The 55,166-nt window shown below is 63.4% G+C and carries 60 protein-coding genes and 1 tRNA gene (2 of these 61 cut by a window edge); 34 read left to right on the forward strand and 27 right to left on the reverse strand.

Annotated features, from left to right (window positions below; translation table 11 throughout):
- The 4 genes from LB565_RS05650 to LB565_RS05665 all read left to right on the forward strand — a co-directional run.
- Positions 1-103, forward strand: the 3' portion of a protein-coding gene (locus LB565_RS05650; protein WP_224582172.1) for an ABC transporter permease. It extends 1,061 nt beyond the left edge of the window; 103 of the gene's 1,164 nt are visible here — the last part of the coding sequence; its start codon lies beyond the left edge, outside the window; its stop codon occupies positions 101-103.
- Entirely contained in the window at positions 100-1,038 is a 939-nt protein-coding gene (locus LB565_RS05655; RefSeq protein WP_224582173.1) for an ABC transporter ATP-binding protein, read from the forward strand. The genes LB565_RS05650 and LB565_RS05655 overlap by 4 nt, the downstream gene beginning before the upstream one ends.
- Entirely contained in the window at positions 1,035-1,784 is a 750-nt protein-coding gene (locus LB565_RS05660; RefSeq protein ID WP_224582174.1) for an ABC transporter permease, read from the forward strand. The genes LB565_RS05655 and LB565_RS05660 overlap by 4 nt, the downstream gene beginning before the upstream one ends.
- A 254-nt stretch (positions 1,785-2,038) precedes the next feature.
- Complete coding sequence (locus tag LB565_RS05665; protein ID WP_224582175.1) at positions 2,039-4,180, forward strand: sodium-translocating pyrophosphatase; 2,142 nt, start codon at positions 2,039-2,041, stop codon at positions 4,178-4,180.
- 91 nt (positions 4,181-4,271) lie between these two features.
- Here the strand turns inward: LB565_RS05665 and LB565_RS05670 are convergent, their stop codons facing one another.
- From LB565_RS05670 to LB565_RS05680, 3 genes are all read right to left on the reverse strand, one after another.
- A complete protein-coding gene (locus tag LB565_RS05670) occupies positions 4,272-5,258 on the reverse strand; it encodes a glycosyltransferase family 2 protein (protein ID WP_224582176.1) in 987 nt (328 codons plus the stop codon).
- Between the two features lies 1 nt (position 5,259).
- Positions 5,260-5,805 (reverse strand): dTDP-4-dehydrorhamnose 3,5-epimerase family protein, encoded by a 546-nt coding sequence (locus LB565_RS05675; protein ID WP_224582177.1) that lies wholly within the window; start codon positions 5,803-5,805, stop codon positions 5,260-5,262.
- Positions 5,806-5,942: 137 nt separating this feature from the next.
- Entirely contained in the window at positions 5,943-6,467 is a 525-nt protein-coding gene (locus LB565_RS05680; protein ID WP_224582178.1) for an outer membrane protein assembly factor BamE, read from the reverse strand.
- Between the two features lie 117 nt (positions 6,468-6,584).
- On the opposite strand from LB565_RS05680, the gene LB565_RS05685 reads away from it, so the two are divergent.
- The 7 genes from LB565_RS05685 to LB565_RS05715 all read left to right on the forward strand — a co-directional run bounded on the left by LB565_RS05685 (position 6,585) and on the right by LB565_RS05715 (position 11,363).
- Positions 6,585-7,127, forward strand: a complete 543-nt coding sequence (locus LB565_RS05685; protein ID WP_224582179.1) for a ubiquinol-cytochrome C chaperone family protein — start codon at positions 6,585-6,587, stop codon at positions 7,125-7,127.
- An 11-nt stretch (positions 7,128-7,138) separates the two neighbouring features.
- The gene (locus LB565_RS05690; RefSeq protein WP_224582180.1) at positions 7,139-7,693 is read left to right on the forward strand and encodes a YceD family protein; all 555 of its coding nucleotides are present in this window, start codon (positions 7,139-7,141) and stop codon (positions 7,691-7,693) included.
- Positions 7,694-7,817: 124 nt separating this feature from the next.
- Positions 7,818-8,888, forward strand: coding sequence for a phosphate acyltransferase PlsX (gene plsX, locus LB565_RS05695; protein WP_224582181.1), 1,071 nt, complete (start codon positions 7,818-7,820; stop codon positions 8,886-8,888).
- A gap of 9 nt (positions 8,889-8,897) precedes the next feature.
- Complete coding sequence (locus tag LB565_RS05700) at positions 8,898-9,869, forward strand: beta-ketoacyl-ACP synthase III (RefSeq protein ID WP_224509218.1); 972 nt, start codon at positions 8,898-8,900, stop codon at positions 9,867-9,869.
- Between the two features lie 103 nt (positions 9,870-9,972).
- Positions 9,973-10,296 carry an integration host factor subunit alpha gene (locus LB565_RS05705; protein WP_040983242.1) on the forward strand — a complete coding sequence of 108 codons (324 nt, stop codon included), beginning with the start codon at positions 9,973-9,975 and terminating at the stop codon, positions 10,294-10,296.
- A 130-nt stretch (positions 10,297-10,426) separates the two neighbouring features.
- Positions 10,427-10,966, forward strand: a complete 540-nt coding sequence (locus LB565_RS05710; RefSeq protein ID WP_224582182.1) for a MerR family transcriptional regulator — start codon at positions 10,427-10,429, stop codon at positions 10,964-10,966.
- 94 nt (positions 10,967-11,060) lie between these two features.
- The gene (locus tag LB565_RS05715; RefSeq protein WP_224582183.1) at positions 11,061-11,363 is read left to right on the forward strand and encodes a hypothetical protein; all 303 of its coding nucleotides are present in this window, start codon (positions 11,061-11,063) and stop codon (positions 11,361-11,363) included.
- Positions 11,364-11,824: 461 nt separating this feature from the next.
- Here LB565_RS05715 and LB565_RS05720 read toward each other — a convergent pair whose 3' ends face one another.
- Together LB565_RS05720 and LB565_RS05725 are read right to left on the reverse strand one after the other, a co-directional pair.
- Complete coding sequence (locus tag LB565_RS05720; RefSeq protein WP_224582184.1) at positions 11,825-12,010, reverse strand: hypothetical protein; 186 nt, start codon at positions 12,008-12,010, stop codon at positions 11,825-11,827.
- A gap of 216 nt (positions 12,011-12,226) precedes the next feature.
- Positions 12,227-12,835 carry a hypothetical protein gene (locus tag LB565_RS05725; protein ID WP_224582185.1) on the reverse strand — a complete coding sequence of 203 codons (609 nt, stop codon included), beginning with the start codon at positions 12,833-12,835 and terminating at the stop codon, positions 12,227-12,229.
- Positions 12,836-13,131: 296 nt separating this feature from the next.
- Between LB565_RS05725 and LB565_RS05730 the strand changes: the two genes are divergently transcribed.
- From LB565_RS05730 to LB565_RS05760, 7 genes are all read left to right on the forward strand, one after another.
- On the forward strand, positions 13,132-13,398 hold the full coding sequence (locus tag LB565_RS05730) for a helix-turn-helix domain-containing protein (RefSeq protein ID WP_041006389.1): 267 nt from the start codon (positions 13,132-13,134) through the stop codon (positions 13,396-13,398).
- 240 nt (positions 13,399-13,638) lie between these two features.
- Complete coding sequence (locus LB565_RS05735) at positions 13,639-14,097, forward strand: YbaK/EbsC family protein (RefSeq protein WP_224582186.1); 459 nt, start codon at positions 13,639-13,641, stop codon at positions 14,095-14,097.
- 257 nt (positions 14,098-14,354) lie between these two features.
- Positions 14,355-15,683, forward strand: coding sequence for an NAD(P)H-dependent oxidoreductase (locus LB565_RS05740; protein WP_224582187.1), 1,329 nt, complete (start codon positions 14,355-14,357; stop codon positions 15,681-15,683).
- Positions 15,684-15,685: 2 nt separating this feature from the next.
- Positions 15,686-16,717, forward strand: coding sequence for a thiamine pyrophosphate-dependent dehydrogenase E1 component subunit alpha (locus tag LB565_RS05745; RefSeq protein ID WP_224582188.1), 1,032 nt, complete (start codon positions 15,686-15,688; stop codon positions 16,715-16,717).
- Positions 16,717-17,715 carry an alpha-ketoacid dehydrogenase subunit beta gene (locus LB565_RS05750; protein WP_224582189.1) on the forward strand — a complete coding sequence of 333 codons (999 nt, stop codon included), beginning with the start codon at positions 16,717-16,719 and terminating at the stop codon, positions 17,713-17,715. The genes LB565_RS05745 and LB565_RS05750 overlap by 1 nt, the downstream gene beginning before the upstream one ends.
- A 3-nt stretch (positions 17,716-17,718) precedes the next feature.
- Complete coding sequence (locus LB565_RS05755) at positions 17,719-19,116, forward strand: pyruvate dehydrogenase complex dihydrolipoamide acetyltransferase (protein ID WP_224582190.1); 1,398 nt, start codon at positions 17,719-17,721, stop codon at positions 19,114-19,116.
- A gap of 128 nt (positions 19,117-19,244) precedes the next feature.
- Positions 19,245-20,411 carry a DUF930 domain-containing protein gene (locus tag LB565_RS05760; protein ID WP_224582191.1) on the forward strand — a complete coding sequence of 389 codons (1,167 nt, stop codon included), beginning with the start codon at positions 19,245-19,247 and terminating at the stop codon, positions 20,409-20,411.
- 79 nt (positions 20,412-20,490) lie between these two features.
- On the opposite strand, the gene LB565_RS05765 is transcribed toward LB565_RS05760, so the two are convergent.
- Positions 20,491-21,165 carry an HAD family hydrolase gene (locus LB565_RS05765; RefSeq protein ID WP_224582192.1) on the reverse strand — a complete coding sequence of 225 codons (675 nt, stop codon included), beginning with the start codon at positions 21,163-21,165 and terminating at the stop codon, positions 20,491-20,493.
- Positions 21,166-21,256: 91 nt separating this feature from the next.
- The gene (locus tag LB565_RS05770) at positions 21,257-21,898 is read right to left on the reverse strand and encodes a hypothetical protein (protein ID WP_224582193.1); all 642 of its coding nucleotides are present in this window, start codon (positions 21,896-21,898) and stop codon (positions 21,257-21,259) included.
- 189 nt (positions 21,899-22,087) lie between these two features.
- On the opposite strand from LB565_RS05770, the gene LB565_RS05775 reads away from it, so the two are divergent.
- The 5 genes from LB565_RS05775 to ptsP are packed head-to-tail and all read left to right on the forward strand — an operon-like array spanning position 22,088 to position 26,806.
- Complete coding sequence (locus LB565_RS05775) at positions 22,088-22,525, forward strand: transcriptional regulator GutM (RefSeq protein ID WP_224509260.1); 438 nt, start codon at positions 22,088-22,090, stop codon at positions 22,523-22,525.
- Positions 22,526-22,578: 53 nt separating this feature from the next.
- A complete protein-coding gene (locus LB565_RS05780; RefSeq protein ID WP_224582194.1) occupies positions 22,579-23,346 on the forward strand; it encodes a PTS glucitol/sorbitol transporter subunit IIC in 768 nt (255 codons plus the stop codon).
- A gap of 15 nt (positions 23,347-23,361) precedes the next feature.
- Positions 23,362-24,366, forward strand: a complete 1,005-nt coding sequence (locus LB565_RS05785; protein ID WP_224582195.1) for a PTS glucitol/sorbitol transporter subunit IIB — start codon at positions 23,362-23,364, stop codon at positions 24,364-24,366.
- Between the two features lie 26 nt (positions 24,367-24,392).
- Positions 24,393-24,773 (forward strand): PTS glucitol/sorbitol transporter subunit IIA, encoded by a 381-nt coding sequence (locus LB565_RS05790; protein ID WP_224582196.1) that lies wholly within the window; start codon positions 24,393-24,395, stop codon positions 24,771-24,773.
- A 47-nt stretch (positions 24,774-24,820) separates the two neighbouring features.
- On the forward strand, positions 24,821-26,806 hold the full coding sequence (ptsP, locus tag LB565_RS05795; RefSeq protein ID WP_224582197.1) for a phosphoenolpyruvate--protein phosphotransferase: 1,986 nt from the start codon (positions 24,821-24,823) through the stop codon (positions 26,804-26,806).
- A gap of 17 nt (positions 26,807-26,823) precedes the next feature.
- Here the strand turns inward: ptsP and LB565_RS05800 are convergent, their stop codons facing one another.
- Positions 26,824-27,609: a hypothetical protein gene (locus LB565_RS05800; protein WP_224582198.1), complete on the reverse strand. Its 786-nt coding sequence runs from the start codon at positions 27,607-27,609 to the stop codon at positions 26,824-26,826.
- A gap of 152 nt (positions 27,610-27,761) precedes the next feature.
- Here LB565_RS05800 and LB565_RS05805 point away from each other — a divergent pair, with 152 nt between their 5' ends.
- Entirely contained in the window at positions 27,762-28,775 is a 1,014-nt protein-coding gene (locus LB565_RS05805; RefSeq protein WP_224582199.1) for a sugar-binding transcriptional regulator, read from the forward strand.
- 78 nt (positions 28,776-28,853) lie between these two features.
- Here LB565_RS05805 and LB565_RS05810 read toward each other — a convergent pair whose 3' ends face one another.
- The 10 genes from LB565_RS05810 to LB565_RS05855 form a co-directional block, all read right to left on the reverse strand.
- A complete protein-coding gene (locus LB565_RS05810) occupies positions 28,854-29,516 on the reverse strand; it encodes a 2-hydroxychromene-2-carboxylate isomerase (RefSeq protein WP_224582200.1) in 663 nt (220 codons plus the stop codon).
- A 62-nt stretch (positions 29,517-29,578) separates the two neighbouring features.
- A complete protein-coding gene (locus LB565_RS05815) occupies positions 29,579-29,725 on the reverse strand; it encodes a hypothetical protein (protein WP_224582201.1) in 147 nt (48 codons plus the stop codon).
- 10 nt (positions 29,726-29,735) lie between these two features.
- On the reverse strand, positions 29,736-29,954 hold the full coding sequence (locus LB565_RS05820) for a hypothetical protein (RefSeq protein WP_224582202.1): 219 nt from the start codon (positions 29,952-29,954) through the stop codon (positions 29,736-29,738).
- A gap of 44 nt (positions 29,955-29,998) precedes the next feature.
- The gene (locus LB565_RS05825) at positions 29,999-30,451 is read right to left on the reverse strand and encodes a YybH family protein (RefSeq protein WP_224582203.1); all 453 of its coding nucleotides are present in this window, start codon (positions 30,449-30,451) and stop codon (positions 29,999-30,001) included.
- A 73-nt stretch (positions 30,452-30,524) separates the two neighbouring features.
- Entirely contained in the window at positions 30,525-31,739 is a 1,215-nt protein-coding gene (locus LB565_RS05830; RefSeq protein WP_224582204.1) for a CynX/NimT family MFS transporter, read from the reverse strand.
- A gap of 450 nt (positions 31,740-32,189) precedes the next feature.
- Positions 32,190-32,266 (reverse strand) — tRNA-Pro (locus tag LB565_RS05835).
- 54 nt (positions 32,267-32,320) lie between these two features.
- The gene (locus LB565_RS05840; protein ID WP_263488393.1) at positions 32,321-33,568 is read right to left on the reverse strand and encodes an O-antigen ligase family protein; all 1,248 of its coding nucleotides are present in this window, start codon (positions 33,566-33,568) and stop codon (positions 32,321-32,323) included.
- Positions 33,569-33,681: 113 nt separating this feature from the next.
- Positions 33,682-35,217 carry an undecaprenyl-phosphate glucose phosphotransferase gene (locus LB565_RS05845; protein WP_224582205.1) on the reverse strand — a complete coding sequence of 512 codons (1,536 nt, stop codon included), beginning with the start codon at positions 35,215-35,217 and terminating at the stop codon, positions 33,682-33,684.
- A 99-nt stretch (positions 35,218-35,316) separates the two neighbouring features.
- A complete protein-coding gene (locus tag LB565_RS05850) occupies positions 35,317-36,447 on the reverse strand; it encodes a glycosyltransferase (RefSeq protein ID WP_224582206.1) in 1,131 nt (376 codons plus the stop codon).
- Between the two features lie 10 nt (positions 36,448-36,457).
- Positions 36,458-37,021, reverse strand: a complete 564-nt coding sequence (locus tag LB565_RS05855) for a polysaccharide biosynthesis/export family protein (RefSeq protein ID WP_040983193.1) — start codon at positions 37,019-37,021, stop codon at positions 36,458-36,460.
- Between the two features lie 262 nt (positions 37,022-37,283).
- Between LB565_RS05855 and LB565_RS05860 the strand changes: the two genes are divergently transcribed.
- Entirely contained in the window at positions 37,284-39,524 is a 2,241-nt protein-coding gene (locus LB565_RS05860) for a GumC family protein (RefSeq protein WP_224582207.1), read from the forward strand.
- Positions 39,525-39,576: 52 nt separating this feature from the next.
- Here the strand turns inward: LB565_RS05860 and LB565_RS05865 are convergent, their stop codons facing one another.
- The gene (locus tag LB565_RS05865; protein WP_224582208.1) at positions 39,577-40,806 is read right to left on the reverse strand and encodes a GNAT family N-acetyltransferase; all 1,230 of its coding nucleotides are present in this window, start codon (positions 40,804-40,806) and stop codon (positions 39,577-39,579) included.
- 90 nt (positions 40,807-40,896) lie between these two features.
- Here LB565_RS05865 and LB565_RS05870 point away from each other — a divergent pair, with 90 nt between their 5' ends.
- A complete protein-coding gene (locus tag LB565_RS05870; RefSeq protein ID WP_224582209.1) occupies positions 40,897-41,955 on the forward strand; it encodes a polysaccharide deacetylase family protein in 1,059 nt (352 codons plus the stop codon).
- Positions 41,956-41,989: 34 nt separating this feature from the next.
- On the opposite strand, the gene LB565_RS05875 is transcribed toward LB565_RS05870, so the two are convergent.
- Complete coding sequence (locus LB565_RS05875; protein WP_224582210.1) at positions 41,990-42,205, reverse strand: DUF2842 domain-containing protein; 216 nt, start codon at positions 42,203-42,205, stop codon at positions 41,990-41,992.
- Positions 42,206-42,356: 151 nt separating this feature from the next.
- Between LB565_RS05875 and LB565_RS05880 the strand changes: the two genes are divergently transcribed.
- Positions 42,357-43,448: a COX15/CtaA family protein gene (locus LB565_RS05880; RefSeq protein ID WP_224582211.1), complete on the forward strand. Its 1,092-nt coding sequence runs from the start codon at positions 42,357-42,359 to the stop codon at positions 43,446-43,448.
- Positions 43,449-43,637: 189 nt separating this feature from the next.
- Here the strand turns inward: LB565_RS05880 and argC are convergent, their stop codons facing one another.
- On the reverse strand, positions 43,638-44,570 hold the full coding sequence (gene argC / locus LB565_RS05890) for an N-acetyl-gamma-glutamyl-phosphate reductase (protein ID WP_224582212.1): 933 nt from the start codon (positions 44,568-44,570) through the stop codon (positions 43,638-43,640).
- Between the two features lie 29 nt (positions 44,571-44,599).
- Positions 44,600-45,601 carry an agmatinase gene (gene speB / locus LB565_RS05895; RefSeq protein WP_224582213.1) on the reverse strand — a complete coding sequence of 334 codons (1,002 nt, stop codon included), beginning with the start codon at positions 45,599-45,601 and terminating at the stop codon, positions 44,600-44,602.
- Between the two features lie 124 nt (positions 45,602-45,725).
- Between speB and LB565_RS05900 the strand changes: the two genes are divergently transcribed.
- Together LB565_RS05900 and LB565_RS05905 are read left to right on the forward strand one after the other, a co-directional pair.
- Positions 45,726-46,940, forward strand: coding sequence for an acyltransferase family protein (locus tag LB565_RS05900; RefSeq protein ID WP_224582214.1), 1,215 nt, complete (start codon positions 45,726-45,728; stop codon positions 46,938-46,940).
- Positions 46,941-47,023: 83 nt separating this feature from the next.
- On the forward strand, positions 47,024-48,082 hold the full coding sequence (locus LB565_RS05905; protein WP_224582215.1) for a glycerophosphodiester phosphodiesterase family protein: 1,059 nt from the start codon (positions 47,024-47,026) through the stop codon (positions 48,080-48,082).
- A 202-nt stretch (positions 48,083-48,284) separates the two neighbouring features.
- Here the strand turns inward: LB565_RS05905 and LB565_RS05910 are convergent, their stop codons facing one another.
- Positions 48,285-49,157, reverse strand: a complete 873-nt coding sequence (locus LB565_RS05910; RefSeq protein ID WP_224582216.1) for an aldo/keto reductase family oxidoreductase — start codon at positions 49,155-49,157, stop codon at positions 48,285-48,287.
- A gap of 95 nt (positions 49,158-49,252) precedes the next feature.
- On the opposite strand from LB565_RS05910, the gene LB565_RS05915 reads away from it, so the two are divergent.
- Entirely contained in the window at positions 49,253-50,161 is a 909-nt protein-coding gene (locus tag LB565_RS05915; protein ID WP_224582217.1) for a LysR family transcriptional regulator, read from the forward strand.
- Positions 50,162-50,246: 85 nt separating this feature from the next.
- Here the strand turns inward: LB565_RS05915 and rpsI are convergent, their stop codons facing one another.
- The 4 genes from rpsI to LB565_RS05935 form a co-directional block, all read right to left on the reverse strand.
- Positions 50,247-50,717, reverse strand: coding sequence for a 30S ribosomal protein S9 (gene rpsI / locus LB565_RS05920; protein WP_224582218.1), 471 nt, complete (start codon positions 50,715-50,717; stop codon positions 50,247-50,249).
- Entirely contained in the window at positions 50,717-51,181 is a 465-nt protein-coding gene (gene rplM / locus LB565_RS05925; protein WP_040983169.1) for a 50S ribosomal protein L13, read from the reverse strand. The genes rpsI and rplM overlap by 1 nt, the downstream gene beginning before the upstream one ends.
- A gap of 271 nt (positions 51,182-51,452) precedes the next feature.
- Positions 51,453-52,103 (reverse strand): LysE family translocator, encoded by a 651-nt coding sequence (locus tag LB565_RS05930; protein ID WP_224582219.1) that lies wholly within the window; start codon positions 52,101-52,103, stop codon positions 51,453-51,455.
- A 42-nt stretch (positions 52,104-52,145) separates the two neighbouring features.
- A complete protein-coding gene (locus LB565_RS05935) occupies positions 52,146-52,610 on the reverse strand; it encodes a PaaI family thioesterase (RefSeq protein WP_224582220.1) in 465 nt (154 codons plus the stop codon).
- 150 nt (positions 52,611-52,760) lie between these two features.
- On the opposite strand from LB565_RS05935, the gene LB565_RS05940 reads away from it, so the two are divergent.
- The 4 genes from LB565_RS05940 to LB565_RS05955 all read left to right on the forward strand — a co-directional run.
- Positions 52,761-53,582: an enoyl-CoA hydratase gene (locus LB565_RS05940; RefSeq protein WP_224582221.1), complete on the forward strand. Its 822-nt coding sequence runs from the start codon at positions 52,761-52,763 to the stop codon at positions 53,580-53,582.
- A 44-nt stretch (positions 53,583-53,626) separates the two neighbouring features.
- Positions 53,627-54,403: an AAA family ATPase gene (locus LB565_RS05945; protein ID WP_224582222.1), complete on the forward strand. Its 777-nt coding sequence runs from the start codon at positions 53,627-53,629 to the stop codon at positions 54,401-54,403.
- Positions 54,400-54,921: a CoA-binding protein gene (locus LB565_RS05950; protein ID WP_224582223.1), complete on the forward strand. Its 522-nt coding sequence runs from the start codon at positions 54,400-54,402 to the stop codon at positions 54,919-54,921. The genes LB565_RS05945 and LB565_RS05950 overlap by 4 nt, the downstream gene beginning before the upstream one ends.
- Before the next feature lie 160 nt (positions 54,922-55,081).
- Positions 55,082-55,166, forward strand: partial view of an O-acetylhomoserine aminocarboxypropyltransferase gene (locus LB565_RS05955; RefSeq protein ID WP_224582224.1) — the start only. Its footprint extends 1,196 nt past the window's final position; 85 of the gene's 1,281 nt are visible here — the first part of the coding sequence; it begins with the start codon at positions 55,082-55,084; its stop codon lies off the right edge, out of view.

The following is a 55,166-nucleotide window of genomic DNA, read 5'->3' on the forward strand; positions in this document are numbered from 1 at the left end:
GCTCGGCGCGCTGCCCACCGTGGCGCTGGCCTTCGCTGCGGCGATCATCCTCGACGCGATCATCGAGATGACAGCCACCAAGCGCAGGGTCGAAACGGCATGATCGAGATCGAAGGCATCACCAAGCGCTATGACAGCACGACGGTGGTCGATGATGTTTCGATGGTCATCGAGCCCCGAACCATCGCGACCATCGTCGGCACGTCGGGATCCGGCAAGACGACGCTGCTCAGGATGGTCAACCGGCTGGTCGAGCCGAGCTCCGGCGTCGTCAAGCTCGACGGCGCCGACAACCGCTCGGTGCCCGGCTATCAGCTGCGCCGCAGCATCGGCTACGCCATCCAGGGGCATGGCCTGTTTCCACACCGCACGGTAGCGCAGAACATCGCCACTGTGCCGTTGCTGCTCGGTTGGGACCGAGACCGCATCAAGGCGCGCGTCGACGAGTTGATGACGCTCTACCAGCTCGACCCGCAGGCTTACGGACCGCGCTACCCGCATGAGCTTTCCGGCGGGCAGCAGCAGCGCGTCGGCGTTGCCCGCGCTTTGGCCGCCGAGCCGAATGTGCTTTTGATGGATGAGCCCTTTGGCGCGCTTGACCCGATCATCCGCACCAAGGCGCAGGAGGATCTGCTGGCGATCCAGAAGCGCTTCGGCACCACCATCATCCTCGTCACCCACGATATGGAAGAAGCGGTGCATCTGGGCGACAAAATAGCCGTCATGGATGCGGGCAAGCTGGTGCAATACGCAAAGCCGGCGGAGATTCTGGCGAGGCCTGCGAACGGCTTCGTCGAGACGTTGGTGGGCGCCAGCGAAAGGCCGTTCCGGCTGCTGTCGCTGGGGCCTGTGCGCGATGCCGTGGAGTCGGGCGGCGCCGAAGGCGAGGCGATCCCCGGTGGCGCCACGCAGCGCGACGCGCTGGCCGAGCTCTTGTGGTCGGGTCGCCCCGCGCTGCCGGTGAAGGACGGCGACGGCAAGCTCATCGGCCGCGTCACCGTCGAAGGCCTGGTGAAACGCGCGGCGAGGCCGCAATGAAAGCCTGGCTGCCCGCGCTGGTGAGGCTGGCCGTGCTGGTGCTGCTGGTGGTCTTCATCACCAGCCCGAACTGGTTCGAGCCGCTGCTGAAACCGCTGACCGAGAATGGCGCGCCGGCAATCTACAACCAGGGCAGCCTGCTGACGCTGACCCTGCAGCATCTGCAGATCGTGCTGATGGCCACGGTCGCGGCGACCATCGTCGCGGTGGCTTTGGCCATCCTGGTCACCAGGCCGGCCGGCGCCGAGTTCCTGCCCTTGTCGCGCAGCCTGGTCAATATCGGCCAGACCTTCCCGCCTGTTGCCGTGCTGGCGCTTGCCGTGCCGGCTGTGGGTTTCGGCGAGAAGCCGACGCTGATCGCGCTCTTCCTCTATGGGCTGCTGCCGATCTTTGAGAACGCGCTGACGGCGCTCACCACATTGCCCGGCAACATCATGGAAGCGGCGCGGGGTGCAGGCATGACCGGCTGGCAACGATTGATGAAGGTCGAACTGCCGCTGAGCGCCCCGGTGATCCTCGGCGGCATCCGGCTCTCGGTGGTCATAAGCCTCGCCACGGCAACCATCGGCTCGACGGTAGCCGCCAAGACGCTGGGCGAGGTGATCATCGCCGGCCTGATCTCGAACAACCTTGCATTCGTGCTGCAGGGCGGCCTGATCGTCGCCGCGCTCGCGGTGCTGATCTATGACGGTCTGTCGGCCATCGAACGCTACGCCGCGCGGCGCATGGGGCAGGGCGCGGAATAACGCGACGTCTGCGGATTGGGCGAGGTGCCCCAACGTCATTTCAATCGATCTAATTCCGGGGTTGCGCTGGCACAACGTTTACTGCCCTCTTCTTTTGGGCGAAAGCCGGGCAAAAACCGAACAATATCTTGACGTTCCGAGCCCTGTTTCGCATACACCCCAGCCAAGGGGTGGAATCCGTGCGCGGCATTCATCTCCGTTCCAACGGCCCAGGGAGGGGTTCTTTTGGGCCAACAATCGAGGAAAATCCGGCAATGACCATCATTACCGCCGTCATCGCCTGCGGCTTGCTGTCAGTTCTGTACGCCATCTGGGCGACACGTTCGGTCCTTGCGTCCGATCAGGGCAATCAGCGTATGCAGGAAATCTCCGCGGCCATCCGCGAAGGCGCGCAGGCCTATCTGGCGCGCCAGTACACCACCATCGCCGTCGTCGGCATCGTCGTGCTTCTGCTTGCCTGGTGGCTGCTCTCGATCACCTCCGCGATCGGCTTCCTGATCGGCGCCGTGCTTTCGGGCGCCGCCGGCTTCATCGGCATGCATGTCTCGGTGCGCGCCAATGTGCGGACCGCGCAGGCCGCGTCCAACAGTCTCGCCGCCGGCCTCGACATCGCCTTCAAATCCGGCGCCATCACCGGCCTTCTGGTCGCGGGCCTGGCGCTGCTCGGCGTCTCGATCTACTACGCCATCCTGACCGGCCCGATGGGCCTGCAGCCGAGCGACCGGGTCGTCATTGACTCGCTGGTCTCGCTCGGCTTCGGCGCATCGCTGATCTCGATCTTCGCCCGTCTTGGCGGCGGCATCTTCACCAAGGGTGCGGATGTCGGCGGCGACCTCGTCGGCAAGGTCGAGGCGGGCATCCCCGAAGATGACCCACGCAACCCCGCCACCATCGCTGACAATGTCGGCGATAATGTCGGCGACTGCGCCGGCATGGCTGCGGACCTTTTCGAAACCTATGCGGTGACCGTCGTCGCCACCATGGTTCTGGCCGCCATTTTCTTCGGTGGCACAGCCGCGCTGGGTGCAGCTATGCTCTATCCGCTCGCCATCTGCGGCGCCTGCATCCTGACCTCGATCGTCGGCACCTTCTTCGTCAAGCTTGGTTCCAACGGCTCGATCATGGGAGCGCTCTACAAGGGCCTGATCGTCACCGGTCTGCTGTCGATCATCGGTCTCGCCGCCGCCACCTCCGCCACGGTCGGCTGGGGCGAGATCGGCACCGTCGGGGGCATCGCCGTGATCGGCAAGAACCTGTTCATCTGCGGCCTGATCGGCCTGCTGGTGACCGGTTTGATCGTGGTGATCACCGAATACTATACCGGCACCAACAAGCGCCCGGTGAACTCCATCGCCCAGGCGTCGGTGACCGGCCACGGCACCAATGTCATCCAGGGCCTCGCCGTCTCGCTGGAATCGACGGCGCTGCCCGCAATCGTCATCGTCGGCGGCATCATCGCCACCTACCAGCTCGGCGGTCTCTTCGGCACAGCGATCGCCGTCACCACCATGCTCGGCCTTGCCGGCATGATCGTGGCGCTCGACGCCTTCGGCCCGGTCACCGACAATGCCGGCGGCATCGCCGAAATGGCCGGCCTGCCCAAGGAAGTGCGCCATTCGACCGATGCGCTCGACGCTGTCGGCAACACCACCAAGGCCGTCACCAAGGGCTATGCCATCGGCTCGGCCGGCCTCGGCGCGCTGGTGCTGTTCGCGGCTTACTCGAACGATCTCCGGTTCTTTGCCGCCAATGGCGACAAATATCCCTACTTCCAGGGCATGGGCGAGATCTCCTTCGACCTCTCCAACCCCTATGTCGTCGCCGGCCTGATCTTCGGCGGCCTGATCCCCTATCTGTTCGGCGGCATCGCCATGACCGCCGTCGGCCGCGCCGCCGGCTCCATTGTCGAGGAAGTGCGCAAGCAGTTCCGTGAGGACAAGGGCATCATGGCCGGCACCTCCAAGCCGAACTACGCGCGCGCCGTCGACATCCTGACCAGGGCGGCGATCCGGGAAATGATCATCCCGTCGCTGCTGCCGGTGCTCGCGCCGCTGGTCGTCTATTTCGGCGTGCTCCTGATCTCGGGCTCGAAGGCCTCGGCCTTCGCGGCGCTCGGCGCCTCGCTGCTCGGCGTCATCGTCAACGGTCTTTTCGTCGCCATCTCGATGACCTCCGGCGGCGGCGCCTGGGACAACGCCAAGAAGTCGTTCGAGGACGGTTTCACCGACAAGGACGGTGTCAAGCACCTGAAAGGCTCCGAGGCTCACAAGGCCTCGGTCACCGGCGACACCGTCGGCGACCCCTACAAGGACACCGCCGGTCCGGCCGTCAACCCGGCGATCAAGATCACCAACATCGTCGCGCTGCTTCTGCTCGCCGTGCTCGCGCACGGCTGATTGCGGCTATTCCGGCACAAAGCCCGCGGGAGCGATCCCGCGGGCTTTGTTTTTCGGCGTGACATCATGCATTCCGCGCCCAGTGGGGCACTCAGCTGGCTTCGGGCCTTTCGCTGCCACGATATCGGGCCAGCAACGCGTCGACGTCTGGTTCTCGCTCGGGCATTGGCGGTAAGCCGCGTGTCTGGCGCAGCGCGGCAATGAACGCGCCGCGGCGATACCGGCGGCGGAAGGAACGCGCCCGCGGATGTATGCCAAACATGGCCAGAAGCCTGCGTTTGAGGTAGCGGGAACGCTTGAGGGGAGCAGGTTCCTCGGCGTTGCCGAGTATCCTGACGCGCAATGCGTCTGGCGCATTCATCGCGTCCATCAGTTCTTCCTGCTCCCGCGCCGTACCTCGCGCATAGCTGCCTTCGCGCTTGCCCGAATGCAGCATGAGCACGGTCAGATGGGGCATTGTCGCAATCACCGCACCTTTGCGCCAGGCACGGAACAGCCAGTCCTGGGAACTCTCGCAAACGCACTGGCTGGCCGGGCGCCATGGCCCAAGCCTTGGCAGCGACGTCCGCCGGATCATTTGCGCGGAGCCGAATCCGACTGTGGTGACCGGGTCATAGAAGCCGTCCCGCCCCATCCCGAGGATCATATGCCTGGAGCCTTTGCTCGCTGACGACTCGATGACTGCACCTCGGGCGATCACCACATCGGCACAGTTGGCGTCGATCCAGCCGCACATGGACGTCAGATGGTCGGGAAACCAGAGGTCGTCATGGTTCAATATGGCGACGAAACGGCCGCGTGCTCTGGCAAAGCCGATATTGTTCGGCCCCGACTGCTCGCCGAAGTTCACGGGAAGATCGATATAGGAGATGCGGGCGTCGCCGAAAGCGGCGACCGTGGTCGCGGTGTCCGGCCGGCACGCGTCGCCAATGACGATGGCTTCCCAGTCCTGCAGAGTCTGGCCAATGAGGCTCTTCAGGGCTTGATGCAGCACTGCCGGACGATTGTGCGTCGCTATCACGACCGAAACCAGCGGCTCGAGCCGTCCGGTTGGCGTGAGGAGGCCGGCCGGTTCCACGCTACACCAGCTTGTAGGGGATCTGCTCCGTGTCCGGCGGCAGGCGCCAATGGTCGGGCGCGTCATAGGCATAAGCCCTGTCGACGAGGTTGAGCAGCAACGCCGTCTCCGGTCCGAGCGCGACCACACCGTGCCAGACGCCAGGCGGAACGGTGACGATTGCCGGTCGCAAGGCGCCGACGATCTTGTGCCAGACCGTACCAAAACTGGGCGAGGCCTTGCGTCCGTCGAAAAGCGATATTCGCACGCTGCCGGCGCAGCAGAACAGGCGGTCGAGGGTCGCTGCATGTGCGTGCCAGCCCGTCACCGCGCCCGGATACATCGTGCGTTGGAACACTTGCCCGACCGGCGACTGATCGAGAGCCCATTCCGCGCGAAAGATCTCGGTCAGGTAGCCGTTGGAAGTCGCGACGGGTCTGATTTCCTTGAATGTGACGCCTTCGATCGGTGGCGCATCGACGGCGAGCCAGTCCGGCGTCACCGTCTGTTGGTCAGCCGTGCCGGTCGCCATCCAGCCCTGCGGTACGGTACGATCGTCGTTGCTCATATCCAGCCCCCGGAAATCGCCAAAGCGTCATACGTGGCTATGCGGGCATAGGCAAGCGCAGTCGGCCGGTCGCCGGCAGGCGACGAAAGACCGTCGATCGAGGTCTTTCGTTCAGTCAGGTTGCCGGGCGAGCGAACTCAGGGCGTGCCGCCGCCACCGCCGCCGGGGACGCCGGGCGCCAGCTTGCTGGCGCCGTTGATGATCTGGCTGAGGAAGTTCTGGTCCTTGCCGCCGGTCGGCGTGGTCCTCGAGATGAAGTCGAAGACCTTGCCGTCCTTGAGACCGTAATTGGCGATCTGGGTGACACGGCCGTCGGCGCCGAAATACACCGCCAGCACATGCTGGTCGACGATCCGGGGATTGTCGAAGGCGACGTAGCGCTTGCGCGTTTGCGAGATGTAGTAGAAGGCCTCGTTGTCGAAGGTCGCCGTCGTCGACGGCGTGCCCAACGCCAAAAGCACCTGCTCGCGGCTCGACCCGACCGGTACCGAATCGATCGCCTGCTGGTCGATGACGTAGCCCTTCGTCAGCGTCTCGCTTGGATGGAGATCGCCGAACATCTTGGACGAATTGCAGGCGGAAAGCGCTGATACCACAACCAGCAGCGAGGCCACGCCCACCGGGGCGGGCGCAAAGAATGACTTGAATTTCAGCGCACCCAACAACAATTCTCCATCACATCCCCGCAACTTGCGCTGGGCCGCAAAACCGGTAAACCAGCTTCGATGCCGATGCAACAAGGCCAAATTAAACAACAGGTCCCCGGGAGACCGCCCTCAATGTTCCAGCGCCTTTTTGGCCGCGAACGCAATGCCAATCGCGCTATCACCGACGCGCTCTACGCACAAATCGTGGCGGCGGCGCGGCAAACTGTTCTTTATTCCGACTGGAATGTGCCGGATACGCCGCTCGGCCGCTTCGAGATGCTGTCGCTGCATATGTATCTCATCCAGCATCGGCTGCATGGCGAGCAAGGTGTGGCCGCCGAGGTCGCGCAAGTGCTGATCGACGAATTCTTCCTCGATGTCGACCATTCGCTGCGCGAGCTAGGCATTAGCGATGTGGGCGTGCCCAAACGCATGAAGAAGCTCGCAAAGATGTTTTACGGCCGCACGGCCGCTTATGACGACGCGCTCAGGCAGGACGATCGGGTGGCCCTTGCGGCGGCGCTCGCTCGCAACGTCAGGCCGGACGCCGGTTCCTGGCCGCAGGCGCCGCTGCTGGCGGACTATGTGTGCGAGGCCTCGCAGAAGCTTGCCGCGCAGCCGACCGAATCGATCGTCGCCGGCACCGCCGCCTTCCCGGCCGCCGGCATCGCGTGAAGGAGACCGTGATGAAAGACGCCGAATTGCGCAGCCCGGTATCCTTTGTCGCCAATGTCGCGCGGCTGCCGCAAAAGGGTCTGCCTGTCCTGGTCGAGGCCGATGAGCGCCAGCGTGAAGCGCTTGCCGCCGAATACGAACTGCTTTCGGTTGAAAGCTATCGTGCCGAACTGCTTGTGGTCTCCTGGAAGCGCAATGGCGTCAAGGTCACCGGTCGCGTCGGGGCCGACATCACGCAAGCCTGCATCGTCACCCTGGATCCGGTGACCGCGCATATCGACGAGCCCGTCGAGGCGCTGTTTCTGCCGGAGCAGTCGAAGCTTGGGCGCGAGGGTTTCGAGGGCGGAGGCGAGATCATCCTCGACGCCGACGGACCGGACAGTCCGGAGACATTTTCCGGCGACACCATCGATGTCGGCGCGCTGGCCGAACAGTTTTTCGGCCTGGCGATCGACCCTTATCCGCGCAAGCCCGGAGCCTCGCTGGACGTCGCCGGCGACGACCAGGCTGAGGAAAGCGAATTCCAGAAAAAGCTGCGTTCGCTGCTTGGAAAATCCTCAGAGTGACCCGGCTTTTGGAAAAGTTGGTTGTGCGCAGGCGCAAAACCGCTATTTTCGCCGAACCTTCGCGAGCCCCCTTACCTTGGCAGGCGTCCGATGCAAGCCAGGCAAACCGTGAGAAAAATACTACGTGATCAGGATCTCCATCGATGCCATGGGCGGCGATCACGGACCGAGCGTGATCATCCCGGCGCTGATGACCGTCGCCATCCGCCGTCCTGACATCCGCTTCGTCATCTACGGCCGCGAGGACGTGGTGCGTCCCGAGCTCGCCAAGTTCCCGAAACTGGGCGAGGTGAGCGAGTTCGTCCATTGCGAGGTCGCCGTGCGCATGGACGACAAGCCAAGCCAGGCCCTGCGCCACGGCCGCTGGAAGTCGTCGATGTGGAAGGCCGTCGAAGCGGTCAAGAACGGCGGCGCGCAGGCCTGCATCTCGGCCGGCAACACCGGCGCGCTGATGGCGATGTCGAAATTCTGCCTGCGCACCATGGCCACTATCGACCGCCCGGCGATCGCGGCGCTCTGGCCCACGACGCGCGGTGAAAGCGTCGTGCTCGATGTCGGCGCCACGATCGGCGCCGATGCGCATCAGCTTATCGACTTCGCCATTCTGGGCACCGGCATGGCGCGCTCGGTATTCGGCATCGAACGCCCGAGCGTCGGCCTGCTCAATGTCGGCGTCGAGGAGATCAAGGGCCAGGAAGAGGTCAAGGAAGCCGGCCGCATGCTGCGCGAGGCCAACATGGCCTCGATGAATTATCGCGGCTTCGTCGAGGGCGACGATATCGGCAAGGGCACGGTCGACGTGGTGGTCACCGAGGGTTTTGCCGGCAATATCGCGCTCAAGACGGCCGAAGGTACCGCAAGGCAGATCGCCGGCTATCTGCGCGCCGCCATGAGCCGCACGCTCATGGCCAAGATCGGCTATGTCTTCGCCAAAGGCGCCTTCGACAGGCTGCGCGAGAAGATGGATGTCGGTCGCTCCAATGGTGGCGTCTTCCTCGGATTGAACGGTATCGTGGTGAAGAGCCATGGCGGCGCCGATTCGGACGGCTTCGCGGCCGCCATCGAGCTCGGCTACGACATGGTGCGCAACAATCTGCTTGACCGGATCGAGGCCGACCTCGATCTGTTCCATGCGCGCAACCCGACTGCGCAGGCAAACAGGAAATCCGGCGTCGCCGCCGACGCCGAGGAATAGGAAAGAACCTTGATCAGATCAGTCGTGCGCGGCAACGGTGCCGCGCTGCCCCGCCGCATCATGAAGAATGCCGACTTCGAAGGCATGGTCGAGACCTCCGACGAGTGGATCGTCCAGCGCACCGGCATTCGCCAGCGCCACGTCGCGGCCGACGACGAGACGACAGCCTCGCTGGGTGAGGCGGCGGCGCGCGCCGCGCTCGACAGCGCCGGCATGACGCCCGCCGATATCGACCTCATCATCCTGGCGACCTCGACGCCCAACAACACGTTTCCCGCGACGGCCGTCGAAATCCAGAACCGGCTCGGCATGCATCACGGCTTTGCCTTCGACATGCAGGCCGTGTGCTCGGGTTTCGTCTATGCCGTTGCCACCGCCGATCTTTATATCCGTGGCGGCTTGGCCAAACGCGTCCTGGTGATCGGTTCGGAAACATTCTCGCGCATCCTCGACTGGAGCGATCGCTCGACCTGCGTGCTGTTCGGCGACGGCGCCGGCGCGCTGGTTCTCGAAGCGGAAGACGGCGCCGGCGCGATCACCGATCGCGGCGTTTTGGCGGCAAGCCTGCGCTCGGACGGCGTGCACAAGGACAAGCTCTTCGTCGACGGCGGCCCTTCGACCACGGGAACCGTCGGTCATCTCAGGATGGAAGGCCGTGAAGTGTTCAAGCATGCCGTCGGCATGATCACCGATGTCATCGAGGCGACCTTCGGCGAGGCCGGCATAACAGCCGAGGACCTCGACTGGTTCGTGCCGCATCAGGCCAATAAACGGATTATTGACGCTTCCGCCAAGAAGCTCGGGATTGCCGAAGAGAAAGTGGTGGTCACCGTCGATCTACACGGTAACACCTCGGCTGCCTCGGTGCCGCTCGCGCTGTCGGTGGCCGTCGCCGACGGCCGCATCAAGAAGGGCGACCTCGTGCTTCTCGAGGCGATGGGTGGAGGTTTCACCTGGGGCGCGGTGTTGCTCCGCTGGTAAGTGCCGAACTCGCCGGTTCGGTTCTTGACCTTGCCGGATCAATTACTTAGGCTCTGCCTTTGCCTGTATCGATTTACGTTTTGCGAGCAGATGGGACGGTCGCATGGGGGGAAAGACACTTACGCGTGCCGACCTAGCTGAGGCCGTTTACCGGAAGGTCGGCTTGTCGCGGACTGAATCGGCGGAGCTCGTCGAGGCCGTCCTGGATGAGATCTGCGAAGCCATCGTTCGCGGCGAGACGGTGAAGCTATCTTCCTTCGCCACCTTCCACGTCCGTTCCAAGAACGAGCGCATCGGCCGCAACCCCAAGACCGGCGAGGAAGTGCCGATCCTGCCGCGCCGGGTGATGACGTTCAAATCGTCGAATGTGCTCAAGAACCGGATCCTGCGTTCGCACCAGAATAGCAAGGGCAAGGGCGGCAAATAATTTGCTGGCGAATACGGTTGAAAACTGCCGGCGGTTTGAAGCCGGGCTTGAATATCGTTCCATAAATCGCTGAAATAAGGCGCGATTCGGCATCATGCTCGGATCGTGGTCCAGTGTGGAGGATTGGCCCATGGACAAGAGCCCCGATGCTTTCCGCACCATCAGCGAAGTCGCGGAAGACCTTGATCTGCCGCAGCACGTGCTGCGTTTCTGGGAGACGCGCTTCACCCAGATCAAGCCGATGAAGCGCGGCGGCGGCCGGCGCTACTACCGGCCTCAGGACGTCGAGCTGATCAAGGGCATTAGGCATATGCTCTACGATCAGGGCTATACGATCAAAGGCGTGCAGAAGCTGTTGCGCGAGAACGGCAACCATTTCCTGGTCGCGATCGGCAGTGGCGACATGGCCGCCGTGGAGGCGATCGCCCAGCGCCGCCAGGCCGAGCAGGTGCCGCTGACTGCGGCCGCGCAGCCGCGCGGCGACGAGGACGCGCTGGTCGGCCAGCCGAAGGTGAAGCCTAGCCGCCGTTTCTTCGGCCTCGGCAAGAGCGACGACGAAGGGCCGGTTCAACCCGACTCTTCGAAATTGTCGCGTGACAATCGCGCGTTGCTGCAGGAGGCGCTGTTCGATCTGCTGGAATGCAAGCGCCTGCTCGACCAGGTTCGTTGAACGGGTCCTCATCGACTTGACGCCGCGCGGTCAGCCCGCAGGAACTGGCTCGCGGTCCGTGCGTTAGGCCTTCTCGAAGAGAAGGACAACAGGCATGGCATCGTTCTCGGACCTCTCCGACCTTGATATCGACAAGCAGGTCGCGGCGCTTTCGCGGCAATTGCACGATCTCAAGAAAGTTTTGGCCAGGCGCGGTGACGCCTATTATGAGGATAGCCGCGAGGCGGCGTCCGACTATTATTCGCAACTTGCCGAACGCCTCCACGAGGCATTGCCGGCAATAAGGCGCAGGGGCAGGGCGATCGAGCGTACGGCGCGCGATCATCCGGCGACGGCGGCCGCCGTCGGCCTCGTCGTGGTCGGATTGCTTGTCGGCCTTTTGATCGGCCGGCGCTGATCGATCAGTGGATTCGAAACAGAAATGGCGGCCGTCTCGACAGCCGCCATTCTTATGCCGCTTGGCAGTTCGCGAGCTTGAGCCGGCTCTTCGCGTCGATCTTCAGCGCCTCGGCATAGAAACGGCTCACTCGGCCGCCAGCTTGTCGGTCAGCGTCACGAACCGCGGATTGCAGTCGACGATCTTCCGCCACAACATCAACTCGTTTTAGCGCGTCGGGACGGCGGGATTTGGCAGATAGCGGGCTTCAGGGCGAAGCGGGTAACGAGAGCCGGATGGCGAAGCGTCAGGACGACACGAGCCACCGCCGGCACCAGGCGGTCTCTGGCCGGCAGATCAGCGCGGGCGTCATTACGCGGATTCCGGAGCGCGGTTCGACATCACCGATGCTAAGCAGAGATCCGATGGGAAGGCCGGTCCGCTCTGGCGGCGAAGGCCTGCCTTCCCATCGGCGAAGGGGATCAGTACTTCTTCGGAGCCATCTTCGTGTGATGATGATGGTAATGGCGGTGATGATGCCTGTGGTGATGACGATAATGATGGTGCTTCTTCATCGGAGCCGCGTCGGCGCTGGTGGCGCCGAGGATCGGCATGGTGAACGCCAGAGCCAGAGCCAGCCCGAGCGCGGAGAGGAGGGACTTCTTCATGACTTCGTTTCCTTTTTACGCGGGGCGTTCCGAGATCCACCTGAGCAAATCGGTGACCCATGCCTCGCGATAAGGACTATCCTCCTGGTTTTTTTCGATAATTTTTCCCAGATGTAGATTTTTGTTTCTGGATTGCTTCTGACAGGCTCTCTTGCGCCGCGCCCGCCCCTGACGGGTGAAGATTGCGCGATCTTTCGAAATCCGAGGGTGCGGCCCTCACATAGGCGGCGCGACACCGTGATTTCCGACCACGACGCGATTGGCGACGAGCTTGCCGTCGCCACCGCGCTCGGCGTTGACGAACACTGCGACGCCCGGCGTGAGATCCGCCGGCGTGGCGCTGGCGAATGTCACGATCGGTGTGGTCTGCGGGATCGCGATCTGTTTCTTCTGGCCGTAGTCATAGGTGAGCGTGACCGTGCGGCCCTCGATCTCGGTGACGTCGGCGACCGTGCCGTTGGTCATGCGGCTGTTGGGCTGCAAATCCCAGTCGCGGTCGCCTTCACCCGTACCCTGCAGAGCGGCGGGAAAGATCACGACTTCCAGCGCGCCGCTGCCGCCATCGGCCTTGGATATCGAGGCGATGCCGAGAAAATCACCCCGCTTGATATCGGCTGCCGATGCCTTGGCGACACCCGAAATCCTCCAGCCGTCGGCAAGCGCGATCGCATCGGTCTTGCCGTTGCCGTCCTTCACCGTCAGCGTCGATCCGATAAGGCTGACGACAGTGCCTCGAATACGTGCGGCACCCGCCGCCCATGCTTGCGTCGCGCCGATGACGCTTGAGATTGTGCCAAGCACAATTACGAATGATTTCAAATTCATGGGATCCGGTCCTTCCGAGAAACTTCCGGCGCCGTCTGTCGGCTGCCGGTGACGGAAAAGCGAACGAATCGGGACGTCGACAAATGCCGGCGAATCCGGTCTCGGACCCTCAAAAGAACTTGATTGAGCGCCGCGCGACCTTACATGTGTAAAGCCTGAGGCACGGTCTAAACGCCGCTTCACGATGGCGTGACGCCGCATCGGTGCTCTTGGCAAATCATTTGTTAACGAGCATTCTCCCGCCCGTCTCAGGCAACACCATTTCATCAGACCCTGTTTCATCCCAAGGAGTTGCCATGCCCAACACCGCACGAAACGCTGTTTCGAACAACATCATTGCCGCGTCCGGCCTCAACCCGTTGAAAGCCGCTCGTGAAACGAGGGGATATACGATCGAGGAACTCTCTTTGACCTGCGGCCTGGCCGTCGGCGAGATCATCGATATCGAGGACGGCAAGGACGCCGACCCCGCCAAGCTCCGGCGCATCGCTTCGGCGCTGCAGATGCCGGAAGAGGAATTGATCAGTGTGCCGGCCGAAGAGAATCGGCCCACCCAGCAATAGAGACGCGAAAAGCGCCCATCGAAGAGCCCGCCGGGATTTCGCCCGGTGGGCTTTTTAGTGCCTGCACAGCGCAGACGCTGGCTCTTGCCAAGATCGGCGGCATCATGCGATTCGCCACCGCTGCTGATCGAGCAATTCCAGGAAAAGTGTGAGCGGTTAAGTTCGGCGCCTTCGCCGTACCTTCCGTCCGGAATTGCGTAAAAACAAAGAGACACCAGACAGGCCTGACGAGGAATTCACATGAGCTTGGAATCGGTTCGCGCCTTCTTTGCCGAGCACGCGCCGGACGTGGAGGTCATCGTCACCGAGGCAAGCTCGGCCACTGTCGCGCTGGCGGCGGAGGCGCATGGCGTGACGCCGGCGCAGATCGCCAAGACGATCTGCCTGCGCATCGGCGAGGAGACCATTCTGGTCGTGACCAGCGGCGTCGCCCGGCTCGATAATCGCAAATTCAAGGACAGGATGGGCGGCAAGCCGCGCATGCTCGGCGGCGAGGAGGTGCTGGCCGTCACCAGCCATCCGCCGGGCGGCGTCTGCCCGTTCGGCCTGCCGGCGCCGCTGCCGATCTATTGCGACCTGTCGCTCAAGCCTTTCGACGAAGTCGTTCCCGCCGCCGGCGCCACCAATGCCGCGGTGCGCATCACGCCGCGGCGCATGGCCGATCTGGTCGGCGCCGTATGGGTCGACGTTTGCCAGTAACATTTCCCGTCTAGATATCTTTTTAGCGGTCCGCAAAAGGACTGTCCCGCGGCTTTGACCGGAACCCGGTCGCGAACGCTCGTTTCCCTTTGGCTCGGCGCAGGCGCTCGCTGTCAAAGCATTTCGCCGTTGCGTCCCGATTAATTCGAAAAGCGTCGACCAACGGCCAAATTCTGGACATTAGTCTTGACAGAAATACATATGTTCAATATCCGTCAAGCAACCGAACAGCGTGCGATATGGGAGGAATACACGGTATGGCGTCCAATGTTTCGCTGACGGGCCTTGCCCGCGATCTCGAGGAACGAGCCAAGTCCGGCAAGCCCATCCGCATCGGCCTGATCGGCTCCGGCGAAATGGGCACCGACATCGTCACCCGCGTCGCCCATATGTCCGGCATTGAGATCGGCGCCATCTCCGAATTGAACCTTCCCGCCGCCAGCAAGGCCGTCGATATCGCTTTCCAGGAAACCGGACACGCGCGGGAAGTGTCGACCGCCTCGGCGATGACGTCGGCCATGGAGGCGGGCAAGATCGCCGTCACCAACGATTCCAGCCTGATCATCGGCAACGACCTCATCGACGTCGTCATCGACGCGACCGGCGTTCCGGCCGTCGGCGCCGAGATCGGCCTCCACGCCATGGAGCACGGCAAGCACCTGGTGATGATGAATGTCGAGGCCGACGTCACCATCGGCGCCTATCTCAAGAGCGAAGCCGACCGCCTCGGCGTGACCTATTCGCTGGGCGCCGGCGACGAGCCGTCTTCCTGCATGGAACTGATCGAGTTCGTCTCCGCCATGGGCCATCCGATCGTTGCCGCCGGCAAGGGCAAGAACAACCCGCTCAACATCGATGCCACGCCTCCGGACTATGAGGAGGAGGCGAAGCGCCGGCATATGAACGTGCGCATGCTGGTCGAATTCGTCGACGGTTCGAAAACTATGGTCGAGATGGCGGCGATTGCCAACGCGACCGGGCTGGTCCCTGACAAGCCCGGCATGCACGGCCCGTCCGCGACGCTCGGCGAATTGTCGAAGGTGCTGGTGCCCGAGAAGGATGGCGGCGTGCTGTCGAAGGTTGGCGTCGTCGACTATTCGATCGGCAAGGGCGTTGCGCCCGGTGTCTTCGTCGTGGCCGACATGTCGCATCCCCGCATCTCGGAGCGCATGGAAGACCTGAAGATGGGCAAGGGCCCGTATTTCACCTTCCATCGCCCCTATCATCTGACCTCGCTCGAAGTGCCGCTGACCTGCGCCCGCGTCGTGCTTTACGGCAAAGCCGACATGGTGCCGCTGGCCAAGCCCGTGGCCGAGGTCTGCGCGGTCGCCAAGAAGGATCTGAAGCCCGGCGACAAGCTCGATGCCATCGGCGAGTATTGCTACCGCGCCTGGATCATGACGGCGCCGGAAGCCCATGCGGCACGCGCCATTCCCTGCGGCCTGCTGCAGGGCGGCTCCGTTACCCAGCCCATCAAGAAGGGCGAGCTCATCACCTATGCCAATGCGGCGCCCGCGCCGGGCTCGAAGATCGCCGAGCTGCGTGCCCGCCAGGACAAGCTCGTTTACGGCGCCGTGGAGGCGTGATCATGGCCGGAGCCAGCAAAGCCGCCGTCGTGGATAGCCGGGCCAACCTGCCTTTCGTCTATCGCCAGTACAGTCCGGAGCAGCTCAGGGAGGTGCTTCACAAGATGTACCTGATCCGCCGCTTCGAAGAGGGCGCGGAAGAGTGCTACACGCGAGGTCTCATCCACGGCACCATGCACCTGTCCATCGGCCAGGAGGCCAGCGCCATGGGCATCTGCATGCCGCTCGCTGCGGATGATCAGATCACCTCGACGCATCGCGGCCATGGCCATTGTATCGCCAAGGGCGCCGAGGTCAGCCGGATGTTCGCGGAGTTTTTCGGCAAGACCACGGGCTATTGCAAGGGCCGCGGCGGCTCCATGCATATCGCCGATGTCGCCAAGGGCAATCTCGGCGCCAACGGCATCGTTGCCGGCGGCATTCCGATCGCAGTGGGTGCCGCGCTCTCGTCCAAGATGATGAAGACCGGCAAGGTCGTGGTCTCCTTCTTCGGCGACGGCGCCAACAATGAAGGCGCCTTCCACGAGGCGTTGAACATGGCGGCGATCTGGAAGCTGCCGGTGATCTTCGTGTGCGAGAACAACGGCTACGGCATGTCGACCTCGACGGCGCGCTCGACCGCGGTAAAGAACATTGCCGAGCGGGCGGCCGCCTATTCGATGCCGGGCGTCATCGTCAACGGCAACATCTTCTCCGAGGTCGCCGAGGCGTCCTTCAAGGCGGTCGAGCGGGCACGCGCGGGCGAGGGGCCGACGCTGATCGAATCCAAGACCTACCGTCATCGTGGCCATTCCAAGAGCGACCGCAACCGTTACCGCACCAAGGAAGAGATCGAGGATTGGATGGCGAACCGCGATCCGATCACGCTCTTCGAGACGGAACTCCGCGATTTCGGCTTCATCGACGACCAGGGCATCCAGGCGATCCGCGACGCGGTCGCCAAGGAGATCGCCGACGGCATCGAATTCGCCAAGGCGAGCCCGGCGCCGGAGATCGCCACCCTGCAGAACTATGTTTACACGGAGCAAGCGTGATGGACGCTGCGCTGCGTGAACTGAGCTACGCCCAGGCGATCCAGGAAGCCATGGCGATCGCCATGGATATGGACGAGCGCGTCTTCCTGATGGGCGAGGACATCGGCGTCTATGGCGGCGCCTTCCAGGTGACCGGCGATCTGGTCGAGCGCTACGGCACCGATCGGGTGATCGACACGCCGATTTCGGAATTGGGCGGCGCTGGCGTCGCGGTGGGCGCGGCCGTCACCGGCATGCGGCCGATCTTCGAATTCCAGTTCTCGGATTTCGCCACGCTCGGCATGGAGCAGATCGTCAACCAGGCGGCCAAGATGCGCTTCATGCTCGGCGGCGAGGTTTCGGTGCCGGTGGTGATGCGTTTCCCGGCCGGCTCCGGCACCGGTGCCGCCGCGCAGCACAGCCAGAGCTTAGAGGCCTGGCTCGGCCACGTGCCTGGCCTCAAGGTCATCCAGCCGGCGACACCGCACGATGCCAAGGGTATGCTGTTGGCCGCGATCGCCGATCCGGACCCGGTCATGATCTTCGAGCACAAGCTGCTCTACAAGATGAAGGGCCATGTGCCCGAAGGCCACTACACCGTGCCGATCGGCAAGGCCGAGATCCGCCGCGAAGGCCGCGACCTCACCATTGTCGCCACATCGATCATGGTGCAGAAGGCGCTCGACGCCGCTGCGGCGCTGGAAGGCGAGGGCATCGACATCGAGGTGGTCGACCTGCGCACGATCCGCCCGATCGACGGGCAGACCGTCATCGACAGCGTGAAGAAGACATCGCGGTTGCTCTGCGTCTACGAAGCGGTGAAGACGCTGGGCATCGGCGCGGAAGTCAGCGCCATGGTCGCCGAAAGCGAGGCGTTCGACTATCTCGATGCGCCCATCGTGCGCCTTGGCGGCGCCGAGACGCCGATCCCCTACAATCCGGACCTGGAAAAGGCGACGGTGCCGCAGGTTCCCGACATCATCGCCGCCGCGCGCGACCTCGTGAAAGGGGTTCGCTGAGCGATGCCGACCGAAGTCATTCTCCCCAAGGTCGACATGGATATGGCGACCGGCCAGATCTCGCGCTGGTTCGCCGAGGAGGGCGCCCGCGTCAAGAAGGGCGACGTGCTTTTCGAGATCGAGACCGATAAGGCGGCGATGGAGATCGACGCGCCGGCAAGCGGCACGCTGCGCAACGTCACCGGCAAGGAGCGCGTCGACATTCCGGTCGGCGAGCCGGTCGCCTGGATTTATGCCGATGACGAAGTGTATTCGGCTGAGACGACGCAGAACAAGGCTTCAATCTCCCCCCTCGCGGTGGAGATGTCGGCGAAGCCGACAGAGGGGGGCGCTGTCCCGCTGACGTCTCGTTCTGTCGCGCCCCCCTCTGGCCTGCCGGGAAGTGGCCAATCGCAGGGGGCTGTGCGCGCTACGCCCCTGGCTCGTCGCTTGGCTCGTGAGGCTGGTCTGAACCTTTCTGCCTTGTCAGGTTCCGGGCCGTATGGCCGTATAACGAAGGCCGACGTTGAGGCAGCGATTTCCTCCCTCCTTGAGGGGGAGGTGTCCGCGAAGCGGACGGAGGGGGTCGTCTCAAAAGGCACCGTCTATTTGGCGCCGAGCCCAGCCGAAGCGACCCCGCCCGACCTACCTGCGGCAGGACACCCTCCTCTCAAGGGGGAGGGGGACGTTCTGAAGCTGTTCGCCGAGGGCTCCTATGAACTCGTGCCGCATGACAACATGCGCAAGACCATCGCGCGCCGCCTGGTCGAGGCGAAGTCCACCATCCCGCATTTCTATTTGACACTGGACTGCGAGCTCGATGCGCTGCTTGCGTTGCGCACGCAGTTGAATGCCGCCGCACCAATGAGGAAGACCGACAAGGGCGAGGTTCCGGCCTACAAGCTCTCGGTCAACGACATGGTGATCAAGGCCATGGCCATGGCGCTGATGGCGGTGCCGGACGCCAACGCCTCCTGGACGGAGAACGCCATGGTCAAGCACAAGCACGCCGATGTCGGCGTTGCCGTCTCGATCCCCGGCGGCCTGATCACGCCGATCATCCGGCATGCGGACGAAAAGACGCTGTCGGTCATCTCCAACGAGATGAAGGACCTGGCAAGCCGCGCCAGGAACCGCAAGCTGAAGCCGGAAGAATATCAGGGCGGCACGACGGCGGTGTCCAATCTCGGCATGTTCGGCGTCAAGGACTTCGCCGCCGTCATCAACCCGCCGCATGCGACGATCCTGGCGGTCGGCGCCGGCGAGGAGCGAGCAGTGGTGAAGAAGGGCGAGATCAAGATTGCCACGGTGATGTCGGTGACCTTGTCGACCGATCACCGCGCCGTCGACGGCGCGCTTGGCGCCGAACTGCTCGGCGCCTTTAAGCGCCTGATCGAAAACCCGATGGGCATGCTGGTGTAAGCCAATCCCTGCAGGGCCTTGATCCGGCTTGCTCTTACGCCTCCGATCACCGACTTGTCAGGCCTGCAGCTCGCGCAAATCCCGGCAAATGCTTGAAGCCGCCGTCATTTCGTTCCACATCGGGCGCAATGAACGGCAAGATGCGGGAATGGTTTCGGAATTGGCGGTGGGCCTTGGCCGCATCGCTATTCCTGCATGCCCTGATTGCAGCGTTCTTGTTCTTCGGCTTGCAGAGACCCGACCAACAGCCGGATCAGCAGGAACAGCCGGTCAACGTCGCGATCGTGCCGCCGCCCGAGCAGCCCAAGCCGAAGCCCGCCCCAAAGCCGCCGGAGCCGGCGCCTGAAAAGAAGGCTGAAAAGCCGCCCGAGCAGGCCGTGCAAAAGCCACCGCCGCCGCAGCCGCCGAAACCGCAGGACGTCCCGGTTCTGAAGCGCGTTTTCCAATATGGCGAGAAGGATACCGGCCCGGAGAAATCTCTCAACGGCGGCAGCGCGCCGGCCAACGCCCCGTCGCCGGCCAAGGATGAACCCGCGAAGCCGCCGGTCGAACCGAAGCCGGCGCCGAACGATGCCGCTCCGCCTGCAACGCCCGAGCAGCAGGCAGACTCCAGCACGGCTCAAGAGAAGCCGGTAACCGCCACGCCGGACGAAAAACCCGCGCAAAGCGAGGAGAAGCAGGCGACCGAGGACACCGACAAACAGCAGCAGGACAAGCAGGAGGCGGCTCCGCAACCAGCCGAAAAGCAAGCTGCCGAAGCGCCAAAGCCGTTGGCGGCCGAAGCCGGCGACAAGCCCGCGCCAGCCGAAAAGGCAAAGCCTAAGGCTTCCAAGGCGATGAAGTTCAAATCCGCAAGAGCTTTGAGAGCGCCAAGCGGAAATCCGGGAAGGTCAAGCCCCGCCGACAGCGAGGTTGCGGGATCGCCGATCTATTCCGGTCTGCCGGGTGTCAGAAAGCTCTACTCGCCGGGTGCAACCGGCAACGCGCAGGCCACAAGCTCGATGGAGAACGTGCCGCGCGATCAGCGCATTGCCAATCTTTGCGCCAACGTCCTGAACCAGGAATTGCAAAGTGCCGATTACTCGCCGAAATGGCTGCCGACCATTCCCTTGAAGCAGGGCAATGTTCTTAACCCTCCGCAGGCGGCCTTCAGCACGACAACCCAATGGTACGATCTGAGCTTCCGCTGCGAGGTCGACGCCGATGCGACGAGGGTCCTGTCCTTCAACTTCCGCGTGGGGGGATTGGTCCCGCCCGGTGACTGGACCCGGCGTCGCTTTCCCAGTCTCCGCTAGCTAGAGCATGAACCGAAGGGCGCCGAATGCAAAAAAGCGGGAACCGGTTTTCGGAGAAGATCATGCAACAAGAGTTGGCTCAGGCCGGGACACCAAGCCCCGCCAATTGCCGGCTGACTTCGTGCCAGTCGGCGCAGACGAAATCGGCACCGGCAGCCTTCAGTCGCGCGCCGTGCTCGGGATAGGTATGCCCGCCGCCGGTATAGCCGATCGCGACCATGCCGGCCGCCACCGCGCCCTGGACGCCGAACGGCGAATCCTCGACCACAATGCAATCGGCCGGTTTCGCGCCCATCTTCTCGGCGGCATAGAGGAAGATGTCGGGCGCCGGCTTGCCGTTCTTGACCATCGAGGAGGAAAAGATCGCCTCGCCGAAGAAGCGTGACAATCCGGTCACCGACAGGCTGTGGTTGATGCGTTCGACCGAGGATGACGAGGCGACGCAGCGGTCGCCGGCAAGCGCGCTGAGGAAAGGCACGATCTCCTGCGTAGGCTTCAACTCCTCGGAAAAGAGCAGCTTGGTCTCGGCCCAGATGTCGCCGTCGGCGGCAGGCGGGAACTGATGTCCCGTCAGTTCCCTGATTTTGACGATGATGTCGGACTGCTTCATGCCGATGCATTGCGCGATGATGCCGCCATGGACGCCGGGCATGCCGTGTCTTTCGTAAACGCGCTCATAGGCCTTGGCAGCAAGCGGCTCGCTGTCGACGAGAACGCCGTCGCAGTCGAAAATCATCAGTCTGGATCGCGCCACGCGCTTCTCCCGGCTTCGATATCAGATGTTGCACATCGCTATCGATAAAAAGTCAGATGTCCAATAGTAAGGAGGCTACGTCCCCAACGCTTCAGAGCTGGCGCAGCGCCTCGCTGACCGGCGAGGATCCAAGCGCGCGCTGCATGGCCTGGCGCGATTGCGCGCGATCGGGCGTGATCCAGTTGGGCTCGGCGCCGAGGAACCGGTCGAGGAAGGCAACCGCATAGGCGGGCATTTCCATTGCGTTCTCGCGGTAGGACCACCAGGTGCGCAGGTCGTCGGCGCATTTGTCGATGCTGGGCGCCGTGCCGAATTCCTGCTCGTGCACGGCCAGGATCGCCGACACGCAATAGTTGGTATAGAGAAAACCTTCCGGCCAGAAGCGCACGATTTCTGCCGTGCCGGCATTGGCTTCGGTCTCGATCATTTCGGTGAGTCCTGAGACCTCCCGCGCCGGCGCCTGCCGGATCAGCTCGCGCAGAACGAGCCCGGCGGCGAAGACGATGAAGTCGGCGCGGTCTATCGCCGCGAATCGCTTCTGCTCTTCCATGACTTCGATCCAGTCGAGAAAGGCGCGCGTCAGCTTGGCCTCGTCGATCTCGAAACGAACGCCGAAGGTTTCCGACACCACCTTTGCGCTGCTGCGGAAGGTGGCGCGGAACCAGCGCAGCTGCCGCAGCCGATGACGAAGGTCCGGCATAAGCGCGAGTTCGTGCCTGAAAGGCAGATCCATGTCTCTATTCCCGTTTGACGACAGGCTAGCACAGGCGCTGCCGATGCCGAAATCGGTCAGCCGCCTGTGGAGCGTTACGGCGGCTAATATAATACATGTTGACATTCTAGGAAACAAATGTTCTCACTTTCGGGTCATCTCGCCTCCGTCCAATATGTGCCGGAGGAAGAGAATCGGGAGGAAACCGAAATGGCGATCTGGCAGTGGGCGCTGCTTCTGCTGTTTGTTGTCTGGGCGCTGCAATCGCTCGGTGTCTGGCTGCAGATGCGGCATTATTCGGACGTCTTCAAAGGTGTCACCGGAGAGTTCAAGGACGGCTTCGTCGGCGCTGGTAATTTCCGCGGACGGCTGGCCAAGGGCACGATTGCGCTGATTGTCGTGACGCCGGACCTCATCGTGCGCCGCATGATGGTCATGAGCGGCCGCTCGGTGCTGACCAAGTTCAAGCGACATGAAGAATTCGAGGGCATCCCCCTCGATCGACTCCGGTCCAACCCTGCGATCATGGGGGAGGGGGAACCCGGTGTGGCCGAGGCCGTGAAACGGGCGATCGAGCAGATCGACCGCGCGCGGTCGGAGCCGGGGAAGAAGCCGGGCCTGTCCGGCTTGAACGTAGCAAGGGCTTAAACGGACGCCGGCAGCCGGCTGGGAATGACCGGCAGGGGTCATAAGGAGGAGAAATGTCTGTAATTGCACTATTGGCGCAGCATGCCGACCTGGCGGTGCATAACCTGCATGTCGCAGGCACCATGGTCTCGGATGCTGCCTGGCACGGCAAGCTCGGCGTCGAGCATGCCACCGATCATCTCGTGGTCCTGGCGCAGGCGACGACCGACAATGCGCCGGTCACCGCCGATCAGCTGAAGGAACAGCTGAAGAACGTGCAGCAGGAAGAGCAGCTCGGCTGGCTGACCGCGATCGGCAAGTATTTCATCGGCATCTTCCAAAAGGGCGGCGAAGTGTTCGCCGGCTTCGTGACCGGCATCATCCCGACCCTGGTCGTGCTGATGACCGCCTTCTACGCCGTCACCGAATTGGTCGGCGAAGAGCGTGTCCACGGCCTGGCGCGCGGCGCCGGCCGCATCGCCCTGACCCGCTATACGGTGCTGCCGGTCCTGTCGGTGTTCTTCCTCACCAACCCGATGGCCTACACCTTCGGCTCCTTCCTGGAAGAAAAGCACAAGCCTGCCTTCTACGACGCGGCAGTGTCTTACGTGCATCCGCCGCTCGGCCTGTTCCCGCACATCAACCCCGGCGAATATTTCGTCTGGGGCGGCATGCTGGTCGCGCTGCTCGACCTCGAGAAGCGGGGCGTCATCGCCAATGGCTACCACGTCAAGGTGGCGATCTGGTACGCCATCGTCGGCCTCGTCGTCATCCTGCTGAAGGGCATCCTGACCGAGCGCATCACGGCCATCATGGCACGCCGCCAGGGCGTCGAGCTCTAAGGGCGGGAGGATACCATGGCCAAGACATACAAGGCAGTAAAGATCTCGAGGGGTTCCACCGGTTGGGGCGGGCCTCTGGTGATCGAGCCGACCGAACAGCGCAACAAGGTCGTGTCGGTAACCGGCGGCGGCATTCATCCGGTGGCGCAGCTCATCGCCGACATGACCGGCGCCCAGGCGGTCGACGGCTTCAAGTCGCCGCCGATCGAAAGCGAGATGGCGGTCGTCGTCGTCGACTGCGGCGGCACCGCGCGCTGCGGCGTCTATCCGCGCAAGCGTATCCCGACCGTCAATCTGACGCCGGTCGGCCAGGCGGGTCCGCTCGCCCAGTTCATCACGGAAGACATCTACGTTTCGGGCGTGAAGCCGGCCAACGTCACAATGGCGGATGGATCCGAACCGGTCACCACTGCGGGGGGAGCAGCATCGATGAGTTCAAGCAACAACACCACTGCCAGGGCGGCCGAGCCGCTGCCGAGCGAAGGCGGGCTTATCGGCCTGATCAGTTCGATCGGCCGCGTCATGGGCCGTGTGGTCGGCATCTTCTTCAATTCCGGCCGCCGCACCATCGATCAGGTTGTCCGCAACGTGCTGCCCTTCATGGCCTTCGTGACCATGCTGATCGGCCTGATCCTCTACACCGGCATCGGCGACGTGCTGGCGCAGCCGATGGGACCTTTAGCCAACAACATCGTCGGCCTGCTGGTCATCTCGGCCATCTGCGGGCTGCCGTTCCTGTCGCCCATCCTGGGGCCGGGCGCTGTCATCGCCCAGGTCATCGGCGTCGCCATTATCGGCCCGCAGATCGCCAACGGCACCATCTCGCCCGCAATGGCCCTGCCGGCGCTGTTTGCCTACAACACGCAGGTGGGCTGCGACTTCGTTCCCGTTGGTCTGGCGCTCGGTGAGGCCAAGCCGAAGACGATCGAAATCGGCGTCCCGGCGGTGCTCATCAGCCGCCAGATCATGGGGCCGGTCTCCGTGCTGATCGCATGGATCGTCTCCCTGATCGTGTTCTAAAAACGCGTAACAACGAGGTTCGCCATATGTCGGTTCTTCTCAAGACGCGGGTCACAGCTATAGGACCCGAAGTGGCGGACCTCGCCGAGGGCGGCGTGGTCATCCTTTTCGCGGATGGCTCGCCTCCCGAACTGGCGGAGGTTTCCGTGCTGCATAAGACGGAAGAAGGCCCGAGCGACGATGCGCCGGCGACGGGCGCCTCGATCACGCTCGGACCGATTTCGGCGACGATAACGGCGGTCGGCTCCACGGCCTGGAGCAAGGTCCGCGAAATGGGTCATGTCGTGATCTCCTTCAACGGAGCATCCGAGGCCGAACGGCCGGGCGAGGTTTGCGCATCCGAGGTCGATACCGGGGCGCTCGTGGCGGCGCTGACGCCAGGCGCTGTCATCACCATCGCCGCCTGATAGTATCCGCGCTGTCTGTCGACCGCGCCCAAACCTAGAGTATTGCCATGGAACGCTCGACAATCGTCAGAGTGCACGAAGGTTTGCACGCCCGTCCCGCCACGCGGTTCGTGAAACTCGCCAAGGGTTTCGAATCCGATGTCGAGCTGGTCAAGGACGGCAAGGCGGTCAGCGCCAAGAGCTCGGTCAAGCTGATGCTCCTGGCGGTCAAGGAGAACCAGGAAGTCACCGTGCGCGCCAACGGCGCCGACGCGATCGAGGCGATCGAGGCGCTGATCGGCTATCTTGAGAACCCGCGCGCCGGCCTCGACGATGAGAACGACGGGGGTGAAGCTGGCCCTGAAACCGCAGCCGCGGCGCCCGCTCGTGAGGGCGGGCCGCCTGCCGCCACAGCGGTAGATGGAACCCCGAAACTTCAAGGCGTCGCCGCAAGCGAGGGCGTGGCGGTCGGGCCGGCCTTTGCCCATTTCCCGCCGGAGATCGAGGGACCGGGCAGGCGTCTGCAGGCCGATGAGATCGAAGGCGAGCTCAAGCGCTTCCGCGGCGCCGTCGCCAGCGTCCAGTCCCGCATGGACCGCACGCTTGCCGAGAACAATCTCTCCGCCGGCGACCGTGGCATCGTCGCGGCCCTGCGCGACATCGCCGCCGACGACAGCCTGACCGGCGAAGTCGAAAGGTTGATCAAAGGCGGTGACGATGCGGTCTCGGCGGTCATCGCGGCCGCGGCCACCATCGCCGCCGATTTCAGCGCGGTCGACGACCATTATCTCAACGCCCGGGCCGACGACGTCCATGCCGTCGGCCGGCAGATCTGCCTGGCGCTGCTCGGCCAGGACGAGCTCAGCCTGGAAACCATACCGCAAGGCGCGATCCTCATTGCCGACGACATCGGCGCCTGGGATTTGGCGCGCGCGCCGCTGAAGCGCATCGGCGGCGTGGTCTGCGGCCATGGCGGTGCCACCTCGCACATCGCCATCATCGCCCGCTCGCACGGCATTCCGGCCGTGCTGGGTCTCGGCGACAAGATCAACGAGCTGCGCACCGCCAGGGAGGTGGCGATCGACGGCAATGCCGGACATGTGATCGTCGATCCGGACGAGGCCGCGCGCGCAGACTTCAGCCGGCGTGTCGAGGCAGCGGCGCAGGAGCGCGCCGGGCTAAAAGTGTTCAAGAACGTGACCCCGACCCGCGCCGACGGCACGGTGATCGAGGTCGCGGCCAATATCGGCTCGCTGGAGGAGATCGAGGCGGCGCAGAAAGCAGGCGCCATGGGCGTCGGCCTGTTCCGCACCGAGCTGCTCTTCATGCGCCACATGCATCTGCCGTCGGAAGAGATGCAGGCCGGGACCTACAGCGCGCTGGCCAAGGCATTCGCGCCGCATCCGGTCATCGTGCGCACGCTCGACATCGGCGGCGACAAGCCGATCGCGGGCATCGAGTTTCCGGACGAAGAAAACCCGTTCCTCGGCTGGCGCGGCATCCGTATGTGCCTGGATCGGCCAGACATCTTCAAGCGCCAGTTGCGGGCGCTGCTCAGGGCCGCCGTCCACGGCAACATCAAGGTGATGCTGCCGATGGTCTCGGAGATTGGTGAGGTCACGCGCACCCGCGCGCTGGTCGACGAGTGCGCGGCTGAATTGAAGGCGGAGGGCGTGCCGCATGCCGATTTCGATCTCGGCGTGATGATCGAGACGCCCGCCGCCGTGCTGATCGCGCCCGCGCTGGCCAAGGAAGTGGCATTCTTCTCGATCGGCACCAACGACCTCACCCAGTACATCATGGCCGCCGACCGTCTCAATCCCACCGTCGCCAAGCTCAATGACGTCACCAATCCTGCGGTGATGTCGGCGATCGAGCTGACGGCCAAGGCCGGTGTCGCCGCCGGCATCATGGTGGGCATGTGCGGCGAGGCCGCCGGCCGTCCGGACCTGATCCCGACCTTCATCGGGATGGGCCTGACGGAGCTCAGCATGAGCCCGGCCTCGATCCAGCGCGCCAAGAAGACCATCGCGGCCATGGCGGCCGAGCAATAGCGGATAATTCGCGGCGGTTACGTCAGATGCGCGAGCAGGGTGGCGAGAACCGGTGTCAGTTCCTGGACGGCATTGGCCTGGACGCAGGCCCGCCGGATGCGATCCTCCCGCACTTGGGCCGCCAGCACTGCGATCTCGAGAATGTCGGGCTCGGGCGTGCCGCCGTCCGCCTTGGTCGCCAGTCCGCTGGCAAGCACCACGGGCGCAAGGCACCTGATGTCGAGAGACCGGTCGCCGGCGATCGCCGGGCCTGTCCCGGTCTCGCCAGGCTGAACCGGACGGTGATTGAGGCATTCGACGAGGAGAGCCGCGCAGGCCGCCGCGACCTGGTCCGTGGAGGCCGTTTCCGCAGTCGCGCCGGCCAGAAGATCCGCGTGGCGCTTGCGCATCGCGACATGCACTGCCGAAAAACTCGCCTCGTGAACGCGGGGATTGTCGATGCCGTAGCCGGCGAGAACCGCGCGGGTCAGATAATACATGTCACGCCTGAACTGACGCTCGCCGCTGATCTGCCGGTCTTCGTCGCCGTGCGGGAAATAGGCTCGCAGGCTTTTCACGGTCGTGCCGTCGACCTTGAGCGGCCGGAAATGCGGAACGAAGGATTCGGCGATCGTCAGCGCCTCGTCGACGGCGCTCGCGGCATGGCCGAGCAGGCTGCGGCCCGGAAAGGGCGGCAAATTGGTGGCGATGTCGCGTGGGGTTTCGCCGGCGCTGTCGTGGCGGCTTTGGCGGATCGCGTCGCGCAGTTCCCGAAGCCGGTCCTTCAGGTTGGCGCGGACATCCTCGGAGATTTGTCGCAGCATCGCCAATCGCCTCGAAATGCTGAAGCCGCTCACGGCTTGGGGCGCCAGTCGCCCTCTCTAGATTGTTCGTCCCGATTGGTAGATCAATAGACGATATTTAACCAGCATGCAGAATCGGCGAGGCGGTGCCATCGCCGGAGTTGGAGGGGAACTTGGGCAGGCGACGGCAGGGCGAACCAGAAAACGGCAGGGCGGCGGCCGAGGCATCCGAGCAGGTCGTCAGCGAAAGCCGGACCGACCGCCTCAGGATCCGCGCCGCCTGGATGTATTTCGTCGAACAGATGACGCAAAACGAGATTGCCGACGTGCTCGGCGTCGGCCGCGTGACCATCGTGCGCATGCTGGCCGAGGCAAGGGCGCGCAACGAGGTGAAGATCACCATCGAGAGCGAGCTTTTGGAGATCGTGCGGCTGGAGCGCGCGTTGGAACAGACCTTCGGACTACAGCAGGCGCTGGTGGCGCCGCTCACCGATCCCAATGCCGACCCGATCCCGGCAATCGCCGCCAAGACCGGCATGTTCCTGTCCGATGCGATGAAATCCGGCATGCGGGTCGGCGTCGGTTGGGGCGTGACGTTGTTCAACACCTTGCCCTTCATCAGCGCCAAATCGCTCACCGATTTCAGTGTGATCTCGCTGCTTGGCGGCGTCGGCGTCGCGCGGCGGGTCAATCCGGCAGAATTCGCCTGGCGCTTTGCCCAGATCTTCCAGGGCGACGGCTATCTGATGCCGACGCCGGCCGTCGTCGACAGCGTCGAGACCAAGATCGCGCTGGTCGAACGCTGCGGCCTGCAGGAGATATTCGAGATGGCCGACGCGCTCGACGCCGTGCTGCTCAGCGTCGGCGGCATTGCTTCGGCCACCACCTTCTCGCGCGGCGGCTTCCTCAAGGAAGCGGACCGCGAGGCGCTGCTTGCGCGCGGCGCCGTCGGCGACCTTCTGTTCCATTTCTACGACCGCAATGGCGACTTGGTCGACCACCCCGTCAACAGCCATGTGATGTCGGTCGATGTCGATCGCCTGCGCAAGGCGCCGATCCGCATCCTCACCTCAGGCGGCGCGGAGAAGACCGAGGCGCTGCTCGGCGCCATGAACCTGATCGTGCCGACCATCCTGATCACCGACGAGGAAAGCGCGCGGCGCATGCTGGCCGCGCATGGGGCTTAGGCAGCGGGCATAAACGCACCACGCACGGTTCGTACCGCCTTCGCGGGGGGAGCGGCGGACCGGCAGGAGCGCGCCAGGTTACGATTTGGCCCGGGGTCTGTCCGGCTGTTCGTCTCGCCAGACAGCCGGGTAATATGGTGATGTTTGCAGCTTATGTCGGCCGACGGCCCAAGCCAGCGCCTCTTCGAGCCTATCGTCGCCCCAGAAAGTTTCGCCCTCCACGACGAATGCCGGAGCGCCGAAAATGCCATAGTTGCGGGCCGCATCCGTTTCCGCCTCGAGACGCTCATGGGCGCTGGGCTGGTCGGCCTTGGCAATCACATCATCGACATCTTGCCCCAGGGGAGGCAGCACATGTTCCAGATGGCCGCGATCGCCCAGTGCCATGCCTTCCAGGTACCAGGCCCTGAAGCTTGCCACGGTGTAGGCCTCGCACCAGCCCTCTTCGGCCGCCACCATGGCGGTGCGATTGGCCAGAAGGTTCGGATCAGTCGGCCAGGTCGGGGGCCGAACATATGGCACGCCGTGCGTTGCCGCACGCCGCTCCACATCGCGCCACATGTACTTCACCTTTGCCGTCTGGGTGCGGAGGGCAATATTGTTCTCGGCCATGACGGTGCGGACATTGAAGGGGCGCCATCGAACGGCAACGCCCGACTGCTTCGCCATGGCGCCAATGCGCATCACCGACAGATATGAGTAGCCGCTCCCGAAGAAATAGAAGAAGTCGAGTTGCTTCACTTCCACCGCCTCCCTCAATCTGCATTCCGCTCGAGCGCGTCGTCGGCTCGAGATCAGCCCCGTCAGGCCGAAATGATCGCCCATAGCTGCGTCACCCCCATCGCAAGAACGAGGGTGACGCTTGCTCCGATGAACAGCGCCGTGGGTATCTGCTTCAGGTGAGCGCCGAAGCGGCTGGCTGAGAAGTCCTCGACTGCATCGTCCAGCATTGCCTTTAAGTCATCCATGGCGGCCTTGGCTGCCAAGACCCCATAAACCGTGATCGCGACCAAAATCGTCGCGAGCGCGAACCTGGCGGCTAGTCCCGCTGATGGTCCGTGCCAATATCGCGAACATAGTCGCGATATTGGCGAAAAAAATGATCGCATACGTCTGCGTCAGATGGGCAAGTCGCGCAGCCGCCGCCACCAAGTATTGATCAACGGTGAGTTTCGCCATGTTCTCCTCCGGCAAGTGACCTGCTTGGGCAGCCATGCTAAACTTCATTTCGCGGGATCGGAGTTCCATATATCCCGGTAGAGCTTCCAGTTGCCGTCTTGTCCTTTCTTCCAGACCACCACATACTTCCCGGTGGTTTCCACCAGCTTCGAATCCTTACCCGGTGCCTTGAGGGAGAAAGTCCCGGACTCGTATGCAAGATCTCCGCTTTCCTGGACCTCAAGCGTGGTGAGCGTGAGATCCGATATGCCCATATCGATCGCGCCCTGCCACAGTTTTTGGATATTCTGGCGACCGTCGACTCGCGCCATATCTGGCGGGAATGCGGCCGCATCGTCCGCGTACTTCGACGCGACTCCGGCCGCATCCTTACTGTTGTAGGCCTTCACGAACTCTGCATTAGCGGCTTCAATGGCTTCTTTCGCAGACTGGGCCTGGGCCGATCCGAGGCAGAGCGACATGAAAACAACGACCAGCAGATAATGATTGAAAGTCATCTCATCCTCCCGTGTTCCAGTCTCTGGTTACTAGCTTCTCCACAGTGGAGAGGAATAGTTTTGCTTGCGTGTTTTACGTTGATGGAAGGGCAGCAGGCCGATTCCGGCCAGCAACGATACGGCGGAAGAGCAACAGAATGACCGGACAAACCAGGAGCGCGACGGCCCCGAAATCCAGCGCCGCGCTGGCGGAGCCGAGCGACGTGGAAAGCTTTCCGCCAATCGCCGATCCAACCGGGCTCCCGGCATAGAAGGTCGTATAGAATATTCCCATTCCGATCGCCCGCGTCTTTGGCTCGAGCACGCGCGCAGGAAGGCTCATGATGGCACCGGCAGGCAGGCCGCAAACGGTCCCGACGGCCATGACGACAGGAAGCACCTGGCCGCTTCGCGACAGGAGAACCGTCGACAGCGCAAAGCCAATGCAGCCTGCGACAATGATAGCTTCGCCGCGCTTGGTCAGATCAGCGAGGAAGTCTCCGAAGGGAACCGAAATCGCCGTGAGCCACAGCACGATGCTGATCGTTGATCCAGCTGCAGCCATGGACCAGCCTCGCTCGACGAGCATCGTTGGGCCGAAACTGAAGATCATCACCAAACCGAGATTGTAGAGACACCAGATCGAGCTGGCGGCAATCACCGCATAGACCGTTTCCGAGGTCACACTGCCTGGCTCGCCGTCAACGGAGACGGCCGCCGCCGGCGCGCGGTAGAAAAAAGCCATGAGGACAAGGCCAATCAGGATCCACCCTGCGACGGCAAGATTGACGAGATGAAGCCCGAACCTTGTTGCGATCCATGGCAGGAGCATGAGCGAGATTGCGATGCCTACCGGCCACGAGTTGACGAAAATGGCCATCGCGGTTGCGATTTCACGACCGGCAAACCAGTCGGCGACCATCTTGGTCATCAGAACGCTCAGGAGAATGCCGCCAGTGCCGGCAATCAGCCGGCCTGCGATTTGCACGCTCCATGACGCCGACGCAGTCATCAGCAATTCGCCAGCCAGCATCGCCAGGATCGCGGCGAGGACCGTCGCCTTGTCGCCGTAGCGGCGCCCGATAGCGCCGCCGGGGAAGGCGAGCAGGACGCCCGGCGCAAAGTAGATTCCGATAAGGATCCCGATGTCAGCCAAGCTCGCGCCGAGGCTTTGGCCAAGCTGTGGCGCTACAGCCCCGACGCTGCCAAACTGAAAGGCGAAGGCGGCGCGAGCGACGAACAAGACAGCAAGAATGGTCCAGCGGCTTCGCACTTGGATCCCTCCCAGCCGCCGCGCGGCGAGCGGCATGCTCTTCTTATATTAGCAGAACGACATGTAACCCGCTAGGCGATAAGGGGTGGGGCACGGTCCTCGCTTCCTAAAGAAGCATCTCACGCCTGCTGTGCAGGTCGGGCTCGTGAACCCTTGCTAGTCGAAAGCCTGTCATATCGTTCAACAGCGTAAGCGGTCTTTGCCGATGTCAAGGTGGCAGGCTAACATTGGGCATCACTCCGTGCGCTGAACGTGCTGAGCGACATCGACGGTCAGTACACCGTCTTCGTCCTTGATTAGGATAGCGAACCGTCCGTAGCCGGCTTGGCTTTCTGGCGTCGGCACGCCAACATTCGTTCGCTCAGTTCGGGACGTTTTCGGGCCTCTTCGTTCCGGAACGGGCGATTTGAACGCCTTATGTTCGGAATTTGCGTGAGGGGCCAAAAGGCACCTCGGCAAATAGGCTAGGGATTTCAAGGCTTTAAATGGTCGGAGTGGCCGGATTCGAACCGACGACCCCTTGACCCCCAGTCAAGTGCGCTACCGGGCTGCGCTACACTCCGGACCGGGTGGCGATGTATCGTGATAAGGCGGTGCGGGTCAACCGAATTCGGTGCCTATCGCGCAGGTGACATTGCAAGGAGGGATTCAGGTCTCGCCAGCCGCAATTCCCGCTGGTGCCGGTACTCCAGCGCAATTGCGCCCCAGACCAGGCCGAGCAGCAGGTAGAGGTGGCGCCAGTGGTCGATGTCGATGAAGGTGCCGAGCCCGATATTGCCGAGATAGGCGACATAGGCGCAAAGCAGATAGGGCTGCCATGGCCGGTCGCGCAACAGGATGCGGAAGCCGGCCCCGATCGTCCATAGCGTCAGCGTCAGGAACGAGACGAAGCCGAGCCAGCCATAGTCCATCAGCGCCTTCAGCCAGATGTCGTGCGTGTCCTCGCCATAGATCGTGCCGAAGACCAGCGGGCCGATGCCGAACGGGTGCTCCATCGCCAGCTGAAAGCCGATCGAATAGCGGGCGAAGCGGCCAAGCCGCGCCGAATCATAGCTCTGCTCGAGTTGCGCGCGCTGCGTGAACATGTCCGACACGCCGGGCAACTGCAGGATGACGATGAAGGCGATGACCAGCAGCGCCATGGCCGCGATCGTCATCACCACGACCCGCAGCCGGAACTTGCCGCTGGCGCTCTGCAGGAAGAGGCACGCGGTGAGCAGCACCGCCGACACGGCAAACATGCCCCAGGCGCCGCGCGAGAAGGAGAAGAAGATGCCGGCGCTGATGATGAGCAGCGGCACGGCCAGAAGCGGCATCCGTGGCACCGGGCCGGTCAGGAGCAGGTAGAGCAGGTAGGTGCCGGGCAGCACCAGGAATGGGCCGAACACGTTCGGGTCCTGGAAAGCGCCGGCGGCGCGGTCGTATTTGGTGAACATTTCCGCGCCCGGAAACGCATGGAAGTAGCCGGCGATGCCGAGCAGCGACGTCGCCACCGCCGACACGACATAGGCGATGAAGATCAGCCGGTAGAGGCTCGGCTGGACCGAGGTCACCGAAGCGAAGAACACCGCGCTGAAGGCCAAAAACAGCGAGACGGCGAGATAGAGCGGCGTGTTGGCGAGGTCCGCCATCTGCGTCATGGCGATCATGCCGCCGGTGTTCATCGCCACCAGAAGCACCAGCAAGGGCACGATCGCGCGCGAGATCCGAAGCCCGAACAGCGCCAAGACCGCGATCAGCCCGGCCATGTAGATCTCGTAAGGCGCGGGTTCGCTGATGACGAAGCCGGAGAGCAGGATGCCGATGCCGATCGCCGCCGACGCGATCAGCGAGATCAACTTCGCGTTGACCGCCTGCGGCGGCAACTTGTTGACCGCCCGCGCTTGCAACTGGTTGACCGCCTGCGGCTGCAACTGGTTGACCGCCTGCGGCGGCAATTTGTTGACCGCCCCCGGCTGCAACTCATGGGCGACGGCGCTCAATAGGCGTTTTCCGTGTTGAGCAGGCGGATCGGCGTCAGGAACAGGATGCGCAGGTCGAACAGCATCGACCAGTTCTCGATGTAATAGAGGTCGTATTCGGTGCGCATGCGGATCTTTTCATTGGTGTCCATCTCGCCGCGCCAGCCGTTGATCTGCGCCCATCCGGTGACGCCGGGCTTGACCTTGTGGCGGGCGAAATAGCCGTCGACCACTTCGTTGTAGAGCAGGTTATGCGACTGCGCGGCGATGGCATGCGGGCGTGGCCCGACTAGCGACAGCGAACCGAAGAGCGAGTTGAAGAACTGCGGCAGCTCGTCGATCGACGTCTTGCGGATGAAGCGTCCGACGCGCGTGACACGCGGATCGTTCTTGGTCACCGTCTGCTTGGCGGTTGGATCGGACCGGTCGGTAAACATCGAGCGGAACTTGTAGACCTCGATGATCTCGTTGTTGAAGCCGTGCCGCTTCTGCTTGAACAGCACGGGACCCTTGCTGTCGAGCTTGATGGCGATCGCGGTGGCGAGCATCACCGGCGAAAAGAGGATGATGCCGACAAGCGAGAAGACGATGTCGAAGGCGCGCTTGGCGACCGAATCCCAATCGTTGATCGGCTTGTCGAAGATGTCGAGCATCGGCACCGAGCCGATATAGGAATAGGCGCGGGGCCTGAACTGCAGCGCATTCGAATGCGCCGAGAGCCGGATGTCGACCGGCAGAACCCAGAGCTTCTTCAGAAGCTGCAACACGCGCGATTCGGCGGTTAGCGGCAGCGACACGATCAGCATGTCGATGCGCGCGATGCGGGCGAATTCGATGAGCTCCGAGATCGTACCCAGCTTCGGATAGCCAGCGACGATCGGCGGCGAGCGCTTGTCGTTGCGGTCGTCGAAGATGCCGCAGATGCGGATGTCGTTGTAAGGCTGCTTCTCGACCGAACGGATCAACTGCTCGGCCGTCTTGCCGCCGCCGACGATGAGCGCGCGACGCTCCATGCGGCCGTCGCGCGCCCAGCGCCGGATTAGGCTGGACATTACGAGTCTCAGGCCGAAGATCAGCACGAAGCCGACCACGAACCACGTGCCGAACAACAGGCGCGAATAGTCTTCCGACGCCTTGATGGCGAAGGCGGTGAGCGCCATCAGCGCGAAGCTGCCGGCCCAGACAAGCAGCACCCGGCCGAAATTGGCGAGGGGGCGCATCAGCGCCGCGATCTGGTAGCTGTCGGTAACGTCGAGCAGCACCACGGCCAGGAACGATGTCGCCGCCATAGCCAGCGGATATTGCCAGGCCAGATAGGTGAAGAAGCCGACATAGTAGAAATAGACGCCGAGCCCCGACAGGAAGAGCACTGCGAACTCGACCATGCGCAGCACGCCGCTGACCATGATCGGCGACATGGTATCGCGCCGGTATTGCGAAGCGACCTGGCGCGCCACATCGTTGATGCCGCCAGGCTTGTCGCCATCGGCGGGAGCATCGTAGTTGCGCACCGCATCCATGGAAAAGCGGTGCGCGGGGTCGATCTCATTCATGGGAACTGTCCGCGAGCTTCGCGCAACTGCATAGCAAAAGAGAGCTAAGAAACCCTTGAAACAACCGGTGGTTTTGAAGCGGTTGAGCCGGCTGCGTACCTACTTGTTCAGCGCGGCGAAATAGGCCTTCTCGATCTCGGCCGCCATCACATCGGCTCCGAACCGAGCTTTGAGCTCATTTGTCTGCGGCATGGCCTTCCGATACGCGTCGCGGTCGCCGAACACTGTTTCCATTTTGCCCGCAAGTTGCGAGGGATCCGGCCGGATAAGGGCGGGGGAGTCTTCGCCGAAGATTTCCGGAATGCCGCCGACCGCGGTCGCGATCATCGGCATGCCGGCGGCCAAAGCCTCGAGCACGATATAGGGCATCGCCTCCGCGCGGGATGGCACCACGATCAACTCGGCCAGAGCGAAAGCTTGTCTCGCCGGCATGGGCGGCAGGAATCGAACATGGCTCTTCAGGCCGAGTCGCTCCACTTGCGCATGGTAGCGCGGCAGGTCGTCGCCGTCGCCGACCATTACGGCGCTCAACGAACGGCCCAACGCGCTGCCGGCCAAAGCCAGGGCATCGATGAAGATATCCGGACCTTTCAGATCGCGCATCATGCCGATGTATAGAAAATCGGCGGCATTCGCCGCCGTCGCCACCGGTTCGAATTCGGCGGCGCGCAGGCCGTTGTAAACAAGCGTGTTGGGTATGGGCGGCTCGCCCACTTTGCGGCGATAGGTGTTGCGCTCATAGTCGGAAACGAACAGCAGGCAGTCGGTGAAGCGCGCCATGAAGCGCTCCAGGCCGAAGAACACCTTTCCCGTCGCCGTCGTTTCGTCATAGTGGAGAGAGCCGCCATGCGGCGAATAGAGGCGGGCAACGCGAAACCTTGATACCCGCAACAGTGAGCCGAACAGCCGGGCATAGGCGCCACCCTTGGCGCCGTGCCCGTGCAGCACGTCCGGCCGCAATTCCTTGATGATTCGATAGGTGCGCCAGGCCGAGGCGAGATCGCCCGGCCCGACATGGCGCTGCATCGGCGTGCGATGGATGCCGAGCGCGAGGCGGTCCTTCATCGCCTCGAACAGCCGCTCCTCATAGTCGCCGCCGGTCGTCGAGTCGCAGACGATTCCCACCGCATGGCCGGCGGCGACCTGCGCCTCGGCCAGGTCGCGCACATGCCGGAAGATTCCGCCGACAGGTGAGCGAAAGCAGTGGACGATCCTGAGAGTCACCGCCACGACGGATTTTTCAGAACAGGCGTTCGCGGACGTAGACGGTGTCGCCGGGCAGGAGCGGATCGGATGTCAGCACTCGTCCGGTCATCACCTTGCCGTTGATGTCGCGGGTGATGTCGACGCTCTCTTGATTGGCGCGCGGCGTGAAGCCGCCGGCGATGGCGACCGCCTTTTGCACGGTGAGTCCCGGCACATAGGAGTACTGGCCGGCAGCGCCCACTTCGCCCATGACGAAGATCGGCCGGTAGCGGTCGATTTCGACCGAAACGTCAGGATCGCGCAGATAGCCTTGGCGCAGCTTGTCGGCGATCTCTTTTTCCAACTGCTGCGCGGTGTGGCCGCGCGCCGGCACCGCGCCGACCAGCGGGAAGGAGAGATAGCCGGACTGGTCGACGCTGTATGTGTTGGTCAACCCGTCCTGCTCGAACACCGTGACACGGACGCGATCGCCGGCGCCGAGTCGATAGGGCTGGTCGAGCACCTCGTGAAAGGCGGCGGGTGTCGGGCGGTAACTCGAGCAACCGGTGAGCAGCGATAGGGCAAGCAAAGCGCGAAAGAGGGAAGCAGTGCTTTTCATGACCGGCCAGGAACCTTCATCGCTCTTGCCGCAAGCCGCGGCACAACCCCAGGAAAGTGCGACCGTTATCGTCCCGTTAGGGTTAATGGGCGGTAAAGGAGCTGGTCCGGGACCGCGCTGATCGGCAAAAAGCCCAATTGTTCTATTGCTTTCGAGCAATCTTCTTTGAGTGCCCTCTAATAAGCACGCATTTTGATCTTAACGGGTGAGTTACCATAGTTGTTTACGGTCCATCCTCGACTCAAAGTTCGGAGCAGGATGCATGTCCGTTCAGTCCGCGGCCGCAGATGTCGATGTCGATCTGAGGCAGCTTTTCGCCAGCCTGGCGCGAAACTGGTTGCGCATTGTTCTGGTGACCCTCGTGGTCACCGGGCTCGCCTTCGCCTTGGCTTGGCTCGCGACGCCTTATTATAAGGCGACAGCCAAGCTGGAGATTGGCTCGCGCGAATCGGAATACACACGGCCGCCGGGCACCAACGACGACGAGAAGCCGATTCTCGACGAACAGGGCGTGGCCACCCAGGTCCAGATCATTTCCTCGCCCGACATCCTCAAGCAGGTGGCGACCAAGCTCAATCTGGACAAGCTGCCGGAGTTCGATGAAACGCTGAAGATGTCGGCGCTCGGGCGCGTGCTCGTTCTTGTCGGCTTGAAAAGCGATCCCTTCGATATTCCGCCGGAAGAGCGCGTGCTGAATGCCATGCACGACAAGCTCAATGTCTATGCCGTTGAAAAGACGCGTGCGATCGCCATCGAATTCGCCTCGAAGGACCCCAAGCTTGCGGCGGCGATCGCGAATGGCATCGCCGACGCCTATATCGCCTCGAAGAGCGACGCCAAGCTCGAATCGAACGCCGCCGCCACCGACTTCCTGGCGCCGGAAATCGCTGACCTGCAGAACAAGGTGAAGGACGCCGAGGCCAAGGTCGCGGCCTTCCGAGCCCAGTCCGATCTTCTGATGGGTGGCAACAATGCGGTGCTTGCGACTCAGCAACTCGCCGAACTGTCGAGCGAGTTGTCGCGCGTGCGCGCCAGCCGCGCCGCTGCCGAGGCGAGCGCGGAAAGCGTGCGCCGGGCGCTGCAGAATGGCGGTTCGCTGGACAGCGTGCCGGAAGTCCTGTCCTCGGATCTGATCCAGCGCCTGCGCGAGCGCCAGGTGGAGCTGCGGGCCAACATTGCCGATCTTTCCACGACCTTGCTCGACAACCATCCGCGCATCCGTGCGCTGAAGTCGCAGCTTGCTGACCTCGACGGCCAGATTCGCAATGAGGCGCAAAAGATCATCCGGGGGCTGTCGGCTCAGGCCCAGACGGCCAAGGCCCGCGAGGATCAGCTGATCGCGGACGTCAACACGCTGAAAGCCGCCTCGGGGAGAGCCGGCGAGCAGCAGGTGCAGCTGGACGCCTTGCAGCGCGACGCGAACGTCCAGCGCCAACAGCTTGAATCCTATATGGCAAGTTACAATGCGGTCGCCTCGCGCAAGGATCGCAGATACTCGCCCGTCGCGGCGAATCTGATCGCGCGAGCCCAGGTGCCGTCCCAGCCCTATTTCCCGAAGATCGGGCCTATCACCGGGGCTGCCGCCGCCGCTTCGCTGCTGCTGATGGCGATCGGCACGCTGCTTGGCGAGCTGTTCTCGGGCCGCGCCATGCGTCCCGCCGCCGGCACCCGTTTCACCGATATCGAGCAGGTGGCGATGCCTGCGGCCAGGGTGGAACCCATGGTCGCCGAGGCACATGATGAGGGTCGGGCTTTTGCGCCTTACGGGGACACCGCGGCAGGACATTCGATCGCGGAAGCGGAACTCCCGAGACCGGCCGAGAGCGAGCCGGCGGAGGATCGCGCAACCGCCATGGAGACCTCCGGACCGAGCGAACCGATGCCTGAACCAAGGCAATCCAGGCTCGGCGAGATCGATGTCGAAAAGGCTGCGGAGAAGCTGATCGCCTCAGGCGCCGCGCGCGCGATCTTCGTGTCGCCGGAAGGCGACGAGGCGGCCGCGTCCGCCGTGCTCGTGGCCCGCGAAGTATCCGACGCCGGCCTGCGCGTGTTGCTGCTTGATCTGACCGCGTCGGGCGCGGCGTCGCGGCCGATGCTGGACTCGAGCCTGTTCCCGGGCATCACCAATCTGCTCGCTTCCGAAGCGCAGTTCAGCGACGTCATCCATCCCGATCTCTATTCGGATGCGCATGTCATTCCGGTAGGCACCGCCGATCCGGTCCGCGCCATGCGCGCCGCCGACCGGCTGCCCATCATCATGCAATCGCTGACCACGGCCTACGACCTCGTCGTGGTCGAATGCGGCCCGGCCGATGCGCAGGGCATCGGCCGTCTGGTCGGCGACGGCACCGAAGTCTTCTTGTCGATGCTGGAAGCCGACGACCAGGTGACCCAGGCAGCGGTGAAGCTGATCGAGAACGGCTACCCGAATCTCATGCTGGTGACGCCGATCGGCCATGAACCGCCCGGAACGCCTGTGCCGGGCAGGCGGTCGGCCGCCTGAGGGCAAAAGCGCGACAGTGCTGAAGCCGCGCCGTCCGTTTAAAGCGCGACGATCAGTTATCGTCCTCGGCGGGAGCGGGCGCCGCCTGTCCGGCAGCCTTGCGGCGCAGCATCTTGGTCAGTTTCCAGATCGTCGGGTTGCTCTTGATGAAGGCCTTGGCGCGCGCGCCTTGCCGCAGCCCTGTCGCCAGCACCCGGCCCTTCAGCGTCAGCGGCGCAAGCACCTCGAAATGCTGGACTTCGATGTCGCACCAGAGCCGCTTGTAAGGCTCGTCGCCGACCGAGAAGTCATACACGTCGAAGCCAAGCTCGCAGGCCTGCTGGATGTTGTCGAAGAACAGGAAGTCGCCCGGGCTGGTGAAGGAGAGATCGTCCTCGGCAATGGCGCCGAACTCGCAGATCAGCCGCTTGCCGGACCGACTTGAGCCGGTCACAGCGCGCAGCTTGCCCGCCACATCCAGGCCGTGCAGCAGGAAGGGCGGCTTTTCCTCGGCCAGCGCATCGGCGAACAGCGCCCGGAAGAAGTCGCGTACCTGCCTGTCGCCGAAGACATTGGCGATGCCCATCTTGGCGAAACGCACTTCCTTCATCTCGAAGAAGGCATCGAGTAGCCTGTCGACCTCTTCGCGAGTGCGGGCCTCGATGCGGCGGAAGGCGCCGACAGCCTCGAACTTGCGCGTCTGCGAGCGGTGCTTCTTGCGCTTGCGCTTGCCGCTCGCGCGTGACAGCAGCGCGTCGAAACCGCCGTCGAGATCGACCGCGAGAGCGAGGTTCGGACTTGGGAAGCCGGACAGCGCGGCGAGCGGATTGGCGACGCCGTCAAGGTCGGGCAGCAGCCTTTCCAGTGAGATCAGGTCGATGTCCGGCCGCTTTCGGGCGATTGCCTCGAACATTGAGTGGATCACAGGGCTGTCGATAGCAGGGAGGAGCCGCGGGTCAGCAGCGGCGAAATTGCCGTTGGCATGCCGACCTCCGGCGAAACGGGCAACCTTGAATGGGCCGCGTCGCACGACTTCCAGCGCCAAAGATAGCGCCGGGCGGCCATCGCGGGAGAGCGTCGCGACAACCATGTCGGCGCCTGTCACGGCCGCCCAGCTGTTCACCCATGATGCGCTTTGCGCGGGCGCAAACAGCGCCGAGGCGCAGAATTGAATGTAATCGGCAAGGCCCGCGCCGCCGCTTGCAGCCGCAGTCCACCGATCCTGATCGGCTCGCATCGGGCGCGCGGAAGCTTCGTTGGCCGCGACCCGATTGCCGTCAAATGACGCGGTGGCGTCAACCATCCCTCAATCCTTAAGACGTATTGGTTGCAACCTGGGGTTCGCATAGGCGAATGTCGTGCTTGAATAAGCCTAGGCGCAAAAGGTGAAGGAATGATCGACGGGGGCGAGGCAATCCGGAAACTGGCGTTGAACTTTGCCCGCTACTCCGGTCTCGCGCCGTTGGCCCGGCCGTTTTTCGGCGGCATCGGCGCTATCCTGATGCTGCACCGTGTCACCGCGACACCGGAGAAGCCGAACAGCTTCAATCGGCATCTGAATATCGCTCCCGCCTTCCTCGACAGGCTGATCGCGGACATGAAGGGGCGCGGTTATGCCTTTGTTTCCCTTGATGAAGCGATCGAACGCATCAAGCTGGGTGGCAAAGGCGGCCAGTTCGCGACAATCACTGCCGACGACGCCTATCGCGACAACATGACCGAGGCGCTTCCGATCCTGGAACAGCACGGCGCGCCGATCACCATTTACGTCGCCCCCGGCCTGATCGACGGCGCCGTCGATCTCTGGTGGGACATGATCGAGGACATCGTCGACATCAGTTCGCGCGTGACGCTGACGATGGCTGGCAAGCCGACGGTGATCGATTGCTCGACACAGGGCCGAAAGATCCAGGCCGTCGCGCGGCTGAACGCCTGGCTGACGTCGGAAGTCCCCGAGGAAGAGCAGGGCGCTACGCTGCGTGAACTGGCCCGTTCGAACGGCCATGAATTCGGCACAGGCCGCCCGTGCACCTTGATGAATTGGGATGAGCTTCGCACCATGGCCGCCCATCCGCTGGTGACCATCGGCGCGCACACCGTCAATCATCGGAACTTGAAGCGGCTTTCCGAACCCGATGCGCGGCATGAGATCGGCGACGTCCGCCGCATCCTCAAGGAAAAGCTCGGCGAGGAGCCGCGTCATCTGGCTTATCCTTACGGCTATGCCAGCGCCGTCAGTTGCCGCGAGGTGGGCTTTGCCCGCGACGCAGGCTATGCCTCGGCGGTGACCACGCGGCACGGTGTGCTGCGTGCCGAGCATGCCGGTTTCCTGCACGCGCTGCCGCGCATCTCCGTCAATGGCCGCTATCAGAGCGTGGCGCATATCCGCACGATGCTGTCCGGCATCACGACGCCGCTCGCCAATGCGGGCAGGATGGTCGTTACCGTCTAGGCCTGCCTCGCGCTTGCCTGACGCCTGTGAGGGGTCAGCCCTTCGGGTGCGGCTCGATGATCAGCCATTTGATGATGGCCATGGCCGGCAGAACCCAGAGAAAGCCGCTGAGCAGGAAGAACAGCAGATGCGCCGTAGGCCCGTATTCGGCAAGCTTGGTGACCGCGATGGCGGAGGCGATCAGCGCGTAGATGACGACCAGCGCCACCAGCAATATGGTACCGATCAGCTTTTTCAGGCGAATGGGCATGTCGCGGTTCCGTTGACCCGCCCCGCTTAGGCCGAATGACGAGAGCGCGCAACCGTCGCGGCCCGGCGCGACGGCGTGCCGCGCTGTCCAGTCTTGCCAGTTGAGCGGCCTTGGTCCACCAATCGCGCGTTTCAACCGCCGGGAGAGCGAAATGGCTGCCATCACCGCCACAGCCCCCTATGCTGCACGCGACCGCGACCGCCACAACCGCGCTTTGGTGCGCGGCTGGCTCTACATCGTGCTGCTCGTGCTGTTCGCGCTGGTGCTGGTCGGCGGTTCCACTCGTCTCACCGGCTCCGGGCTGTCGATCACTGAGTGGCAGCCGATACACGGCGTCATCCCACCGCTCAACGACGCCGAATGGCAGGAAGAGTTCCAGCGCTACCAGCAGATCCCGCAATATACCGAGATCAACAAGGGCATGAGTGTCGAGGACTTTAAGTCGATCTTCTGGTGGGAGTGGGCGCACCGCATCCTGGCGCGCAGCGTTGGCGTCGTCTTTGCCTTGCCGTTGCTATTCTTCTGGGCGACGCGCCGCATCGAACGAGGCCTCGGGCTGAAGCTCCTCGGCGTCCTTCTGCTCGGCGGACTGCAAGGCGCCATCGGCTGGTGGATGGTGGCTTCGGGCCTGGCCGACCGTGTCTCGGTCAGCCAATACAGGCTGGCGACGCATCTGACGCTCGCTGCGCTGATCTTCACCGCCACCATGGTGGTCGCGCGCGGCCTGGCGCCTCATTCGGAGCCCGCCGCCGACCGGTCGACGCAGCGGCTCGCGGGCTTCATCGTGCTTTTGGCGCTGATCCAGATCTATCTCGGCGGGCTCGTCGCCGGGCTGCACGCGGGCCTTTCCTACAACACATGGCCGCTTATGGATGGAAAGGTGATCCCGTCCGATCTGCTTCTCCTGAAGCCCGCCTGGCTGAACTTCTTTGAAAACCCGAAGACGGTGCAGTTCGTCCATCGGCTAGGCGCTTACACGATCTTTGTCGTGGCGCTCTGGCATATGATCGCGACGTGGAGGCGCCAGCCCGGCACCACCCATGCCCGCCGGGCCACGCTTCTGTTCGCGCTGGTGGTCGTCCAGGGCTCGATTGGCATCGGCACGCTGCTGATGCAGGTGCCGCTGCACATGGCGTTGACGCATCAGGCGATCGCGCTTGTGTTGCTCGGCTTCGCCGCCGCGCATTGGCGCGGCACCAAGGGCGCTTATCCGTTGCCGACGAAGGTGAGCGTCAGGAGCTGAGGCGGACCTTTTGAACGGCATCGGCGACGGCCAGCTCGCGGTTCTCGTCGACCGCATTCTTGTCCTCGCGATGCCAAGCGGCTGATAGGCAGCCCATAGGCGATCGTATGGTCGAGGATGGTGCGTGGCGTCTGTCCGAATGAGTTCGGGAGCGCTGACCTTCCAGCGCTCGGCAAACGCTTGCACTACTCAGTGCTTGATGCCGAGCATCAGGTCCAGGTTCTGCACCGCGGCGCCGGACGCGCCCTTGCCGAGATTGTCGTAGACGGCCATCAGCAGTGCCTGCGCCCTCTCGTCATTGGCGAACACATAGACCTTCATCCGGTTGGTGCCGTTATAGACCTCGGGGTCGATCTCCGGCATGCGCTCCACATGTGTATAGGGCGCGACCTCGACCACGCCGCCATCGATCGACGCATAGTGGTCGGCAATCGCCGCGTGAAGCTCGGCGCCGGTCGGAACGCGGTCGAGACCGCCGAGCTGCAGCGGCACCACGGTGATCATGCCCTGCGCGAAATTGCCCACTGCCGGCTGCATGATCGGGTCGTGCGACAGCTTTGCATAGGTGCGGAGCTCCGGCACATGCTTGTGCTGCAGCGTCAGCCCGTACGGCAGGAACTCCGGCGCGTCCTCGCCCTTGCTGACATAATCCTCGATCATCGGCCGGCCGCCGCCGGAATAACCGGAGATGCCGTTGACGGTGACCGGGAAGTCGGCAGGCAGCAGGCCGGCCGCAACCAGCGGCCGCAGCGTCGCGATCGGCCCTTGTGGCCAGCAGCCCGGATTGGCGATGCGTTTCGCGCTGGCGATCTTCTTCGCCTGGTCCTTGTCCATTTCGGCGAAGCCATATTCCCAACCTTCAGCCACCCGATGCGCGGTCGAAGCGTCGATGACCTTTGTCGTATCGTTCGCAATCAGCGACACACTTTCCTTGGCCGCCGCATCCGGCAGGCAAAGGATCGCGACGTCGGCGGCATTGAGGAATTCAGCCCTGGCTGCGGCTTCCTTGCGGCGGTCGGCGGGAATGGAGATGATCTCCAGGTCGCCGCGATCGGCAAGCAGCGCCCTGATCTGCAGGCCTGTCGTGCCATGCTCGCCGTCAATGAAGATTTTCGGTTTCATCGGTTGCCAAATTCCTTGCGATCTCAGCCCTATATGCCGTGCGCGCTTTGTAGCACGGCATGGGTGCCGTTGTTCAGATCCTCGAGCCGCACCTTTCGTTCGGCCACGAGGCCCAGATAGTGCATGGCGATCATCGATCCAGCGATCGCCGTAATATCGGCATGGTCGTAGGCAGGCGCAACCTCGACGACGTCGGCGCCGACGATATCGACCTGGCCGAGCTGGCGCAGCGTCGAGAGCATCTTGGCAGACGATGGACCGCCGGCAACCGGCGTGCCCGTGCCTGGCGCGAAGGCCGGGTCGAGGCAGTCGATGTCGAAGGTGAGATAGGTCTTTCTGCCGCCAGTCCGGTCGACGATCGCGTAGGCGATATCCGAAGCCCGCATCTCCTCCACCTCATGGCCGTAGAGGATCTTGATACCGAACGTGTCGGGCGCATGCGTGCGGATGCCGATCTGAATCGAGCGATCCGGGTCGATGATGCCCTCCTTCACCGCACGGGCAACGAAGGAGCCATGATCGATGCGCTTGCCGTCATCCGGCCAGGTATCCTGATGCGCGTCGAACTGAACGAGCGCCAACGGCCCGTGGATCGCGGCATGCGCCTTGAGCAGCGGCCAGGTGACGAAATGATCGCCGCCGAGCGTCAGAAGGAAAGCGCCCGATCTCAGGATCTTGGCCGCCTCGCGCTCGATCGCGCCGGGGGTCTTCTGATGGTTGCCGCTGTCAAGCAGGCAATCGCCATAGTCGACCACCGCGAGTGGTTCGAACAGGTCGCGCGAGAAAGGGTATTGCGGATCGTTCTCGAGGATAGCCGAGGCGCGGCGGATCGCCTGCGGCCCGAAGCGGGCGCCCGGCCGATTGGTGACTGCGGCGTCAAAAGGAATGCCCCACACGACAGCGTCCGCACCCTTCACGTCCTTGGTGTATTTGCGCCGCATGAACGACAGCGCACCGGAATAGGCTGGCTCAAGTGCCGCCCCCGTTTTCGAACGGGCGGTGAAGGCGTGGTCGATCTCTTTATTCGCCATTGCGGGTCCTCGGTTCTCATCGGGCAGCCACAACTACAGAACCGGCACGCAACATGCCAGTCACAGCTTGCGGAAACGAAACGGCGCTCGGCGAGTGCCACGGCAACACAGGATCTGTATCATTATGGCTGAGACCGGCTTGCTCAATCTTGCATCCGCGCCCGCCGCGACCCGCGTCGGCACGACGGCCGGCGAGCGTTTCCTGGTGCTGGATTCCTGGCGCGGCATCTGCGCGCTGCTGGTGGCGCTCTTCCACTTCCCGACCACCTCGATAGTGTCGCAGAGCGCCTTTGTCGGCGGCTCCTATCTGTTCGTCGATTTCTTCTTCGTGCTCTCCGGCTTCGTCATTGCCAGCGCCTATGGCAGCCGGCTGAACGAGCAGGACGACCTTGCCCGGTTCGCATTGGTGCGCTTCGGCCGCATCTACCCGCTGCATGTCCTGATGCTTGCCGCTTTCGCCGGCTTCGAGGCGCTGCGGCTCGTGCTGCCCGCGCTTCACGGAACGGGCCCGGCTCCCTTCACCGGAGGCTTCGACCTGAAGAGCCTCGTCGCCAACCTCTTCCTTCTGCAAGGCATGGGGGTTGAGGATCATCTGAGCTGGAACGCGCCGAGTTGGAGCATTTCGGCCGAGTTCTTCACCTACCTGCTCTTTGCCGCCGTCGTCTTCACCGCCGGCCAGCGTGCCTGGATATGGCTCGTCGCCGCAGCCGTGACGGCGCCGCTTTTCCTGCTCGCGGTCTCGACGCGTCATATGGACGTGTCCTTCGATTTCGGCTTCATCCGCTGCCTTTACGGTTTCTCGCTCGGCGCGTTGCTTGCCTGGTTTCAGCACGGTTCCATTGCAGAGGCGCGACAGGCGCTCGGCGGCGGGGCAGGGCGCCTCGCCTGGACCCTGGCCGAGCTGGCGATGATCGCCGGGATCGCGCTGTTCGTTTCCCTTGCCGACACCAACGACATCGGCATCGCGGCGCCGGTCGTCTTCGCTCTGGCGCTCTATCTTTTTGCGCATGAGGGCGGGTGGGTCAGCGTGGCCTTGCGCAGCCGGCCGATGCTGCTGCTCGGCTCGCTCTCCTATTCGATCTACATGGTCCACATCTTCGTCCAGGCCCGCATGATCAATGTCGGCGGCCTGATCGAACGCAAGCTCGGGCTCGGCATCGTCGGCGACCTGATGCTGCGCGGCGACCATGCGACCGGCTTCGGCACCGGCTCGCCCTGGATCGGCTTCGCGGCTTTGATCGCTATGTTGATCGCCGTCATCGCCGCGTCCTGGTTCACCTGGCGCTTCGTCGAAATGCCGGCGTTGGCCTGGTTCCGCCGCCTTTCGAAGCGGATCTGATCCAAAAACTAGCCGGCTTCGTTCACTGCCCTGTCATGGGCATCGCCTAACCGGGTCTCAACCCGGAACGGAGCGATTCCCCGATGCGAACACTCTGGCTGAGCCTTGCCTTTTCCGCTGCCCTTGCCACAGTTGCGGGGCAAAGCTTAGCCGGTGAAAGCCGGGCCAGCCAGATCCTCGACCGCTTCGAGCATGCCAACCAGTGGCGCGATCATGTGATGATCGCCGCGCACCGCGCCGGCAGCATGCAGGCCGGCAAGATGCTCTACGCCGAGAATTCGCTGGCCGCGGTCGAAAGCTCGATCGCCATCGGCGCCGAGATCGTCGAAGTCGACGTGAGGCGCGCGAAAGACGGCGCGTTCGTCATCATGCATGACAGCTGGCTCGACAGAACGACCACCTGTAAGGGCGAAGTGGCGAACTACACGCTTGCCGAGTTGAAGAAATGCCGGCTGGTCATCGAGGGCACGGGCGCCGTCACCAACGAGACGGTGTCGACGCTGCGCGAGATGCTGCTGACGACCAGGGACAGGATCCTGATCAATCTCGACAACAAGCTGGAGGTGATGGACCTGCCGGGCATGATCGCCGAGGCGCGCGATCTCGGCATGGCCGATCAGGTGATCGTCAAGGAGAATCTCTGGAACCGGCAGCGCATCGATGCCGCGAGCGCAGCACTTGCGAAGGCCGGCGGCGGCTTCCAATTCATGCCGATCCTCGCCGACGACGCCGTGCACGATGCCGCCTTCGCTGGCGAGGTCGACAAGGCGTTCGCGCCGCGCGCCATCGAATTGATCAACTGGCGCAACGGCGCCGAGACGCTGACGCCGACCGGCGGGCCGCTGTTCGGCAACCACATACGGGCGGAAGCGGCCCGCGGCGACTGGCACCTTTGGGCCGACACCTATGCGATCGTCAATAAGCCGGGCGGCTTCCTTGCCGGCGGGCGCGGCGACGAGATTGCCGTCGCCGCCGGCCTGCCGCGCGAAGCCTGGGGTTTCTGGGTCGACCATGGCGTCACCATCATCCAGACCGACGAGCCGAAAGCGGCGATCGGGTGGCTGATGGCCAATGGTTATAGGGTGCCGTATGCGACGGGCATCAAGCAGGCTGAGCCGGCGCATACGGCGAGTATCAATTAGCTGGCGTTGGTGCTTCACCCCACCCGGCGCTTCGCGCCGACCTCCCCATCGAGGGGAGGTAGAGCGTTGTGCGAACTCCTCTTCGCTGGACGCCTGCGAAGTCGATGAGACCAAGCGGACCTTCGAACGTATGGCTCGGCGCCCTACCTCCCCTTGATGGGGAGGTCGCGCCGCAGGCGCGGGCGGGGTGACGGCGCCGACCTCACGCCGCTTTCGCCACGCCCTCCAATTCCCGCAGCACATCCCCCGACAGCTCCAGCTCCGCCGCCGCCAGATTCTCGCGCAGATGCTCGACCGATGACGTGCCCGGGATAAGCAGGATGTTCGGTGAGCGCTGCAGCAGCCAGGCCAGCGCAACGTGCATCGGCGTCGCGCCGAGCCGTTCCGCCACGCCGGATAGCGTCGACGACTGCAATGGGCTGAACCCGCCGAGCGGGAAGAACGGCACATAGGCGATGCCGTCGCGCGCCAGTTCGTCGATCAGCGCGTCGTCGTCGCGGTGCGCCAGATTGTACTGGTTCTGCACGCAGACGATGTCGCAGATCTTTCGGCCTTCCGCGATCTGCGCGCGGGTGACGTTGCTCAAGCCGATATGGCGCACCAGGCCCTTGCGCTGCAGTTCGGCCAGCGCTGTCAGCGGCGCTTCGATCGAGCCTTCGGCGGGGCCATGGGCGTCGAACATGATGCGCAGATTGACCACTTCGATCGCGTCGAGTCCGAGATTGCTCAGATTGTCGTGCACAGCCTGCGTGAGTTCTTTGGGCGAATAGGCCGGCAGCCAGGAGGCATCGCTGCCGCGGCGTGCGCCGATCTTGGTGACGATGGTGAGATCGTCGGGGTAGGGCGCCAGCGCCTCGCGGATCAGCTTGTTGGTGACGTGCGGGCCGTAGAAATCGCTGGTGTCGATGTGGTTCACGCCTTGCGCCACCGCTTCGCGCAGCACGGAGATAGCCGCGTCATGGTCCTTCGGTGGACCGAACACGCCTTTGCCCGCAAGCTGCATGGCGCCATAGCCGAGGCGATACACCGAGCGGTCGCCGAGTTTATAAGTACCGGATTTGTCTACACTGGACATTGTTGCTCTCCTTCGCTGTCGGGGAGGGAGATAAGGGATGGCTGCTGTCCTGATAACCGGGTATAACCGGCACGACCTGTGCGGAAATAAGAACAATGGCGGCTGATCTCAACGATCTCCAGGCATTCATGGCCGTCGCACGCGCCGGCGGCTTTCGCGAAGCGGCCCGCGTGACCGCAGGCAGTGCGTCGGTGCTCAGCGAAGCCGTCCGCCGTTTGGAAACACAACTTGGTGTGCGGCTCTTCAATCGTACTACACGCAGTGTTGCCCTGACCGAGGCAGGCGCCAGCCTGCTGGCGCGTCTTGGCCCCGCGCTCGGCGAGGTGGAGGCTGCGCTCGACGTCGTGAACGGCTTTCGCGACCGGCCTGCCGGCACCTTGCGCCTCAACGTGCCGATAAGCGCCTCGCGGCTGGTGCTGCCGAAGATTGTTCCGGGATTTCTCGCTGCATATCCGGCCATCCGGCTGGAGGTGATCGCCGAGGAAAACTTTATCGACCTGCTGGTGGCCGGCTGCGATGCGGGCATCCGCTATGACGAGCGGCTGGAGCAGGACATGATTGCGGTGCCGATCGGGCCGCGGGCACAGCGCTTCACCTCCTCCGCCGCGCCGTCCTACCTTGACCGGCATGGCCGGCCACAACACCCGCGTGACCTGCTTGGGCACGCGTGCATACGCGGCCGCTTCCCGAGCGGGGTCATGACCCCCTGGGAGTTCGAGCGCGACGGCGAGGTGGTGCGGGTCGATACCACGGGGCCATTGGTCGTCAGCATCGGCGGCGGCGTCGATCTCGCCGTCGATGCGGCGATCGCCGGCGTCGGCATTCTTTGGCTCTTCGAGGACTGGGTACGTCCGTATTTCGACAGCGGCGTCCTGGAACCTGTGCTCGAGCCGTGGTGGCAAAGCTTCTCGGGGCCGTTCCTCTATTACCCAGGGCGGCGGCTGGTGCCGGCGCCGCTGCGCGCCTTCATTGACTATATCAAAACGCCGGCCGGGCACTGGTGACAAAAAGGCCGCTCGGAGGCGGCCTTTTCGACATGCTTGGACTTCGCAGCGCTTAGCGCTTCGAGAACTTGGCCCCAAGCGCTTCTTAGCGCTTCGAGAACTGGAAGCTGCGGCGGGCCTTCGCCTTGCCGTACTTCTTGCGCTCGACCACGCGGCTGTCGCGGGTCAGGAAGCCACCTTTCTTGAGCACCGAGCGCAGGCCCGGCTCATAGTAGGTCAGCGCCTTGGAGATGCCGTGACGCACCGCACCGGCCTGGCCGGAGAGGCCGCCGCCGATGACGGTGGCGACGATGTCGTACTGGCCGGCGCGGTTGGCCGCGACGATCGGCTGGTTGAGGATCATCTGCAGCACCGGTCGCGCGAAATAGGTCGCGAATTCCTTGTCGTTGACGGTGATCTTGCCGGAGCCCGGCTCCACCCAGACACGCGCAATGGCGTTCTTGCGCTTGCCGGTGGCATAGGCGCGGCCCGACTTGTCGAGCTTCTGGACATGCACGGGCGCGGCCGGCTGCGCGGCGACGGTGCCGAGTTCTGCGAGCGAGGAAAGCTCAGCCATTACGAGGCCCTCTTGTTCTTGGAGTTCAGCTTGGCCACGTCGAGCGTGACGGGCTGCTGGGCGGTGTGCGGATGCTCGGCGCCGGCATAGACGCGGAGATTCTTCATCTGGCGACGGCCAAGCGGGCCGCGCGGGATCATGCGCTCGACGGCCTTCTCGACGACGCGCTCGGGGAAACGGCCCTCGAGCAGCTGGCGCGCGGTGCGCTCCTTGATGCCGCCGGGATGGCCGGTGTGCCAGTAGTAGACCTTGTCGGTGTATTTCTTGCCGGTGAACACCACCTTGTCGGCATTGATGACGATGACATTGTCGCCATCATCGACATGCGGGGTGAAGGTGGGCTTGTGCTTGCCGCGCAGATGGTTGGCGATGACAGTGGCCAGACGACCGACGACGAGACCTTCGGCGTCGATCAGCACCCACTTCTTCACCACATCCGCAGGCTTCTGCGAAAAGGTAGCCATGGTTTTGCTCTCAGGTTGACCTTTCCCGTCCAGGAGGGACAGGAGAAGGGGTTTTTTGTTGCTTGGATTGACGGAAGGACCGGAGACACCCCGCCAATAACAAAACGGCGGCCTTTGCGGGCCGCTGCTTCGGGAGGGCTTATAGGCGAGGGCGCTTGGTGCGTCAAGCATCGATTGCGGTTTAAGGCCGCGAAAAGATGTGTAAATTCAATGACTAACTGATATGGTATTATTTTACCTCATGCCCGGTTATCAAAACAGCTTCTTTCGTTCACCGCCGCCCGGTCGTGGCGGCAAGAAGAAGCCTGACGCCGATAGCGACCATCAACGCTCCTGCCAGCCTTTCTTGCCAAACGAGGAACGTGCCTCGGCGCGCCAGCCAGCCGCCAACCGCGCCGGAGGTCAACGCGACAGCGCTGAGGACAACCAGTCCCATCATCTTCATTGTCGTACCGAGAATAATGAACTGCAGTGCAGGCGAACCGACCCAGGAATGAACGAATTGCGGCAGCACCGCTAGCATGAAAGCAAGCGTCGTGGGATTGGTGAGATTGCAGATCATGCCTTGCCGGAAAGCGGCTGGGATACTGCTCGTCTCGACAAAGGTAGACACACCGCCATCTTTGCCCGGCCGACGGGCCAACAGGAATTTGATCCCGATGGCGATCAGATAGATGGCGCCGACAATCTGAAGGAAGCTGTAAAGAGATGGAGAGGATGTGATCAGCGAGGCAAGCCCCATTGCCAGTAATGGAATCTGGACGACGCCGGCCGACACGCAGCCCGCCGCGGTCGCCAAGGCGTGGCGCCAGCCTTGTCCGACCCCGCGGCTGATCACCAGCATCATGTCGGGACCGACACCAGAAAGCTGATAGGCGAGCACGGCGCCGACAAAGGCAAGGTAGGTTGTAACATCAGGCATGCCGCAGAACGAACGTATCGACTGGGGAGTTCCGGCAAGACGTCAGCCCGGCCTATCGCTTATTCGCTTCCTCGGAATCGAATAAGTCCCGGTGGCGTGCGCGACGGTGTGTCCGTCCGGGCCGGCGACAATATCGATGTCGAACACCATCAGGCTCTTGCCGAGCTTCAGGATGCGGCAATGGCCGTCGATCGGACCGGCCTCGGCCTTGCGCATGAAGTTGATGTCGAGGTTGACCGTCACCGAAAGCGCGTCCGGGCCGGCATGGCTGAGCACGCAGACATAGCCGCCGATGTCGGCCAGTGTGAACAGCGCCGGACCGGAGACCGTGCCGCCGGGACGCAGATGCCGCTCGTCGGCGTTGAGCCGCACCGTGCAGCCGCCCGGAAAAACATCGATCGCCTCATAGGAGATGAAATTGTCGTTGAGTTGCGGATAGACGCTTGCCATCAGCGCATTGACTTCTGCCGCGTTGAGCATTGGCTTCAGATCGCTTTGGGCGGGCATGGCGGCGTCCTATATGAATGGCAAGCTCCGGGCGATATGCCTGGACCAAAAGGTGCGACGGAGAAAACACGCCTCGCGGCTGTTCTTCAACCGGCAGCATGGTAGTTCTGTTGCTCCATAAGCCGCGAGCGCTGATCGAGAGGTTTAGAAATGGCTGAAGTCGTTGCCATCAAGCCCGCCGTCGCCGACGGCCCCGTTCTTGTCAGCCAGGACAAAGGCATCCTGCGCCTCACGCTCGCCAGCCCGCCGGCTAATGCGCTGTCGTTGGCGACGATGGCGGCGCTGCAGGCCGAGTTTGACCGCGTGAAGGCCGACAAATCCGTGCGCGTCATCATCCTGGCGGCGTCGGGAAAAGTGTTCTGCGCCGGTCACGACCTCAAGGAGATGACGGCGCATCGCGCCGAGCCGGACCGCGGCAAGGCCTTCTTCGAAAAGACCTTCGCGGCCTGCGCAACGCTGATGCAGACCATCGTGCGCCATCCGAAGCCGGTGATCGCCGAGGTCGACGGTCTTGCGACCGCCGCCGGCCTGCAGCTGGTCGCGAGTTGCGACCTTGCCATCGCCTCGCACGAAGCGACCTTCTGCACCCCTGGCGTGAACATTGGCCTGTTCTGCTCGACGCCGATGGTGGCGCTGTCGCGCAACGTCTCGCGCAAGCAGGCGATGGAAATGCTGCTCACCGGCGAGACGATCGACGCCGCGACCGCCAAGGATTTCGGCCTGATCAACCGCATCGTGCCGCGCGAATATCTCAATCAGGTCGTCAACAAATACGCGCAAACCATTGCCTCAAAATCGTCTTTGGTGGTCAAGACCGGCAAAGAGGCGTTCTACGCTCAGGCCGAAATGGGGCTGGCCGACGCCTATGCCTATACCGGCCGCGTGATGGTGGAAAACATGCTGGCCCGCGACGCCGAGGAAGGCATCGGCGCCTTTATCGGCAAGCGCAAGCCGGAATGGACCGACGAGTAGCCGGTTTGAGCGGAGCCGTGCGGTTCTATCGCTGAAGGTTCGACGTGGCTGCCCGCAAGCAACTGACACGGCTCAAAGCGCCTTACCTCAAGCGTATCCTGCTTGAGCCGTCGCGTGTTGTCGACTGGGAGCAATATCCCTGGAGCCTGCCGATCTTCCGCGACCGCGAATTCGAGTTCGAATTCACTTCGGCCATCACCATCATCGTCGGCGAGAACGGCACTGGCAAATCGACGCTGCTGGAAGCGATCGGAGCATTGGCCGGCTATGACGAGGCGGGAGGCGGCAAGGGCTACATGCCCGTCGATCACTCGCGTGCCGTCGACAAGAGCGGTGCTGCGCTTGGCGCCACGCTTCGCGCCCACTGGCTACCCAAAGTCACCGCTGGATGGTTCTTTCGAGCCGAATCCTTCTATTCCGTGTCGCGCTATCTCGACCAAGCAGCGCTAGATGCCGGGGCGGCGCCGCCCGATTTCCTCTCCTGGTCGCACGGCGAGGGCTTCATCCGCTTCTTCGAGGAGCGCTGCCGGCGGCAGGGCATCTACATTCTCGACGAGCCCGAAAGCGCGCTGTCGCCGACGCGCCAGATCGAACTGCTCAAACTGCTTCAACGCATGGAGCAATCCGGCACCGCACAGGTGATCATGGCAACGCACTCGCCGCTGCTGATGGCTTGCCCGAATGCAAGGCTCTTTCGCATCAGCCGCTTCGGCCTCGACCCGATCGATTTCTGGGACACCGATCATTTTCGCATGATGCGCGACTTCTGCAGCGATCCGGCTGCCTTTCTCGCCGAAGCGCTGTATGAGGACGAACTATGAATCACGATAACTACGATAACGCCTACATTGCCGGCATCCTGAATTCAGTGAGGACGATCGCCATGGTCGGTGCCTCGCCCAACGACGTGCGGCCAAGCTATTTCGTGCTGAAATACCTCTTGGCCAAAGGCTTTTCGGTGCTGCCGATCAACCCCGGTCATGCCGGCAAGCAGATCCTCGGACAGACGGTCTATGCCAGCCTGGCGGATCTGCCGCATCCGGTCGAAATGGTCGATATTTTTCGAGGCTCGGCGGCCGTGCCTGGCATCGTCGACCAGGTGCTGAAGCTTGACCCGCTGCCCAAGGTCGTCTGGATGCAGCTTGGTGTTCGTCACGACGAGGCCGCCGCCCGCGCCGAGGCCGCCGGCATCAAGGTGGTGATGAACCGCTGTCCCAAGATCGAATATGGCAAGCTGTCGGGCGAGATCGGCTGGACCGGCGTCAACTCCGGCGTGTTGTCGTCGAAAAAGCCTTTGATGCGCCAGGGATTTCAGAGCTTTGGCGTAAGACAGAAATAAGCATGCGGTAGTTCGCGCAAAATTATTCCGGGAAGAATTGGATTTTTCCCGGCGTTCGTCGCAAATCGCGCCCCGAAAGGTATTTTCTTCTTTGCATTCCCGGCCGCGCTTCGCCAAGAATGCCCGGCGATTTTCGAAAGATCAGGAGAGGTAGGTTTCGATGACCCGTACGCCCGGCTTCAACACTTTAGCCGTTCATGCCGGCGCAAAGCCCGACCCGGCAACCGGCGCCCGCGCTACGCCGA

Origin of the sequence: Mesorhizobium sp. CA14 (genome assembly GCF_020165195.1) — a bacterium.
Lineage (GTDB): Bacteria > Pseudomonadota > Alphaproteobacteria > Rhizobiales > Rhizobiaceae > Mesorhizobium.

What these genes read in the sequence shown, in the direction of transcription:
- speB (WP_224582213.1), bottom strand. Translation starts at nt 45,601, where the DNA reads ATGGCGAATAAAGAGATCGACCACGCCTTCACCGCCCGTTCGAAAACG.
- LB565_RS05710 (WP_224582182.1), top strand. Translation starts at nt 10,427, where the DNA reads ATGGACAAGAGCCCCGATGCTTTCCGCACCATCAGCGAAGTCGCGGAA.
- LB565_RS05725 (WP_224582185.1), bottom strand. Translation starts at nt 12,835, where the DNA reads ATGAATTTGAAATCATTCGTAATTGTGCTTGGCACAATCTCAAGCGTC.
- ptsP (WP_224582197.1), top strand. Translation starts at nt 24,821, where the DNA reads ATGGAACGCTCGACAATCGTCAGAGTGCACGAAGGTTTGCACGCCCGT.
- LB565_RS05800 (WP_224582198.1), bottom strand. Translation starts at nt 27,609, where the DNA reads ATGCTGCGACAAATCTCCGAGGATGTCCGCGCCAACCTGAAGGACCGG.
- LB565_RS05665 (WP_224582175.1), top strand. Translation starts at nt 2,039, where the DNA reads ATGACCATCATTACCGCCGTCATCGCCTGCGGCTTGCTGTCAGTTCTG.
- LB565_RS05675 (WP_224582177.1), bottom strand. Translation starts at nt 5,805, where the DNA reads ATGAGCAACGACGATCGTACCGTACCGCAGGGCTGGATGGCGACCGGC.
- LB565_RS05755 (WP_224582190.1), top strand. Translation starts at nt 17,719, where the DNA reads ATGCCGACCGAAGTCATTCTCCCCAAGGTCGACATGGATATGGCGACC.
- LB565_RS05880 (WP_224582211.1), top strand. Translation starts at nt 42,357, where the DNA reads ATGGCTGCCATCACCGCCACAGCCCCCTATGCTGCACGCGACCGCGAC.
- LB565_RS05705 (WP_040983242.1), top strand. Translation starts at nt 9,973, where the DNA reads ATGGGGGGAAAGACACTTACGCGTGCCGACCTAGCTGAGGCCGTTTAC.
- LB565_RS05935 (WP_224582220.1), bottom strand. Translation starts at nt 52,610, where the DNA reads ATGCCCGCCCAAAGCGATCTGAAGCCAATGCTCAACGCGGCAGAAGTC.
- rplM (WP_040983169.1), bottom strand. Translation starts at nt 51,181, where the DNA reads ATGGCTACCTTTTCGCAGAAGCCTGCGGATGTGGTGAAGAAGTGGGTG.
- LB565_RS05780 (WP_224582194.1), top strand. Translation starts at nt 22,579, where the DNA reads ATGTCTGTAATTGCACTATTGGCGCAGCATGCCGACCTGGCGGTGCAT.
- LB565_RS05865 (WP_224582208.1), bottom strand. Translation starts at nt 40,806, where the DNA reads ATGGTTGACGCCACCGCGTCATTTGACGGCAATCGGGTCGCGGCCAAC.
- LB565_RS05900 (WP_224582214.1), top strand. Translation starts at nt 45,726, where the DNA reads ATGGCTGAGACCGGCTTGCTCAATCTTGCATCCGCGCCCGCCGCGACC.
- LB565_RS05870 (WP_224582209.1), top strand. Translation starts at nt 40,897, where the DNA reads ATGATCGACGGGGGCGAGGCAATCCGGAAACTGGCGTTGAACTTTGCC.
- LB565_RS05685 (WP_224582179.1), top strand. Translation starts at nt 6,585, where the DNA reads ATGTTCCAGCGCCTTTTTGGCCGCGAACGCAATGCCAATCGCGCTATC.
- LB565_RS05730 (WP_041006389.1), top strand. Translation starts at nt 13,132, where the DNA reads ATGCCCAACACCGCACGAAACGCTGTTTCGAACAACATCATTGCCGCG.
- LB565_RS05750 (WP_224582189.1), top strand. Translation starts at nt 16,717, where the DNA reads ATGGACGCTGCGCTGCGTGAACTGAGCTACGCCCAGGCGATCCAGGAA.
- LB565_RS05860 (WP_224582207.1), top strand. Translation starts at nt 37,284, where the DNA reads ATGTCCGTTCAGTCCGCGGCCGCAGATGTCGATGTCGATCTGAGGCAG.
- LB565_RS05825 (WP_224582203.1), bottom strand. Translation starts at nt 30,451, where the DNA reads ATGACTTTCAATCATTATCTGCTGGTCGTTGTTTTCATGTCGCTCTGC.
- LB565_RS05720 (WP_224582184.1), bottom strand. Translation starts at nt 12,010, where the DNA reads ATGAAGAAGTCCCTCCTCTCCGCGCTCGGGCTGGCTCTGGCTCTGGCG.
- LB565_RS05855 (WP_040983193.1), bottom strand. Translation starts at nt 37,021, where the DNA reads ATGAAAAGCACTGCTTCCCTCTTTCGCGCTTTGCTTGCCCTATCGCTG.
- LB565_RS05940 (WP_224582221.1), top strand. Translation starts at nt 52,761, where the DNA reads ATGGCTGAAGTCGTTGCCATCAAGCCCGCCGTCGCCGACGGCCCCGTT.
- LB565_RS05875 (WP_224582210.1), bottom strand. Translation starts at nt 42,205, where the DNA reads ATGCCCATTCGCCTGAAAAAGCTGATCGGTACCATATTGCTGGTGGCG.
- LB565_RS05785 (WP_224582195.1), top strand. Translation starts at nt 23,362, where the DNA reads ATGGCCAAGACATACAAGGCAGTAAAGATCTCGAGGGGTTCCACCGGT.
- LB565_RS05815 (WP_224582201.1), bottom strand. Translation starts at nt 29,725, where the DNA reads ATGCTGGACGATGCAGTCGAGGACTTCTCAGCCAGCCGCTTCGGCGCT.
- LB565_RS05930 (WP_224582219.1), bottom strand. Translation starts at nt 52,103, where the DNA reads ATGCCTGATGTTACAACCTACCTTGCCTTTGTCGGCGCCGTGCTCGCC.
- LB565_RS05745 (WP_224582188.1), top strand. Translation starts at nt 15,686, where the DNA reads ATGGCCGGAGCCAGCAAAGCCGCCGTCGTGGATAGCCGGGCCAACCTG.
- LB565_RS05735 (WP_224582186.1), top strand. Translation starts at nt 13,639, where the DNA reads ATGAGCTTGGAATCGGTTCGCGCCTTCTTTGCCGAGCACGCGCCGGAC.
- LB565_RS05715 (WP_224582183.1), top strand. Translation starts at nt 11,061, where the DNA reads ATGGCATCGTTCTCGGACCTCTCCGACCTTGATATCGACAAGCAGGTC.
- LB565_RS05915 (WP_224582217.1), top strand. Translation starts at nt 49,253, where the DNA reads ATGGCGGCTGATCTCAACGATCTCCAGGCATTCATGGCCGTCGCACGC.
- LB565_RS05790 (WP_224582196.1), top strand. Translation starts at nt 24,393, where the DNA reads ATGTCGGTTCTTCTCAAGACGCGGGTCACAGCTATAGGACCCGAAGTG.
- LB565_RS05950 (WP_224582223.1), top strand. Translation starts at nt 54,400, where the DNA reads ATGAATCACGATAACTACGATAACGCCTACATTGCCGGCATCCTGAAT.
- LB565_RS05760 (WP_224582191.1), top strand. Translation starts at nt 19,245, where the DNA reads ATGAACGGCAAGATGCGGGAATGGTTTCGGAATTGGCGGTGGGCCTTG.
- LB565_RS05910 (WP_224582216.1), bottom strand. Translation starts at nt 49,157, where the DNA reads ATGTCCAGTGTAGACAAATCCGGTACTTATAAACTCGGCGACCGCTCG.
- LB565_RS05660 (WP_224582174.1), top strand. Translation starts at nt 1,035, where the DNA reads ATGAAAGCCTGGCTGCCCGCGCTGGTGAGGCTGGCCGTGCTGGTGCTG.
- LB565_RS05740 (WP_224582187.1), top strand. Translation starts at nt 14,355, where the DNA reads ATGGCGTCCAATGTTTCGCTGACGGGCCTTGCCCGCGATCTCGAGGAA.
- LB565_RS05905 (WP_224582215.1), top strand. Translation starts at nt 47,024, where the DNA reads ATGCGAACACTCTGGCTGAGCCTTGCCTTTTCCGCTGCCCTTGCCACA.
- LB565_RS05775 (WP_224509260.1), top strand. Translation starts at nt 22,088, where the DNA reads ATGGCGATCTGGCAGTGGGCGCTGCTTCTGCTGTTTGTTGTCTGGGCG.
- LB565_RS05845 (WP_224582205.1), bottom strand. Translation starts at nt 35,217, where the DNA reads ATGAATGAGATCGACCCCGCGCACCGCTTTTCCATGGATGCGGTGCGC.
- LB565_RS05770 (WP_224582193.1), bottom strand. Translation starts at nt 21,898, where the DNA reads ATGGATCTGCCTTTCAGGCACGAACTCGCGCTTATGCCGGACCTTCGT.
- argC (WP_224582212.1), bottom strand. Translation starts at nt 44,570, where the DNA reads ATGAAACCGAAAATCTTCATTGACGGCGAGCATGGCACGACAGGCCTG.
- LB565_RS05830 (WP_224582204.1), bottom strand. Translation starts at nt 31,739, where the DNA reads ATGCCGCTCGCCGCGCGGCGGCTGGGAGGGATCCAAGTGCGAAGCCGC.
- rpsI (WP_224582218.1), bottom strand. Translation starts at nt 50,717, where the DNA reads ATGGCTGAGCTTTCCTCGCTCGCAGAACTCGGCACCGTCGCCGCGCAG.
- LB565_RS05655 (WP_224582173.1), top strand. Translation starts at nt 100, where the DNA reads ATGATCGAGATCGAAGGCATCACCAAGCGCTATGACAGCACGACGGTG.
- LB565_RS05690 (WP_224582180.1), top strand. Translation starts at nt 7,139, where the DNA reads ATGAAAGACGCCGAATTGCGCAGCCCGGTATCCTTTGTCGCCAATGTC.
- LB565_RS05820 (WP_224582202.1), bottom strand. Translation starts at nt 29,954, where the DNA reads ATGGCGAAACTCACCGTTGATCAATACTTGGTGGCGGCGGCTGCGCGA.